The sequence below is a fragment of the Streptomyces sp. NPDC001634 genome (assembly GCF_040298185.1).
In the GTDB taxonomy this organism is placed as follows: domain Bacteria; phylum Actinomycetota; class Actinomycetes; order Streptomycetales; family Streptomycetaceae; genus Streptomyces.
The window spans coordinates 1-44,357 of sequence record NZ_JBEOZU010000038.1 but is presented as its reverse complement, the minus strand read 5'-3'; the positions used below and the strand labels follow the sequence as shown (position 1 = coordinate 44,357).

The following is a 44,357-nucleotide window of genomic DNA, read 5'->3' as shown; positions in this document are numbered from 1 at the left end:
GCGCGGCCCCCCCCCCCCCCCCCCCCCCCCCCCCCGGGGGGGGGGGGGGGGGGGGGGGGGGGGGGGCCCCCCCCCCCCCCCGCCGCTTGTGGTGCCCCGTTCGTCAGGCGTAGGGGTTGAACGGGATGCCCGACGGCTTGGCCTTGTTGAGGTGGTCGTCGAACTTGGCGTCCTGGAGGGGGAAGTTGGCGTTGCCCCAGCTGGAGTTGTTCATGATGGTCTGGAGGTTCTTGGAGGGGTCCTTGCTCGCCGGGTAGTGGTCCCAGCTGACCAGGGCCGGGTGGTCCCAGCCGCCGTTGCCCCAGGCCTCGGGCGTCTCGCCCCACTTGGCGAAGCGGAAGGCGTGGGTGCTCGCGCCGTCCTTGTGGTAGACGATCTCGACGTGGGCGCCGGTCGAGTCCATCGGCACCTCGTTGACCGGGCGGGTGCTGAAGCCGCCGTGACGGGAGGCGGACAGGTACGAGGGCTTGCTCGCCCCCTGCTTCACCCAGACCACCGCGCACTCCCAGTCGTGGCGGTGCCCGATGCCGGGCGAGGCCTCGTCCTTCTCGAAGTACAGGGTGTAGATGATCCCGCACCAGCCGTTGTTGCACTTCGCCCGGGAGTAAGTGTTGGCATTGCCGAGGTGGTCGGTCCGGCACCCGCCGCCGAGCGAACCGGTCGGCCTGAGGCCGCCGTTGAGGTTGCCCCACATGTCGATGGCGGCGGCGGGGAAGCAGCCGTCGTTGTCGTAGTCGAAGTACGGCTGGAACGACTTCTGGAACGAGGTGGCGCTCTCGGGCAGGTTCGTCAGGTTGGGTCCGGCGGAGGCGCTGCCCGCGACGCCGACGGTCAGGGCGGTGACGCTGCCCATGACGAGCGCGGCCTTGCCGAGGCGGGATGTCTTTCTCTTCTCGACCATCTGGGACATACGGCTGCTTCTCAAGCGGGAAGTTGATCAGCCCGCCCTTTCGTCAAAGCAATCAAATCCGCACCGCCCCGCCGGACAAGTCAGGCGGGGCGTTTCCGTGGATGTCACCGGCGGTTTCCTGCGGGGGTGAGTTGTTCGGCACGCCCCTTTCGTCAGGGAAAACAATCCCGTGGGCGGTGACGGATTGCCCGGTAGCGGATCTTCCGACACTTTTCATTTACCTGTCGGTCATTTGGTGCGTGCCTCCGGGAAAGCTTTCGGAACGTATGGTCACCAACGCCGACGTGGTTTTCGCCAGTTGTACGGAGGTATGCGCACATGGGGCGTCCCGAAAGACCGCTGGATCCGGCGGCCGGTCCGGTCCAGCGCCTCGCGCACGAACTCCGTGAGGTGCGCCGGGCCGCCGGCAGCCCGTCGTACCGGAGGATGGCCGAGACGGCCGGGTTCTCCGCGACGGCCCTCTCGCAGGCCGCCGCCGGGGAACGGCTGCCCTCGCTGGCCGTCGTCCAGGGGTACGTACGGGCGTGCGGGGGCGACCCCGGGGAGTGGGAGCCGCGCTGGAAGGCGGCGGATGCGGAGGCCTCGGGGTCGGCACGGGAGAACGAGGACGCGACGCCGCCGTACCGGGGACTCGCGCGCTTCGAGCCGGACGACCACGCGCTGTTCTTCGGCCGGGACCGGATGGTGGACGAGCTGAACCAGCTTGTGTGCGACCACCGTTTCGCGGTGCTGTTCGGCGCCTCCGGCAGCGGCAAGTCCTCGCTGCTGCGGGCCGGGCTGATACCCCGGCTCAGGGAGGAGATCGCCCGGCTGAGGTGTCCGGCGGTGCTGCGGCTGCTCACCCCCGGGGCCCGGCCCGCCACCACGTACGGGCACCTGCTGACCCCGGCGGAGGGCGAGCCCGAGAGCTGGGTCGTGGTGGACCAATTCGAGGAGGTCTTCACCCTGTGCCGGGACCGCGCGGAGCGGGCCCGGTTCGTCGACCTGCTGCTCGCCGCCCGTGATCCGGACACCCGGCTGCGGGTGCTGATCGCCGTACGGGCGGACTTCTACCCCCGGTGCGCCGAACACCGGGCGCTGGCGGACGCGTTGCGCGGCGCCGGACTGCTGGTCGGACCGATGACGGCGGACGAGCTGCGGGAGGCGGTCGTCAAACCCGCGCAGGCGGTGGGGCTCCTGGTGGAGCGGGAGCTGACCGCCCGGATCGTGGAGGAGGTCCTCGACGAGCCCGGCGGGCTGCCGATGCTCTCGCACGTCCTGCTGGAGACCTGGCGGCGGCGCCGCGGACGGACACTGACCGTGGCCGCGTACGAGGCGGCCGGCGGGGTGCGCGGCGCGATCGCGGCGAGCGCGGAGGAGGTGTACGGGCAGCTCAGCGCGGAACAGGCGAGCGCCGCCCGGCGGCTGCTGCTGCGGATGGTCGAGCCGGGGCGGGGCACCCCCGACACCCGGCGCCCGCTCACCCGGGCCGAACTGGAGGAGTGGGCGGACCCGGACGTGGCGGAGGTGGCGGAACGGCTGGCCCGCGCCCGCCTGCTGACCGTGGACGAGGACGGTGTCCAGCTTGCCCACGAGGCGCTGATCACCTGCTGGCCGCGGCTGCACGACTGGGTCGAGGAGGACCGCGAACGGCTGCGCCTCCACCGGAGTCTGACCGAGGACGCCCGCGTCTGGCGGGAGCACGACCGCGACCCCGGCGCCCTGTACCGGGGCACCCGACTGGCCCGCGCGGAGGAAATGTTCCCGGACCACGAGCGGGACTCCGCCCTGACCGCGGCAGAACGGGCGTTCCTCGTCGCCGCGTTCGGGGTCCGCGAGGCGGAACGCCGGGCCGCCGCCCGGTCCACACGCCGGGCTCGGACGCTGGCGGCCACGCTCTCCGCCGTCCTGGCGGTGGCGCTCGTCGCGGGCCTCGCCGCATGGCAGCAGAGCCGGGAGAACCAACGGCAGCGCACCGACGACGCGGCCCGCCGTATCGCCGAGGTCGCCGACGCCCTGCGCACCACCGACCCGCACACCGCGCAGCTGCTCGGCGTCGCCGCCTGGCGCGTCGCCGAACTGCCCGAGACCCGCCGGGCCCTTCTGGGCGCCCTCGCCCAGCCGGAACTGGACACGTTCACCGACCCGGCGCCGGGGGACGCCCCGCGACGTTTCCTCGCCGACTCCGGCCGCACGCTGCTCAGCGTCGAGGGCCGCAACTGGCGGACCTGGGACGTGGCCACGCACGGCCGGACGGCCTCCGGACGGCTGTCGGCCGGCCAGGTGTACTCGGCCACCCCGGACGGCAAGGTGCTGGCGGTCCAGGGGGACGACGGCGTACGGCTGTGGAACACGGCGGAGGGACGCTGGACCGGCGGCGCCCCCGCGCCGGCGTCCGCGGGCGTGGACTTCACCGCCGACGGCCGTGACTACCTGGTGAGCGGCACGGACGACGACCAGGTGCAACTGCGCTCCGTCACGGACGGCAGGCTGCTGTTCGAGACCCGGGCGCCCGGGTTCGCGGACCCGGCCACGAGTTCTGACGGATCGCTCGTCGCCGTCTGTCCTTCGGGCGGGGTGCCCGAGGTGTGGGACGTCGCCGGGCACCGCACCCTGCCCGGAGCCTGGCAGAAGGCGGGCGGCCTCTGCGACGCCGAGCACGTCAAGCTGGTCTTCGGCGGCGGTGGCAGGATGATGTCCGTCTCGGACAGTGGGGTCCGCGTCTGGGACGCCCGCTCGGGGCGTCAGTTCGCCAACCTGAACGACCCTGGCGCGCAGTACGCGTCCCTCAGCAAGGACGGCGCCTTCCTGGCGACCACCGACGGTGCGGAGATCAGGGTGTGGCGGCTGTCGTCCCCCGACGCCCCGGTGTTCCGCAACCCCCTCAACAACCAGTTTCTCTACGGCGGACTCGCCTGGGACCCCGAGGGCCCCGTCCTGCGCTACCTCGAAGGCGGTACCGTCCACTCCCTCGACGTCACGGAGTCGGTCACCTCCGAGTGGCGGGACCAACCCCTGGCCGACGAGCGGATCGGCCCGGACGCCCGGTTCCTCGCCACCGCCGAGCGCACCGCCACCGGGTACCGCTTCCAACTGCTCGACACCCGCGACGGGCATGTGGTCCGTACGCTGCCGCCCGCGCCGTTCCCGGTTTCGTACGACCGTACGCTGCCGGTGGTGCCGAAGGACACGCTGCCCCTGATGGCGTTCAGCCCCGACGGCACCGCCCTGGCCTACGGCGTCTCCGCCCCCGGCCGGAACGCAGGCCCCCAGCGCTTCACGGTCTGGGACCTGGCCCGAGGCCGCGAGCGCACGGCACTGGACCTGGCGAGCCCGTCGTCGGCCGGGGCGGTGGTCACGATCGCGCTGGGTCCCGGCGCCCGCACGCTGTACGCCACCCGCACCCCGTCGATCGGCGACCTGAGCACGGAGGTGTGGGACACCGCGCACCACCGCAGGACATCGGTGCTGAGCGATCCGGTCGGCAGTCACCTGGCCGTCAGCCCCGACGGACGGCTTCTCGTCGGCGACAACCGCACCGTCCGCCCGCCCTCCGGAACCGTCATGGGACAGGACCTGGTCCAGGGCGACCAGATCGGCGCCGTCGCCTTCGCCTCCGACGGCTCCCGACTGGCGGCGGGCGACGGGACCGGCCGCGTGGCCCTGTGGGACGGCAGGCTGCGGCACCGTACGGGGATCCTGCGGAACGTGTTCCCGACCCCCATCGGAGACACCCCGGAAGCCGTCAACGCCCTCGCGCTCAGCCCCGACGGCCGCACCCTGGCCGTCGGCGGCGACGCGGGGACGCTCCAGCTGTGGGACACGGCGACGCAGCAACCGCTCGGCGGGCCGCTGACCACCCCCGGCGAGCGCATCGACACCATCGCCTTCAGCGCCGACAGCAGCATGGTGTACGCGGGGAGCGCCCATGTCCCGCTGCAGCGGTACACCATCGCCCCCGCCCGGGCTGTCACCGAGGTCTGCGCCCGCGTCGGTGACACCGACCTGACCAAGGCTCAGTGGCGCACGTACGTACCGGACGCGCCGTACCGGAAGCTGTGCGGCGACTGACCTGATCCGGTCATGGCCGGGGCTTGGCATCGCACTCGAACCAGACGGTCTTGCCCGCCTGGCCGGAGCGCGGTTGCCAGCCCCATCGGTCGGTGACGGCCTCGACGATCAGCAACCCCCGCCCGCCGTCGGCCAGTTCATCCACAGCTGTGGACAACGGCGGCCGCGCGGAGGTGTCGCTCACCTCCACACGTACTCCTTCCGGTCGCCGCAGCAGGAGCAGCGCGGCGTGCCGGTCGGGCACGTGCCGGACGACGTTCGCGACCAGCTCGGTGAGCGCGAGGGCGGCCGGGTCGCAGAGTTCGGGCATCTCCCAGCAGTTGAGGTAGGCGCGGAGGATGCGGCGCAGATGCCGCGCCGAGTGGTCACCGAGGATGAAGCTGAGGCCGTACCTGGCGCCGACTTCGTCTCCGGGCTGGTCAGTTACGTGATTCACGTCACCAGAGTGAGGTGGTGTGGTTACTCTCGGCTACAGACCGGACGCAACGCCGTACGGCGTCAGCTTGGGGGTGCACCGCCATGGCCAACATCCGTGAACTCGACCCCAGCGCCTCTCCGCTGGACTACTTCGGCTCCGAGCTGCGCCGCAAGAGGGAGGCGGCCGGGATGAAGCAGGCCGAGCTGGGCTCGTCCATCTTCTGCACGGGGTCGCTGGTCGGCCAGATCGAGACCGCGAGGAAGGTCCCGACCAGGGATTTCGCGGAACGGGTGGATGCGGCGCTGGGGACGGACGGGGAGTTTTCGCGGCTGGTGGGGTTGGTGTTACGGAGCCAACTGCCGAGTTGGTTTCAGGCGTATGCGGAGATGGAGGCCAAGGCCGCCTACATCTCCACCTATCAGTGTCAGTTGGTGTACGGGCTGCTGCAGACGGAGGCGTACGCGCGGGCCGTACTCGGCGTCGAGCAGGCGGACAAGCTCGACGAGATGGTGGCGGCCCGGATGGAACGCCAGCGGATCCTGACCCGCGAGCGACCGCCGGTGCTGTGGACGGTGCTGGACGAGGCGGTGCTGTACCGGCATATCGGTGGTCGGGAGGTCATGCGGGACCAACTTGCCCACTTGTTGAGCCTCTTCGGTCAGCCGTGGACGCATCTCCAGGTACTGCCCTTCTCGGCGGGTGAACATGCGGCCATGATGGGCTCGTTCACCCTCCTTCGGTTCGGCGACGACCCCGACATCCACTACAGCGAGAGCTACGACTCGGGTCACATGACGGCCAATCCGGAGGTGATCAGGGAGCGTTCGGTCGGTTACGCTCGCTTGCAGGCCGAGGCCCTCTCTCCGAGAGAGTCGGCGGCACTGATCGCTCGCGTGATGGAGGAACGCTATGGGGAACGGCCCGGACCTGGCGCGCGCTCAGTGGCGTAAGTCGTCGTACAGCGGGAGCAGCGGCGGGGAGTGCGTCGAATGCGCCCCCCTCGGCGGAGCCGAGTGGCGTAAGTCGTCGTACAGCGGCAACACCGGAGGTGACTGCGTCGAAGTCGCCGACCTCACCCCCCACATCGCCGTCCGCGACTCCAAGAACCCCGACCTCGGCACCCTCACGCTCTCGCCGGAGGCGTACGTCGCCTTCGTGGAGTACGTCGCCGGGGCCTGACAAAGCCGAAGGCCCCGCGCGGCGCACGATGCCGCACGGGGCCCGGCCTCCCCCGTGGCCCCGTGGCTACGAGATGGTGGCCTTCTGCCAGCCACCGTTCGCGGCGGTGCTCGGGATGTACCAGAGCCGGTACTTCCAGTTCGGGACCGAGTTCGCGACCTCCCAGTGGAGCTCGAAGGTCCGGTCGGTCTGCCACCACCAGTTCGCGAAGTTGAAGCAGCTGTACGGCTTGACGGCCTGGGTCGGGGACTTGATCCAGTCGTGGAACTGGTTGTAGCCGACGATGTAGAACTTCTGGTTCGCCGGGCTCGTACTGCAGACCTGGATCGGCACCGACTTGACACCCTTGGCGGAGGCGGTCGCGGGGAACGCCAGACAGGTCGCCGACAGGCGACACGACCCGGCCCTGCGCAACTGCACCGGCATCGGCCTGAACGTCCCCGGTGCCTCCGGGACCGGCCACGTCATCCCCGACCTGGTCATCGCCCCCAAGGGCACCTTCCGCGGCAAGGAGGTGTGGCACGACCCCTCCGGCGCCCTCCTCGTCGCCGAGGTCACCTCCACCAGTACGGCCGACCGCGACCGCGACAAGAAGATCCACGGCTACGCCCGCGCCGGCATCCCCGTCTACCTGCTGATCGACCGCGAGGAGGGCGCGGTGGCCGTCTACTCCGATCCGTCGGGTGACGACTACGCCCGTGGCGCGAAGCACAAGCTAGGCCCCACCGTCCCGCTGCCCAGCCCTCTCGGGTTCGACCTGGACACGGCGGAGTTCTGAACCGCCCGGTGACTACCTGATGGGCTGGACCTGCTGAACCGACCCCGGCTCCGCCGCCCGCGCCGGGCCCGCGTTGGCCGCGGTGATCAGGGCGGCCACGGCCAGGACCGCCGCGGCGAAGCCTCGGGCGTACCGCGGGGCTATGCGTCCGTGAGGTACGGAAGGGCGTCCGGGCACGGCGACCTCGCATCCGCATCAGCAGCTGATTAACCGGGTTTAATGCGCTGCTTAACGTAGGGGGTGCGCAGGGGCGGTGCAAGAGGCTGTCCGGGGTTTCTCGCGTCGCGGACCTGTCGCCTCAACTGCACAGTTGTGCGTGGCGAGTTGGACAAGAGTAAGAGTCGGCCAGGTGTAACTCGACTTAATGGCATGCTTGATCCATGGCGGAGCGCGACGACCCGGAGACCATCGGGCGGAGAGTGCAGCAGCTGCGGGCCGAACGCGGTCTGACGCAGAAGCAGTTGGCGGAGCCGATGTACTCCCCCGCGTACATCTCGACGGTGGAGGCGGGCCGGGTCCGCGCCTCGGAGCCCGCGTTGCGGCACATCGCCGCGCGGCTCGGCATCGCCTACGACGAGCTGGTCACCGGCCGCCCCGCCCACCTCGCCACCAGTCTGCGGCTCGGGCTGACCGACGCCCAGCGGACCCTCGCCACCGGCGAGGCCGAGGTCGCGGCCGAGCAGTACGGCACGCTGCTGACCGAGGCCGAGGCGCACGGGCTCGTCGCCGAGCGGTCCGCCGCGCTGCTGGGGCTCGGTGAGTGCGCCCTCGAACTGGGCGACCTGGCGACAGGCCGGCAGTACTTCGAGCGGGCGGAGAAGAGCCTCGGGGACGCACCGCTGCCCAGCCGGGTCCCGGCGCTGCGCGGCCGCGCCGTCTCCCACTACCTCGCCGGTGAGCTCCGGTACGCCTGCTACCTGCTGGAGTCCACCCTCGACGAACTCAACCGCTCCGGGCTGCACGACCCGGACGCACTGCTGCTGCTCTATGCGAGCGCCATCGGCCCGTACATGGACATGGGCGCCCATGCGCGCGCGGCCCAGGCGGCCGAGTTCGCTCTGGCGCTCGCGCCCCAGGTCCAGGACCCGGCGCTGATCGCCCGCATGCACCGCTCCGTGGCGCGCACGCTTCTCGCGGAGGGCCGGGTCGCCGAGGCGGACGCCAACCTCGCCAAGGCCGCCGAGCTGTACCGCCAGCTCCAGATCCGCACCGAGCTGGCCAACTGCCACTGGATGCGCGGCTATCTGTACGCGCAGAACGGCGAACTGGAGCGTGCGGAGAGCGAGCTGCGCGAGGCCCTCGCCATGCACGCCGAACGGCGGGCCACCCTCTACAGCAGTCAGGTCGCGGTCGAGCTGGCGGACGTGCTGCACCGGCGCGGGAGGTCCGAGGAGGCCGCGGAGCTGCTGAACGGCGTCCTCGGCGACATCGGCCCCGAACGCGGCGCCGTGCACTCCGCCGCCGCGCACCGCCTCCTCGGCATCATCGCGGAGGACGCCCGCGACACGGAGGCCGCGGAGGAGCACTACGTCCGCGCACTCAGCCTGCTGGAGCGGGCGGGCGCGGCGGGCGACCTCGCGGACCTGTGCCGTCTGCTCGGCGATCTGCTGCGCCGCACGGGCCGGGTGGAGGCGGCCCTGGACGCCTACCGCACGGGCCTCGGCCATCGCACGGCCCCGGGCACGACGACCCTGGGCCCGGCACCGGCACAGCCGCCGCTGTGACACCCGGCACGACGGTACCTAGGGTGTGACGATCGCGAACCCCCGGTCCGGCTGGGTCACGTACGAGAACAGCCGCTTGAGCAGTCCACGGTCCCCGTCGGTCTCGATGCCCGCGAGGCCCTTGCCCGCGAGCAGGCCGAGGAGTTCGGGGCGGGTCAGAGTGAGAGTCAGGCCCGCGTGCGGTTTCGGTGTGCGGTGCAGCGGCAGGCTTCGGTGCGTGAGCGCGCCGTGCTCCAGGTTGATCCGGTGCCGGCGCTCCTCGTCGATCACGACCAGGTCGATGATCAGCCGCGGCTCCCGCGCCGCGCGCGGCCCGTCGATGCGCACCGCGAGGGCGTCCAGCAGCATGCTCACGGTGAGCGCCGACCTCGTCTCGGCGGTGTCCGTGGTGACGGCGGGGCCTCCCGCGCCCCCGCGCAACTCCTGCGCGCCGGTCAGATAGATGTTGCGCCAGGGCCCGTTCTCGGCGCCGTACCCGAGCCGTTCGTACACGCCCGCCAGTGCGGCCCTCGCCTCCTCGTGGTCCGGGTCGGCGAAGACGAGGTGGTTGAGGAGGGTCGCGGCGAAGCGCAGGTCACCGGAGTCGGCATACCGGCGGGCCGCCGCGAGCATCGCCTCCGGTCCGCCCGCCAGCTTCACGTACCGCTCGGCGAGCTGCACGGGCGGATGCTCCCAGAGGTGGGCGGGGTTGCCGTCGTACCACCCCATGTAGCGCTGGTAGACGGCCTTGACGTTGTGGTTCAGGGATCCGTAGTAGCCCCGCGCGTGCCAGGCGTCCTCCAGCGCGGGCGGCAGCCGCAGCTCCTCCGCGATCTCCGGGCCGGTCAGACCGCTGTTCAGCAGCCGCAGGGTCTGGTCGTGCAGATACGCGTACAGGTCCCGCTGTTCCGCCAGCAGCCCCACGACATTCTCGTGACCCCACGTCGGCCAGTGGTGGGAGGCGAAGGCCACGTCGTAGGCGTCGCCGAAGAAGTCGATGGCCTCGTCGAGGTAGCGGGACCAGACGCGGGCGTCGCGCACGAGGGCGCCGCGCAGGGTCAGGATGTTGTGCAGGGTGTGCGTGACGTTCTCGGCGAGGCACAGGGCGCGCTGCTCGGTGAAGAGGAAGTTCATCTCGGCCGGCGCCTCGGTGCCCGGCGTCAGCTGGAACAGGATCCGCACGCCGTCCACGGTCTCCGTCTGCCCGGTGTGCGTGATGTCGACGGTCGGCGGGATCAGGGTGACCGTACCGGTGGACAGGGTGATGCCGAGGCCCGTGCCGATGTGCCCGTCGGGCGCCTTCGGCAGCCGGGCGCCGTGCATGAACCCGGCGCGGCGGGCCATCGCGGGCCCGGCGAGCACGTTCTCACTGACCGCGTACTCCAGGAACCCCACGGGAGCGAGGACCGGCACCCCCGCCTCCGCCTCGCGCGGCAGCACACCGCCGGCGCCGCCGAAGTGGTCGAGGTGGGAGTGGGTGTAGATGAGCCCGGTGACGGGCCGCTCGCCGCGATGCCGCCGGTACAGCGCGAGGGCGGCCGCCGCGCACTCCGCGGAGACGAGCGGATCGACGACGATGACGCCGTCGTGGCCCTCGACGAGGGTCATATTGGCCAGATCGAGCCCGCGCACCTGGTAGACACCCTCGGTCACCTCGTACAGCCCCCGCCGCGCGCACAGCTGCGACTGCCGCCACAGGCTCGGATGCGCGGTGTCGGGACAGTCCCCGTCGAGGAACCCGTACGCGTCCCCGTCCCACACCACCCGGCCGTCATCGGCCGTCACCACCCCGGGCACCAGGGCGGCGACGAACCCACGGTCGGCGTTCTCGAAGTCGGTCCGGTCCTCGAAGGGCGGCAGACCGTCGCGGGGCGGGACGTCCATGGGGCCAGCTTCCGGGCGGGGCATACGCGCGGCCAGCGGTGGGGGACCGTTCGAGGCGCCCGCGGATCACCCCTCCTCGGCGAGGCGCAGGAGCAGGCCGTGCAGGGTTGTCCGTTCGGCCTCGGACAGCGGGGCGAAGCACTCGGCCAGCACCTCGTCGGCGACCTGGTGCCCCGCCTTCAGGGTCTCCTCGCCGGCCGGTGTGAGGTGGTGCTCGATACGCCGCCCGTGCCCCGGCCTCCGCTCGACCAGTCCCTGGGCCACCAGCCGGCCGGCGAGCGTGCCGAACGCCTGCTCGCTCTGGAACGTCGCCGCGGCCAGCGACCGTGCGCTCGCTCCCGGCGTCCGGCTGATCGCGCGCAGTGCGTCCCACTGGGCGAGCGTGGTCCCGACGGAAGCGAGGCGGCTGTCGAGCGCCCGGTGCTGACGGTACTGGGCTTGCTTGACGGCTCTTCCGAGAATCTGCAGTTCAGCGGCCATGGGTCCAGGTTAACACGATGACTAAGCTTGCTTATATAAAGATACTTAGTTAGTCTTCGTGGCATGACCACACCTCACACGCACCTCGTGCAGCCCGAGTTGGCCCTCACCCTCTCCGAATCCGGATCCGGACGTCCCGTGCTGATCCTCCACGGCGGCGGAGGCCCGGCCACCGTCACCGGAATCGCCGACCATCTGGCGCCGACCGCACACACCATCGTCCCCACCCACCCGGGCTGGAACGGCGCCCCGCGCCCCGACTGGTTCACCGGCGTCGACGATCTCGCCCTGGCCTATCTGCACCTCCTCCGCGACCGGGGGCTGCGCGATGTGCTCGTCGTCGGCTCCTCGCTCGGCGGCTGGATCGGTGCCGAGATGGCCGTGCGCGACCAGGCGGGCATCATCAGCGGGCTCGTCCTGATCGACGCCGCCGGAGTCGCGGTCGAAGGGGAGCCGATCAGGGACTTCTTCGCCCTCGACGCCCGCGGCGTCGCCGAGTACTGCTACCACGACTCCGACCGCTTCTATGTCGACCCGGCCGGGATCCCCGCCGAGCAACTCGTCCTCCGCCAGGCCAACATGGCAACCCTGCGCACCATCGCCGGCGACCCCTACATGCACGACCCGAAACTGCTGCGCCGCCTGGGCCGCGTCCATATCCCCACCCTTCTGCTGTGGGGCGAGAGCGACCGCATCGTCACCCCCGCGTATGGCGCGGCCTACGCTGCCGCATTCGGCAACGGCCGCCTCGAGGTCATCCCCAAGGCGGGCCATCTGCCCCAGATCGAACAGCCGGAGGCCACCTTCGTCCTCATCGACTCCTTTCTCGAGGGGTGATCAATCGCACGCGCAGGGCCCGGCGCGTCCGCCCGGCCCGGGACGCAAGCCCACCCCTAGGATCGCGGGCCATGGAAATATTCGGTTCTTTCGTCGTCGGGGCGCTCGTCCTTGCGGGTTTCGCCACTGTCGAGAGCAAAATCAGGCGCACCGACCGCCGGATTGCCCGCGTCGAGCAGAAACTCGACCTGATCCTCGGCCACTTGGGCATCGACCACGCCGACCCCGCCCTGGACCAGGTCACCGCCCTGGTGCGTGACGGGAAGAAGATCCAGGCGATCAAGGTGTACCGCGAGATCACCGGGGCGGACCTGGTGGAGGCGAAGGAAGCCGTGGAGCGGCTGGGTTAGTCGTCCTCGCTCTCGTCCCCCTCGAAGAAGTCGCCGATCTCGCCCACGACCTCCGCCGCGACCATTGCGCCGACAACGCCGACGGCCGGCCCCGCCACGCCCGCGGCGGCCGCCGTGCCGGTACCGGGGCCGGAACGGTGATCGACAGGGTGACCGCCGTGAGGTCCGTGACCGGCGTACGGATCGTGTCCCATGGAGGCCGCGTGCGTTCCGTACGCCTCCCGGTGGTGCTGGACGCCTTCAGTCGGCTCGGCTTTCGGTTCCGCTCGCACGCCGAGGACGACGCCCAGATGCTGACCGTGGGGCTCGGTGATCGGGGTCTCCCACGGCAGCGCCACGCTGAACGGCACGCAGGCCGGAAGTCACCCGTCCGGGCGACTCCCAGTGGCACCGCGATGCTTTACTGCGACTTTCTTGCAAGTAGCACCCTGGTGCATAAAGGTAGGGGTCGCAGTACCGGCGAAGAAAGGCCCGACTCCATGCCCCCGTCCTCCCCCAGGATGCGCACATCGATCACGCGGCAGGAGTGGGGCCGGCTCGGCGGCATGGCCGCGTTCATCCTGGCGCTGCACGTCATCGGGTGGTTCACGATCGTCGCGATCATCGCGCCCGAGCACTACAGCGTCGGCCGGGAGTCCTTCGGTGTCGGCATCGGCGTGACCGCCTACACGCTGGGGATGCGGCACGCCTTCGACGCGGACCACATCGCCGCGATCGACAACACCACCCGGAAGCTGATGGGCGAGGGACAGCGCCCGCTGTCGGTCGGCTTCTGGTTCTCGCTCGGGCACTCCAGCATCGTCTTCGGCCTCTCGCTGCTGCTCTCGCTCGGCATCAGGACGCTCGCCGGACCGGTCCGTGACGACAACTCCGAGCTGCACGACATCACCGGACTCATCGGTACGACGGTCTCCGGCACCTTCCTCTACGTCATCGCCGGCATCAACATCGTCATCCTGGCCGGCATCTGGAAGGTCTTCCGGCAGATGCGCTCCGGGAAGTTCGACGAGGCGGCCCTGGAGGAACAGCTCAACAGCCGCGGCTTCATGAACCGGCTCCTCGGCCGCGTGATGAGGTCGATCACCAAGCCGTGGCAGATGTACCCGCTGGGCCTCCTCTTCGGCCTCGGCTTCGACACCGCGACCGAGATCGCCCTGCTCGTCATGGCCGGTTCGGGCGCGGCCTCCGGGCTGCCCTGGTACGCGATCCTGTGCCTGCCGGTCCTCTTCGCGGCCGGCATGTCGCTGCTGGACACGATCGACGGGTCGTTCATGAACTTCGCCTACGGGTGGGCGTTCTCCAAGCCGGTCCGCAAGGTTTACTACAACCTCACCATCACGGGCCTGTCCGTCGCCGTCGCGCTGATCATCGGCACGGTCGAGCTGCTCGGCCTGCTCGCCCAGAAGCTACACCTGCACGGGGTCTTCTGGGACTGGATCGCCGGACTCGACCTCAACACCCTCGGTTTCCTGATCGTCGGGCTGTTCTTCGGCACGTGGGCGCTCGCACTGGTGGTGTGGAAGGTCGGGCGCGTCGAGGAGAAGTGGACGGCGGGGCTGGCACAGACCCAGCCGGTGGAGCAGGGCGCCGAGTAGGGGCGGAGTTCCGACCTGCCCGACCCAAGCGGATCGTCCCATTCCTGATGTGGCCGAAATGTGATGGACCGCTGAAGTCGTCGTGCATTCAACGAGGTTGACAGCCCGCGCAGGGTGATCGAATATGTGCTCGCGCTGTGGCTCATGTGACCAGTGAGCACAGGGCTTCTCTTCGACCACACTTTCCCGGCCACGGTTCCCGGTTGCTTCGCGCTGCCCGCTGCCGTCGCCCGGATCTCGGCCATATGAAGCTGGGGGACCGCGTGTCCGATGCGCGACCTGTCACCGTACGCCGCCTGCTGTGGGCGGGCGCCGCTGCGCTCACCCTCACCGCCGTCACGGGAGGTGCCGCCTGGGCCTCGGGCACGCCCGGTGGCGACGGGTGGGACAAGGGGGGCCGCGCCTATGCGTCGGGCACGGGTCCGGGCACGGTGACCGAGGCGGACCACTGCCAGTTCTCGCTGGACGGAACCGTCTTCACCGATTCGGTCCGGGTCGACGACCAGAACCTGAAGCCGACCGAGGACGGCAAGGTCCACATCAAGGTACGGGCGGCGGGCGACGCGACGACCTGCACGGCGTCCCTGGCCTCCTACCGGGCGCACGGCGCCACCTTCAACACCTCGGGCCTGCAGGTCTTCCACGACTTCGACTCCGTGACGGTGAAGCAGGGCGAGACCGAGTCGCTGGACATCTCGGTGCCGGACGCGGGCTGCTACGCGCAGATCGACCTGTACCGGGGCAAGGTGAAGTTCGACGGGAACCTCGGCGCGAACGACGGCTTCGAGCACGGCGACCTGCCCAAGGGCCCCGACCGCCCGGTCATCAAGGACAAGCTGATCGCGTCCTGGAACGGCGGTACGAAGGACTGCACGGCCGAGCCGCCGGGCACCCCGGAGAGCACCCCGCCGGCCTCGACGCCGCCCGCGTCCGTGCCGGCCACCACCCCGCCCGCGTCGAGCCCCGCGACCCCGGCCTCGCCGTCCGCCTCGACCTCGACGCCGCCCGCCGCCGAGTCGAGCACGCCCGCGCAGCCGACGCCGAACGGCGGCTCGTCCACCCCGCCCGGCGGTCTCGCCGAGACGGGCGGCGGCAGCAACACGCTCCCGATCGCGGCGGGCGCGGCGGCCCTTGTCGCGGCCGGTGCGGGCATCGCGTTCGCCACGCGACGCCGCGCGTCCCGCTCCCGCGCATGACGCCCCAGGCGTCCTTCTGACCATCCTCCACGGGCCCGGCGCTCTTTTCCCCCGGTGAGCGCCGGGCCCACCTTTCTTCCCTCCCGTACGTCACCGGGGCGGAAACGGTCCGGTACTTCACCCGGTACGGAAAAGCGGCTGCCGGCGGACGCGCTGGTCGCGCGCCCGCCGGCAGCCGGGGGACGTCCTCGGGTCAGCCCGTGGTCGGTATCGGTGAAGGGCTCGTCGACGGCGGAGGGGTGAAGCCCGGCGGCGGGGAGAGGACCACCGTCGGTTCGCCGGGCTGCGGGGCCGGCGGAGTCATATTGCTCTTCGGGAGCTTCGGCGGGGTCGTCTCCTGGAACAGGACCTGGTCGAAGTTCACCAGGCCCGTCTGCTCCATCACCGTGATGTGGTCGAGGACCGTGTCGTTCGCCTGGTCGGCCAGTTGGCGGACCAGGGTGTTCTTCGTGGTGGCACGGATGCCGGCGATCGTGGAGAAGATCTGGCCGTGCGTCACGCGCAGGATGTTCGCGAGGTCGCTGTCGAACTGCTTGCCCGTGTCCGAGGTCAGCGTCGCCACGAACTGCTGCTGCTGCGGGCTCGGCTGGTTCGGCAGTGTGATGCCCAGCTGCGAGGCCACCTTGCGGTCGGCTGCGTCGAGTTGGACGTGTCCGTTGATCAGGTGCTGTCCGGCGACGCGGACAGACTCGATCGTCCCCTTCTTCATGGCCAGCTCACCGGCGGGGAACTCCCACAGGCCCGCCGCGCGCACCTTGACGACGAAATCGCGGTCCGCCTCGGTCAGCGGTCCCGCCGAGGTGTTGGCGATCACGCGCGACGGAGCGCTGGATACGGTCTGGACTCCCAGCATCGAGGGATAGACGAGCGCCGTCAGCGTCAGCGTCAGGGCACCCGCCACGAAGACGGTTCCCGCCGCGTTGCGTGAAATGCGCATGGCACCTCCTGGTTGTTCGGACGCCCAGGGGTACGGACGCGACGGGAGTCAAGAACCTTTTCGTTGGGTAAAATCCGCGGCTCACGCTGTGGGGGTCGTCACATGCGCGAGCCGAACTCGGCGGTTTCCGTGCGCAGTTCGTCGACCGGACAGGTGATCAGGTCGCAGACATGGGGCCTCTATATGAAAATGGATCTCATTCCTGAAAACTGCTGTGCGTGGCGGAAGTGGGGTGCGCGGCCCGGCGCCCGCTATGTTCGATCCGAACATCCGACATTCGGAGCCCGCATGCAGAAGACAGATACCCTGGCCGAGGAGGCGGAGACGGCCGTCGCGGTCCCTGCGGCGACCGGTGACGCCCCCGGACGCGGCCGGTCCCTGCCCTGGGTCCTGCTGTTCGGGGCGGCCGTCCTCTCCGGTCCGGTGCTCCTCGTCCTCAGCCGGTGGCTGGACGAACCGGCCATGCAGGCCTGGCGGACCGTCTGTCTCGCGATCACCGTGCAGGCGCTGCCTTTCCTGCTGCTCGGCACGGCCCTGTCCGGCGCCATCAACGCGTTCGTACCGGCACGGTTGTTCAGCCGGGTGCTGCCCCGGCGGCCGGTGCTCGCCGTACCGGTCGCGGGCGTCGCCGGGGTCGTACTGCCCGGCTGCGAATGCGCGTCGGTGCCGGTCGCCAACAGCCTGATCCGCCGGGGTGTCACCCCGGCGGCCGCTTTCGCGTTCCTGCTCTCGGCCCCTGCCGTCAACCCCGTCGTGCTGACCGCCACGGCCATCGCCTTCCCCGGCAACCCCGCCATGGTCCTGGCCCGGCTGCTCGCCTCACTCGCCACCGCGGCCGTGATGGGCTGGCTGTGGCTCTGGCTGGGCCGCGACGAATGGCTCCGGCCGACCGTACGGCACACCGGGCACCGGCCGGGGCACAGCCGCTGGAAGGAGTTCCGGCTCGGCTTCCAGCACGACTTCCTGCACGCGGGGGGCTTCCTGGTCCTCGGGGCCATGGCGGCGGCCACGTTCAATGTGACGGTCCCGCGCTCCGTGCTCGACGTGTTCTCCGGCTCGCCCTGGCTGTCGGTGCTGTTCATGGCCGGGCTGGCCGTCCTCCTGGCGGTGTGCTCGGAGGCCGACGCGTTCGTCGCGGCCTCGCTCGCCGGGTTCTCGCCCGTCGCGCGACTGACGTTCATGGTGGTCGGGCCGATGGTCGACCTGAAGCTGATTGCTCTTCAGGCGGGCACGTTCGGCCGGGCCTTCGCGGTCCGCTTCTCCACCGCCACGACGGTCGTCGCGGTGGTGTGCAGCGCGCTGATCGGAGGGGCGCTGCTGTGAAACGGCCCGTCCAGGTGATCCTGCTCGTCCTCGGTGGCCTCGGGCTGCTGCACATCTCGCTCTTCAGCGACCTGTACCTGAGATACGTCAAGGAGGGGCTGCGTCCGCTGCTGATCGCCTCGGGGGTGCTGCTGCTTCTGCTCGGAGTGGCGGAGGCGTGGTCGTACCGGAGTCCGGGCGGGCGCGACGAGCACGGGGAAGCTCATGAACACGGTGGTCACGACGACGGCGGCCGGGGGCACGACCACGGAGGTCACCACGGAGACGGCGGCGGTCACGAGGGAGACGGCCACGGTCACGACCACTCCACCGTGCCCCGCACCGCCTGGCTGCTGTTCCTCCCCGCGCTGAGCCTGCTCTTCTACGCCCCGCCGGCCCTCGGCGCGTACACCGCCTCCCGGGAGGTCCCCAAGGCCGTGGCGCAGCAGGAGCACTTCGATCCGCTGCCCGCGACCTCGCCCCTCCCGATGACCCTCTCGGACTTCGCCGGCCGTGTGCAGCAGGACCGCGAGAAGGCCATCCAGAAACGCAGCATCCAGATGACCGGTTTCGTCACACCCGACAAGCAGGGCGGCGGCTGGTATCTGACCCGGATCATCTTCTCGTGCTGCGCCGCGGACGCCCAGACCGTGAAGGTGCGGATGTACGGGTCTCCGGCCCTGCCCGCCAATACCTGGGTGGCCGTCACGGGAACCTGGCATCCCGGTGGGACCCTGGGCACGAGGTCCGCCCCGGTCGCGCTCGACGCCCATGCCGTCGAGCGGATCGCCAAGCCGGTGAACGCGTACACGGACGACCTTCCGCTCGCCCCCTCGCGCTGACGGACCGTCGGCGTCCGGGCGCTCGTGGGCGCCCGGACGTTCGCACGCGGCTGTTCAACCAGGTGAACCAACGCCCAAGCCCTGCCCATGACTTCACAACACGCAGTCATGGTATGGATAAACCTTCAATCAAGGGTCTCCCGGTCCCGCAAAGGGCTCTACCCGCATAGATGCTCCCAGTGCTGTCATGCTCACGACCGCCCGGACCCATGCCGGGCACCACACCGGGAGACCCCCCATGTCCCGAATATCCCGCCCGCTGGTCACGACCTTCTGCTCCCTGACCCTCGCCGCCGCGGGTCTCGTCGTGACCACCGGTACCGCGCACGCGCAGAGCTGCAGCCAGGACTACCTCCCCCTCCCCGACCCCAGCTGCCAGCCCGGCGACGTCAACCCGGACGTCACGCAGGACACGATCGACTCCACCATCTGCGTCTCGGGATGGACCGCGACGGTGCGGCCGTCCAGCTCGTACACCACCGCCCTGAAGAAGAAGCAGATCGTCGAGTACGGCTACAGCGACACCAGCACGGCCGACTATGAAGAGGACCACCTCATCCCGCTGGAGCTCGGCGGCAACCCCACGAGCCCGCAGAACCTGTGGCCCGAACCGCGCTACGACACGGGCAGCGGCGAAGTCGCGGCCAACAAGGACAGCGTCGAGAACAAGCTCAAGACGGCCGTGTGCAACGGAGAGGTGAACCTGACGGACGCCCAGAACGCGATCGCGACGGACTGGACGACCGCGCTCTCCAGCCTCGGCCTGAGCTGAGCCCCGGCCCCCGGCGGGTCGGGACCCCGTCGGTCAGGCCATCCAGAAGAAGACGGCCGTCATGCGCTTCTCCTCCAGGTCGCTTCCGCAGTAACCGGTGGCGCTGTGCATGATGTTGGCCTTGTAGAGCAGCAGCCGGTTGTAGCGCTGCGGCACGCGGATGTCCTCGGTGAACGCGTCCGGTGAGACATACCGCGTGCCCAGCGCCTCGACCAGGTTGTTGTGCGGAGCCTGCACCATGTTGCCGCCGAGGACGCCGCCCGGCAGGCTCTGCCGGTAGAAGCTCGTGCCGCAGTCCTTGGGGACGTTCGGGCTGAGGTAGAGCACCGCGGCGTAGCGGCACAGTGCGCGCGAGTCGGTGTGCGGGCGCGGTTCGCCCTCGTCCTTGCCCACGACCTGGATGCAGTTGTGGTTGAGGGTGCCACCGCCGGGAGCGGTCTCCTGCCACAGCTTCTGCGCGCCGGTCTCCTTGCGCACCAGCCGTTCGATCCGGGCGAGTTCGCCCTCCTCGAGCCCCGGCATGGTCCGCAGTCCGGGCCAGCTCTCCTGCGTGTAGGGATACCCCTTGACCCAGTCGTCCTTGGCGAGACAACGGGCCCGGACCTCGTCCACGTTCGGCAGCACGTCGTCGAGGATCCAGTAGTCGCGGCCGCGGGTCGGCTTGCGATACGGGAGTACGGGAAGGCGTGGGGGCTGTGGGGGCATGCGGGTGAACATACAGTCCGCGACCACCACCGATTTCTCTTCGGTTGGTCAACCTTCCGTCAACTCAACAGAGCGTTGAAGGAAGGGAATTGGGGCGGCCGGCCGGGGGGTGGGCAGCCCGGGGGTGGGCGGTGGTCGTGCGGAGCGACTCGGCGCCCGGCCGGTGTCACTGCTGGTCGTCCTTGCTGTCTCCATGGTTCCCGCCGTCGGCCGGAACGCCGGCCGGGGACGACGGGAGCGGGGACGCGGCCGGTCCGCTGCGGGGGGAGTACGTGCCGGACGGGCTCGGTGCGGGGGTCTCCGCCGAGCTGTTGTCCGGGGAGAACCACGCCATGCCGACGAACATCGCCGCGAGGAAGATCAATGCCGCGGCGATCAGCCCCACCGCGCGCGGCCGGTCGGCGGCGAACGCGCGCAGCGAGGACCTCTCACGCCGGCTTCCGGCCGAGGCGCGCTCACGGTGGCCACCCGACGGTGGGCGCTCGCGGTGGGGCGCCGACGACGGCCACCGGCCGTGGGCCGCGCGGTGGCCCGGGACCGCTCCCGCGGACGGGAGTTTGTACATCGTCGCCGGGCCCGTCTCCATGCCGGGGAGCACCGGCGGCCGAGAGGCGGGCGCCGGTGTGTGCCGGGGACCCGGGGCCGCGGCCGGGAGCGGTTCGGGGCGGCCCCGCCAGGCACCGCCCGCGAACCAGTCGGCGGCCTGCCGTGCGGTGGGCCGGTCCTCGGGCCGCTTGGCGAGCAGGCCGAGGAGGTAGTTCTCGAAGGCGGGCGGCAGGGCCACGCCCAGCTCGCGCGGCGGCACAGGGGGAGTGTCCAGGTGGTGATGGAGGATTGCGATCGGGGTGTCGGCCCGGAACGGCGGCTGACCGGTGAGCAGTTGGTAGAGCACGCAGCCGAGCGAGTAGACGTCGCTGGCCGGTCCGGCGGGCTTGCCGAGGGCGCGTTCGGGGGCGATGTACAGGCTCGTCCCGACGATCTGCCCGGTCGCCGTGAGCGCGCCCGACGGGTCGTCCATGAACCGGGCGATACCGAAGTCACCGATCTTCACGGTGCCGCCTGCGTCGATGAGCAGGTTGCCCGGCTTGATGTCCCGGTGCACGATGCCCTGTTCGTGCGCCACGGCGAGCCCGGCCGCCGCCTGCGCGGCGATGTGCGCGACCCGCTCGGCGGACAGCGGACCCTCGTCGACGAGCACCCGGGAAAGGCTGTCGCCCTCCACCAGTTCCATCACCAGGAACAGCCGGCCCTCGTGCTCCCCGAAGTCGATGACGCCGACCACATGCGGGTGGTGGAGCCGCCCCGCGGTCTGCGCCTCCAGACGGAACCGGGAGTCGGCGGTCGGGTCGGTGTTCCGGTCGAGCAGGACCTTGACGGCGACGGGCCGGCCGAGCATCTGGTCGTACGCCCGCCAGACCTCGCCCATCGCGCCACGTCCGATGGTGGTGTTCAGCTGGTACCGGCCCGCGATCAGCACCTGTTGTTTCATCCTCATGCCGTGAGACGAATGCCGTGAAACGACTCGACCGCCGCCGGCCATGACTCCGCCCGGGCGGGTGATGGTGGGGTGCCGCAGCAGTCCCAGCCTACTGGTACGGATGTGCCATTCGATCACGTTCTCCGCCATGTGGTGGCCGGGAAGTGGTGATCCGGTCGCACAATTTTCGCGTGTCCGACACTCCCGCCCCATAGGGCGACGCCGGGCCCGGGTGCAACCCCGGCCCGGCGTCCCGGTCGGCCGATCGGCAGGCGTGCGGCCCCAGTTGGTGCAGGCGTCCTGGTCGAAGACGAGGGCGTTCGAGGAGCCTGAGGAGTCCGAGCCGTTCCTGCCGGACGTTTGCGCACCGAAGGCGCCGGTGGCTCCGACGGCCGGCACCGCGGCGGCCGCGGCGAGCCTCATGACCACGGTCCGGGGGTTGCGCTCAGGTGGGGCGCGAGGGGACAGCGCGAGGGACAGCGCGAGGGACAGCGCGAGGGACAGCGCGAGGGACAGCGCGAGGGACAGCGCGAGGGACAGCGCGAGGGACAGCGCGAGGGAAAACGCTTCCCCGTCGCTTCCCCTGTCACTCCCGTGTCATACCCTGCGCACAGGCAGCCGCGCCCCGCGCGTTCCCGCACCGCAGCGGGTACGTCCGGGTGCTGCGCGGCGCTCCCAACTCTCCCGGTCCTGTGCCGGTTTCATCGTGGGGGTAACAGCACTGTGCGTATGCGCAGCATCTCGACCGCGACAGCGCTCGCGGTCCTCTTCAGCTCGGCGGCGCTGAGCGTCGTCGCGGCCGGGTCCGCCTCGGCGGCCTCCGCCTCCGTCTACGCCGTCGGCGGCTTCGTGGCGGACGACGCCGTCGGCCGGGTCTTCGTCGGCGACGCCCAGAGCGGAAAGATCCTGGCCGGCGACAACAACGGCAACCTCGTCGACTCGGTGGACGGCATCACCGAGGTCACCGATCTTGCGCTGTCGGACGACGGCAGCACCCTGTACGCGGCCGCGTCGGGCAACCACCAGATCGTGGCGCTGGACGCGGCCACGCTGGACGTCAAGGCCCGCTACACCGTGCCCACCACCACGGGTCCGCGTCATGTCGCCGTCGCGGGCGGCAAGGTGTGGTTCACCTATGGCGACCAGTGGGACGGCGACCTGGGCTCGGTCGATCCGGCGGGCGGCGGCACGGTGCAGGTCGGTCAGTTCTCCAACCACCTCTGGGGCCAGGCGCTCCTCGACACCGATCCCTCCCGGCCCGGCCTGCTCGCCGTCGGTGAGACCGGCCTGTCCACGGACTCGATGGCCGTCCTCGACGTATCCTCCGGCACCCCGCAGCAGGTCGCGTACTACCACGGCGACTACTCGCTCAACAGCGGCATCCGCGACATCGACCTCGTGCCCGGCGCCACCCAGGTACTGGTCAACGGCGCCGAGCGGCAGGCCTACGCCGACGGCACGTTCACCGCCGACGGCGCCTACCCCGCCGGGCAGGACGCCGACATCGCCCCGAACGGACTGGTCGCCCAGGCCAACGGCGGCACGGTGTCGGTGTACAACCGCGACGCCACCGTGCCGATCCGCACCTACAACACCGGCTCGAACGGCGCCCTGACCCCGCTGGCCTGGTCGCCCGACTCCTCCCGGCTGTTCGCCCTGGTCGGCACGAACAGCGGCTGGGTCGTCACCCCGCTCGGCAACCCGACGCTGGACACGCCCACCCTGACGGTCGACGCCCCGTCCACCGCCACCGGTGGCAAGCAGCTCACCGTCACCGGCACGCTGTCGGCGTCGACAGCGCTGCCCGCCGGCGCCACGCTCCAGGTCACCCGCACCGACGCGGAGAACCCGTCCGGCAAGGCGCTGCCCGACGTCACCGTGCAGGCCGATGGCACGTACTCCTTCACGGACACCCCGCAGGCCGGAGGCACGGTCACCTACAAGGTCTCCTACGCCGGCGACAGCGGCCACGCCCCGGCCACCGCCTCCGACAAGGTCACCGTCTCCTTCGCGACGCCGACGCTGACCCTGAACAACAACGGCAAGGTGTACGACTACAACAAGGCCGTCACCTTCACCGCGCACCTGGGCTCGACGTACAGGAACCGCACGGTCGAGATCTGGGCGAACCCCTTCGGCGCCGACAAGCCCAACAAGCTGATCAAGACGGGGACGGTCGACTCCGGCGGCAACATCTCCGCGACGGTGTACATGACCCGGGACACGGATGTCACCGCGGTGTTCAAGGGCGACACCCGCACCGCCCCCAAGACGGTGAAGTCCACGGCGTACGCCAGGGTGAGCATCTCCACCGCCGTCGCCAGGTACTACAAGACGGCCTACATCGGCTCGACGAACTACTACTGGTTCCACAAGAGCACCGCCCCCTTGCTCACGACGAGCATGACCTACTACAAGGGCCGCAAGCAGCGCTTCGACCTGCAGGTCTACTACAACGGTGCGTGGCACTCCGCCGACTCGGAATACTTCCCGCTCGGCACGGACGGCAAGTCGGTCGTGAGCCTGGACGCCCCCGGGCGCTCCGGCATCAAGGCGCGGATGCGGTCGGTGTACGTCGACGGAACGTCCGGCGACACGGTGAACACGACGACGTACGGGTCCTGGAAGTACCTGTACTTCTCCAACTAGCCCACTCCTTCTTCAGCCAGCCCGCAGCGATGCCCCGGTTCTCACGACGACCGGGGCATCGCTGTGTCAAGCTTTGGGGAAAACTGTGACTGTGGAGAAACAAAGAAAGTACTGTGGGGTTGCCCAGGGCGCGTCGGGGCGTGACAGGACTGGCCGAACGCGGTTCGCTCCGCATCGGGAGTTCACCCTATAGTTGCGCAATCCAGCAAGTGTGCCGCTATGCTTCCGGCGGTTCGCGACAGGAACCTCGTTCGGCGAGGTGCCTTCGCGGGGCACTTGCCACCCCGCCGAGTCGGCGGCGACACGCGGTGGCCGCGTCCTCGGCCATCCCGAAGCCGGGGGCGGGCAGATGGGAAGGACGGAATGTGCGGAACGCGGAGACGGCAGGAGCCGCGTCCAGGGATGGGACGCGGATCGGCCGGATCGGACGCTCTCCAGTGCGGTGGCACCACGCACTGCTGACCCTGTGGACGATCGTCTGGTTCTTCGTGGCCGAACGGCACGGAGCCGTGTCCTGGCACTATCTGACACGCGGTGAGGAACTGCTCTTCAGTCAGGTGCCCGGCGGCGGCCTCGCGTTGTACGCCAACCACCCCGAACTGCAGATCGGCCCGGTCAGCTTCCTGGTCGCCGGGCTGTTCTCACCCTTCCCCGCCGGCGCGGGCGAGAAACTCGCCGAGGCGTTCATGTCGGGCCTGGGTCTGTACATGCTGGTCCTCATCGGCCGTGCGGCCGCCGACCACAACCTGGGCACCGGACTGAACCACAAGCGCCTCCAGCAGCGTGTGCTGGTGGCCGGGGCCGCCTTCATCCCCATGTGGGTGGAGGTCTCGGTGCGCTTTGCACACCTCGATGACGTACTGGCCCTGTTCTTCACCACCTTCGCCGTGCGTGCGCTGGTGCGCGGCAACGCCGTCGCCGTCGGCGTGTTCCTGGCACTGGCCATGGACTCCAAGCCCTGGGCGGTGGGCTTCCTGCCGCTGCTGCTGGTACTGCCCCGGCCCGCGCGGCTGCGCTCCACCCTCTGGGCCGTCGGGCTGGTGGCCGCCGCGTGGCTGCCGTTCTACCTCACCCATATGAACACGCTGGCCGCGGCGCGCTTCACCATCCCCAACCAGGCGGCATCGTCGCTGCGGTGGTTCGGTGTGAGCGACCCGGCCACCCCCTGGTGGGACCGGCCGGCTCAGATGGCACTCGGCATCGGCCTGGGCTGGCTGGCGGTGCGCAGACACCGCTGGCCGGCCGTGGTGCTGCTCGCCGCCGACGCGCGGATCGTGCTGGATCCGAGCGTGTACACGTACTACAACGCGTCGGTCCTGCTCGGCACGCTGATCTGGGACTCCATAGGGCAGCGGCGGCTGGTGCCGTGGGTGAGCTGGATCGCGTTGATCTCGCTGTACGGCAGTGCGCTGCTGGTCCCCTCCGATTCCACCCGAGGGCTGATCCGGCTCGCCTTCGCCGTCGGATCCGCCGCGTACGTACTGTGGTGGCCCCAGCGCACGCCCCGCAACAAGCGCCGCGGCAGCGAGGCGGCGGGGCCGCCGTCCCTCCCGGGGCAGACTGCCCGCGCAGCCGACGGGGCGCCGCCCGGCCATCCGGATGCGCTGCGGCAGTCGTCGAAGAGCCCCTGCCGCAACGATGTGAGGCGTGCCGGGCGGCCGGGTGCGCTCGGCCCCCGCCGTTCGCGGCCGGCGCCGTCGTCGGCTCGTTCCGCCGTCGTACCCTCAACTCCCCGTAGCCCCCGGTCGGATGGACGTCCACGGTCCGGCGCGCGAGGCGTCGAAGCTCGGCTGTCTCCTCGTTAGTGCGGCCGACCGCGACCCCGACAGCACCCGGCCCGGCGTCTTCCGCCGGGCCGGACTGCTCTCAAGCCCCGTGCACCTCCAGTGCGGCCCGGATTCCGGACTCGACGGCTCCCTCGATCCACGAGGGCTTGACCGAGGTGTGGTCACCGGCGAAGTGCAGCGGGCCCTCGGGGGCCCGGATGGCCGCGAGGAGCTCGGTGTGCTGGCCGGGAAGCAGGACGGACGCCTCCCCGTACGCATACGGGTCGCGCAGCCAGCTCTGGGTGCGGCCGGCGCCCGTGTAGAAGACCTCGATGCGCTGCCCGTAGACCTGCTGCAGGCCCCTGAGGGCGTGCGGGTAGCGGGCCTCCTCGTCGAGGGAGTCCCAGCGGGAGGCGTCGTCGGCCCAGCTGTAGGAGGCAAGCACGACACCTCCCTCGCTCCCGGGGACCGGATGGGAGGGGTTGATCATGAAACGGTTGGAGTTGTCGGAGACCGAGCCGCCGCCGACGATGTGTGCCGCCTCGGGCTGGTCGCGGGTGGCCCAGCGGTTGGCGGCGTAGTGGACGTGCTGCGCCGGGCTGATGTGCCCGGGCGGGACGGAGGGGTGCTCGCCCAGGAGGCTCCCGTCGGCGGGTGCCCTGCCCGCGCGGTAGTCGTCGTACAGCCCGGGCCGCACCGCGTCGAGCTCCCGCTTCCAGTCCGCCTCGGTGAACTCCCACCAGCGGCGGCTGAATTCGAGCAGCACCTTGGTCGCGCTGTCGTAGTGCAATTCGGCGACGGCACGGCGCTTGCCGTACGACATCAGCGGGCTGACCTGCACCTGCCGTAGCCCGGAGAACGGCACGGTGACGATCGCGAGGTCGCCGGTGAACTCCTCGCGCACGACCTTGCCGTCCCGTCCCTCGGAGACCGTGTCGATCCATACGTGCGGACCGTCGGGGCGGACGCGCGAGGTGTCGTCGGTGCCGTGCCGGCCGGGGGCCCAGTACTCGATGTGCGTGGCGCGCCGGTCCAGCCGCACCAGGTCGCCCACCTCGCGCAGCAGCGCGTCCGGCAGGGTCGCCGTGCCGCCCACCAGCTCCCAGAACGCGGTGTCCGGGCTGATCAGCGACTGGCTGATGAAGCTGTGGATGAAGGACAGCGGCAGCCGTGAGGTCAGGTTCTCCAGTGTGCCGACGAGATCGATGGTCCGCTCGTCGAAGCCCGCCTGCTCGGTCAGGAACCGGTACATGGACCAGTCGCCGTACCGCTGGATCACCCGCGCCCAGCCTTCCACCCGCTCGGGCATGGGCTTGTCGACGCGCCTGCCGTCCTTGCCGACCGTGCTGAACTCGTTGCGTACGGGGTCCAGGGCGCCGCTCAGGATCTTGGACGAGGGCGTGTCCCAGTACGTGCGCGGCACGCCGAACGACCGGTTGATCCTGCGGGGTGCCGCCGCATACTCGGAGCGGCGCATGCGGACACCGTTGACATGGAGCCAGGCGTGGTTGACGGGCTTGCCCCGGCCGTCGACGTCCACGAGGTAGAACGGGCGCCGTTTGACGCCGAGCAGGTCGATCAGGCTCATCACCAGCGGATGACTGCCGGGGATCCGCATGGCCCCGGCCTCGGCGTACTGCAGCGGATCGGCGAACGGCTGCTCGGCGTGCTCGTGCCCGCCGGTGCGGAAGGTCTTGATACGGCCGCCGACGCGGTTGCCGTTGGCCTCGATCACCGTCACATGGTGCCCGGCCCGCTTCAGCAGCCAGGCCGCGACCAGACCGGCCGGTCCCGCGCCGACCACCAGGATCTTCTTGCCGCTCCCGGTTCTGGTGCGGGGCAGACCCGAGCCGAGGATCTTCCGGTACGTCGGCACGAGCGGCCGGTTGTCGTCGTCGACGACCAGCAGCGCGCGGGCGACCGCGAGACAGGTGGCCCGGTCGGCGGTGGATCCGGGCGGGCAGGGCGCCTGAGCGGGAACGGCCGACGTCACGGCGGCCGCGCCCGCCGTGGTCACACCGAGGGCGGTCGCGGCCGTACCGGCCACGGTCGTGAACTGCCGCCGTGACAAGGGACGGTGGTCGGCTGCGGTGCGTGGTTCATCCATACGCCCTGAATACGGGGCGACGGCGTATACGCACAGGACGATCAGCGGTGATCACCTGAACGTGCGAGCGCGACGGGGCGGAACCACTACCTCCGGTCGTTGCCCGAGCGGATGCCCCGCATCCGTACGCCCCCTGATCACCACCAGGGGCCCCGCTCCCGGAGTTTGCCTCCCGCTCGCAGGCGGTGAAGTCTGGTCCGCGGCGTCGCTGTCGCCGGCAGCCCGGCCCTCCTCCCGCTGACCGCGGCCTGCAGCGGTGCCGAGGACGAGAGGGCGGCGGAGGGCACGTACCTGGTCGGATCGCGCTGGGTCGTCAGCGCCCAGCCGAAGACACTCAACGGGTTCCGGCCCAGGCTCGGCGGCACATCGTCCACATGACAGGCATGGGCCCGACTCCCGCCCCGAGCGCTTCCTGACGGCCGGTACACGGAGTCGGCGTCCGGCGCGCTCTCGGCGCCGGTTCAAAGGCTCAGCGTGATCGCGGCAGCGACGCCGCCGAGGCCGAGGGCGAGCGTGGCTTCGGCCCAGCCGCCCGTACCCCAGCGGAAGAACCGGTCGATGGCCAGCCGTCCCGGACCGATGGCGGCGATGGCGAGGGCGACGATGGCGATGCAGATGTTGTACTCCACTCCGCCGTCGGTCTCCCACAGGCCGTGGGCACCGGTGACGGTCGTCATGGCGTTGATCATCACCCCGATGAGGGCGGCGGCCGCGAGCGGAGTGAGCAGCCCAAGGGCCAGACCGAGGCCACCGAGGAACTCGGAGAGACCGCCGATCACGGCGTAGACCTTTCCGGGGCGGTAGCCGAGGTTGGCGAATCCCTTGCCGGTGGCCGTCAGGCCCTGGCCCCCGAAGATCCCGAAGAGTTTCTGAGCACCGTGCGCGGCCATCAGCAGTCCGACGGCCAGCCTGATGAGCAGGAGTCCCCAGTCGCGGGCGGACGACCATGGTCTCCCCGTGTACTGCGCTGCCGGTTCCGTGGGAGTCGACGGCGAGTCCGTGCTGCGCTCAGCCATCTGAATGCTCCGGTATGGACGCCGAAACGGGCGCTGATCGCCGGCGTGAGGGGCAAAGCCACCCATACCGATCCTTCCGCAAGAGGAGTGATCTTGCACCTCGGCAGTGAGGGACAGGCGGGCGGTTCCGGCATGGATCTGCAGTCGCGGGGCGGGGGAGCTGCGCTGGAGCGGCGGCTCCGGTTGTTCGACGCCGTGGTGATCGGGCTCGGTTCGATGGTCGGTGCGGGGATCTTCGCCGCGCCGGCGCCCGGCCGCGCGGGCGGCGGGGTCGGGGCTGCTGGTGGGGTTGGCGCTCGCGGCGATGGTGGTGTTCTGCAACGCCACGTCGTCGGCCCGGCTCGCCGCCCGCTGGGCTCGTATGTGTGGCCGGGCCGGGCGCCCGTCGTCGCGGTGGCCGCGGTGGGGGCGCTGACCGCGGTGGACTACGTCGGCGTGCAGAGGGCGGCCTGGCTGACCCGGGCGACCGTCGCCGTGGTCCTGGCCGTGCCGGCTGCCGCGTACGGGGTGCGACGCACCTCGGCCGCGCGCCGCGCGTCGTAGAGCCGTCTGCCCGTCCGGCTCAGAGCGCTTCGTCGCCCAGGACCTCGCGTGCCAGTTCGGCCAGCGCCCTGCGGTCCTCGGCCAGGGCGGCCCTGCCCTCGGCGGTGGCCCGGTAGACGCGGCGGGCTCGGCCGTCCACGACGCGCTGTTCGGAGACCAGCAGTCCCTCGGCCTCCAGACGGTGCAGCGTGGGATACAGAGTGCCGGGGCTGATGTGGTAGCCGTGGTGGGCGAGTTCCTCCGTCATCCAGGCGCCGTGGATCTCGCCCTCGGCCGCGTGGTGCAGGATGTGCAGGCGCACCGCGCCACGCTGGAACTCGCGCACCCTGCCCACCTCCAGGTCCCCGACCGGCAGTGACGACGCCGATATCGGTTCTCGATCCTACGGTGGTGAGACGGCGGCGGCCGACGGGAGTTCGGCCGTGCTCAGGGCAAGGTGGCCCGCCGGGCAACATGCCGGGCGATGCGTGTGGCCGCGAACTCCGTGCCCGCCACGAAGCGCATCATCGGACCGAACATCGGGGCGGCGAGCGACCCGGTGAAGTACAGGCCGGGCACCGACGATTCGAACGTCGCGGTCAGATCGGGCGCCTTCGAGCCCGGCACGCATGTCACCGCACCGCGCACGGCGGGAGACAGGAAGGGCAGGGCGTCCAGGTCGAGGCGGTAGCCGGTGGCCGCGAGTACATGGTCGACGGTGAGGGTCCCGGCCGGTCCGCCCGGACCCGCGATGTCCAAGCGGGCCGTGGAATCGGACGCTTCGGCTCGAACGACACGACATGACGTACGCACCGGCACGACGCCCTCGACCCGGTCCCGCAGCCACCAGCCGCCCGAGGGTCCGAGGGCCCGCCGGAACAGCAGCAGCCGGGCCGACGCGGGCAGCTGCCGCACACCGCCCGGAGCCCTGCACACCGCGGCCAGGAGCCAGCCGGTGCCCAGCGGCGAGGCGGGCCGGGCCAGGCGCTGCGGCCAGGGCCGCGCCAAGTCCGGTGTCGTGCCCCACAGCACACGCTTCTCCCGGACCAGCACCTGCACATCGGCACCCGCCTCGTGCAGCAGCGCGGCGCTCTCCAGCGCGGACTGGCCGCCGCCGATCACGGCGACCCGCCGGCCGGCGTAGCGTGAGAGGTCGGTGTGATGGCTGGTGTGCGACACCAGGGCGCCGAGCCCCGGTCCTTCGGGGGCGAGGCGGCGTAACTCCTCGGGAATATGGGCCAGTCCGTTCAGGCCTGTGGCCACCACGACCGCTGCGGCTGCGAGTTCCTGCCCGTCGTCCAGGCGGACGGCGAACCCGGTGCCGGCCGTGGCCCGTTCGAGGGCCACCACTCGCGCGGGGTCCACCTCGCCGACGTACCGCTTCTGGAACCACTGTCCGTAGCGGACGAAGACATCGCACGGGATCGGCGTGAGTTCGGTCAGTTCCGGCTCACCGTGCAGACGGCGGAAATCCGCCAGCCGTCCGCCCGGCTCCGGGGCGGACAGGTCGGTGGCCTGCGGGGTCGACTTCAGGAACATCCCCGTGGCCATGGCGTGGCGCCAACTGCCCAGCACATCACCGAAGATGCGGACCGGTATCCCGGCCGCCCGCAGATGTGCCGCGACCGACAGTCCGTACGGGCCCGCTCCGACCACGACGACCGGAAGCCCCACGCGCCCGGTCAACGCCCTCTCATGGGCATGGCGTTGCCCCGGAAGCGACTGCGTCATGCATCCCTCCGCTGGTTCCTACGCCGCCTTCCCCAGGGCAGCGCGACACTTCGGGATGGCACATCGGCAGAGCGCCGACGGCGCGTCCCCCCTCCGCCGCTCAGTGTTACCCATCGGCCGGTATCGGGACACGATATCCAGGCATGTTGTCCAAAACATGGTCGAACCGTATACATGCGACGCCTCCCGGCTCTCCGGAGGCTCAGCGGCAACCGGTCTTTCGCCCTCGCCCCCTGACGGGTCGGGCCGTCGGCCGGGCGGGAGGCCGGCACCGGCACCGGCACCGGCCTCCCGCGGTGGTGTCAGCTCTTGCCGAGCAGCTTGTTCATCTCGGTGATCTCGGCGTTCTGCGCGGTGATGATGTCGTCGGCCATGCCGGTCGCGGGGCCGTACTTGCCCTTGCTCTTCTCGGTGGTGGCCATCTCGACCGCGCCCTTGTGGTGCTCGACCATCATGGTCAGGAACATGGTGTCGAAGTCCTTGCCCGTGGCCTTCTTCAGCGCGGCCATGTCCTTGGCGGCCATCATTCCGGGCATGCCGGAGTGGCCGGAGTGGTCCATGCCGGGCATGGACTCCATGGAGCTGCCGGACGTCGGCACGTCGGCGTTCCAGGACTTCAGCCAGCCGGTCATGGTCGCGATCTCCGGGTTCTGCGCCTTCTCGATGCGCGAGGCGAGGTCCTTGACCTGGGCGGAGGAGGCCCGGCCGGCGGCGAGCCCCGCCATCTCCAGGGCCTGTTGGTGGTGCGGGATCATGCCCTGCGCGAAGGAGACGTCCTCGGCGTTGTGCGCAGCGGCGTTCGCGTCGGCGCTCGCCGACGCGGGCGCCGAGTCGTGGCCCGAGTGACTGCTGCTGTCACTGCCGCCGCCGCAGGCGGCGAGGACGAGAGCGGCGGTGGCGGTGGCCGCGGCGAGGCCGGCGCGGCGTGTGAGGGTACGGGAGAGGAACATGCTTGATCTCCTGCGGTCCAAAGGAAGGGAATGGGGCATGCGGGGCGCCGCGTCGGGGTGTGACGCGGTGCCGGGGCGGTGCCTATATCCGCAGGAGTTGGAGTTCGGCCAGTGATGGTGGCGCGCGTGCGCCGTCCGGGGCCGTGGCCGCGTACGAGCACATGGCGTCGGCGTGCGCGGGGGCGGCCGCCGGGTCGGGCGTGAGGGCCGGAAGGTGCGGTCCTCCGCTGACGGCTCCCGACACGCAGGTCGAGTCGGCGTGCCGGACGTGGCTTCCGCCGCAGTGGCCGTCGGAACAGAGGCCGTCCGCGGCCATGGCGGCTGCGGCCATGGCGGCTGCGCCGGACCGGGTGTGGGTGTGTCCCGGGGCGAGACCCCCTGGAGCCAGGGCGTGCATGCCCAGCAGCCCCGCCAGCAGACCGAGAACGAGCAGCGCCCGCCAACGCCGTACGGGCGCCGGCCGTGGAACGTGCTGCTCGCGGCTGTTCATCGGGATCATCCTAGGCGGACGTTGGTGTCACGCCTTTTCCAGGGCTTCCCCGAACTCGCGCAGCACTTTGCCGTGGTGGCTGCGGGCCAGCTCGTGCCCGATACCTATGACCAGCGCGAGCGGCCATTCGATGAGGTCCAGTGCCGCGAGGACGCCGACCCCCGCGAGGAAGACGAGCTGGTCCGTGGGCGGTAGTTCGAGCCGCAGGTCGCCGATGCGGACGGTCAGCGAATTGTCCGAGACGACGCGTTCGGCTGCGGCGCGCGGCCCCTGGGGACTCATCACCGCAATCGGCGCCCTGGGAGACGCGGTTTCGGGGTCTGTCCTGCCTGCTTGCACGGTCATGTCCCATTCCGTTTCATCGGCCGGTACCGCTCGATGCCCCTCCTCCACGCTAACCCGACGGGTGGGGGGCCGCAGTTCGGAAGATCGCGCCCGCGGACGGGCGCTGACCTGGTGAGACGGTGCGCCATGTGCTGTGATCATCACGGCGCCGGAGCGGCGCCGTCGTGATACACGGTGTCGGCCGGTCCCTGGGGCACCCCCGCCGGTCCGACCGGCGCCGACGGCCAACAGATCCTGGGCGACGTCAAGGTGGCCGGTGACGGTACCGCGTCCGCTCTGTGGCGCGACCAGGCGGCCGAGGCCACCACCTGGGACTTCGTGATCGCCGTCAAGCCCGCGGGCGGGGACACCTGGGGCGCTCCGCACAGCGTGGCCACCGGCCGGGGCGAGACCGCCGAGGCCCCTGTCCTCGCCGTGGCGTGCGGCGGGCAGGCCGTGGTGTCCTGGCTCGACGGCACGGACGGCACCCCGGCCGACCTGGCCATCACCTGGGACCCGGCACAGCGCAGCTGGTCGGCCCCGCCCGCCGGCGACGTACGGCGGTCGGTCGATGTCCGCGCCCCGCCCGGCAGCGGCGGCCGACGGCACCTTCATCGCCGTGCGGACCCGGACCGGCGGGGCCCTGAAGCAACAGGTGATGACCGCCACGCGCGCCCCGGCCGCGGACCCGGTCCACGCCCCAGCCCCTGGGCTCCACCTCCAGCGGCGTCATATACGACCTCTCGGTCGCCGTGTCCCCCGACGGCGCGGCCACGGTCAACTCCACCCCCACCGCCCTGACGGTCACCGTCGGCCCCGCCCTCAAGACCACCGTGGCCCCCGGCGCAGGTGCGCCAGGGGCCCTTCCGTTTCTGTCCGTTCATGTGCCGGTGTCGCAGGCAGCCTGCCCGTCCGGCTCGGGTCAGTTAACTGTAAAGAACCTTGACAGATTATTGGTCTAGTCCAACTATGGTCGCTGTTCGCCCTGGCCGGAAGGAGCCCTCCGGTGTGCACCGGCCCCGGCGGACATCGCACACGTCTGTCTTTCCGGTCTTCCCGCTGTCCCCGCCTGCTCTTTTCGCCACGGGAGCGTCAATGAGACGAACTGGTCATTTCAGAGCAATTCTGTCCACAGCCACCGTAACTGCCCTGTCGACCGCGCTGGTTGCCCTCGGGGGAGGTGGCGCCCACGCCTCGTCGCAGATGCCATCGCACGCCGCCAGGCCCATGCCCGCACATGTGGCGGCGCCCTACTTCGAGGCGTGGACCGGTGAAAGCCCGGCCGCACTCGCCGCCGAGTCGGGCAACAAGTACCTCACGATGGCCTTCCTTCAGACGGCCGAGGCGGGCTCGTGCACCGCGTACTGGAACGGCAACGCGGCCCAGCCGATCTCCCCGGCCGCCTTCGGCAGCGACATCGCCGCGATCCAGGCGCGCGGCGGCAACGTCATCCCGTCCTTCGGCGGATACAGCGCGGACACCACCGGCACCGAACTGGCCGACAGCTGCACCAGCGTCGACGCCATCGCCTCGGTGTACGAAAGCCTCGTCAAGACCTACGGCATCACACGCATCGACCTCGATGTGGAGGCCGACTCCATCAACAACGCCGCCGGTGTCGACCGTCGCAACAAGGCCGTCGCCAAGGCCGAGCGCTGGGCCGAGCACACCGGCCACAGCCTGCAGTTCTCCTACACCCTGCCCACGACGAACACCGGCCTCGCACCCAGCGGTGTGGCCCTGCTGCAGAACGCCGTCGACAACGGCGCCCGGGTGGACGTCGTCAACATCATGACGTTCGACTACTGGGACGGCGCCACCCATGACATGGCGGCCGACACCGAAACCGCCGCCGCCGGCCTGCACGACCAACTGGCCGCCCTGTATCCGAAGAAGAACCCCGCGCACCTGTGGGGCATGATCGGCGTCACCGAAATGCCCGGTATCGACGACTTCGGCCCCGAGGAGACCTTCACCGTGCAGGACGCGGTCACGGTCGAGAACTGGGCCGTCGCCAAGGGGATCGACACCCTCTCCTTCTGGGCGCTTCAGCGCGACAACGGCGGCTGCGTCGGCACGTCCGGGGCCAACTCCTGCTCCGGGATCGCACAGGACACCTGGTACTTCAGTCACGCCTTCGAGCCGTTCACCCGGGGCATGGACGGCCGCTGACGGCCGACCTCGCCCGGGACACGATCACGCACTGATCAAGGATTTACTTTTTCCGGATTGCCTCTGGTTGACAGTGTGATTACCGTCCCTGCCAGAAGCCTCCATCGCCCAGCGGATCGTTGGCCATGGAGGCTTCTGCGAGTGTTTCTGGTCCCTCAACTTGCCTGTTCGGGCGTGGGGATAGCGGCGCGGACGAGGGCGGGGGAGTGGACGAAGCCCGGCGTTGATCAGTGGCATTTCGCCGCATATCCGCCGATATCCCACCAAACGACTGTCATGGGCAGACCAGTCGGTCTCCATCAGCACCACACAGAAGGGCAGTTCCTTGCGCTCAAGGGCTGAAGATTCCACCTCGGAGCCGGGCGGCAGACGGAGACGCCGAAGGGCCTCGGCCGCGGCCGCTGTGCTGTCCGCCGCGGCCCTCATGGCCGGCGGACCGTTCACGGCGACTGCGTTCGCAGCCTCGGCCGCACCGTCGGCCTCCTCGGCGGCCCACGTCAAGCACCTGTGCGCCCGCGCCACCAAGCCCGGTCAGATGGCGTGCCTCGCCGAGGCCCGGACCGACGTCGTCCAGCACATGACCGTCAGCCCGAACACCGCACCGCCCGGCTACGGTCCCTCGGACCTGCAGAGCGCCTACAACCTGCCCTCCACCGCGGGTTCGGGCCGGACCGTGGCGATCGTCGACGCGTACGACGACCCCACCGCCGAGTCGGACCTCGCCGCCTACCGGTCCCAGTACGGCCTTCCTGCCTGCACCACCGCGAACGGCTGTTTCCGCAAGGTCAACCAGACCGGCGGCACCACCTACCCGAGTGTGGACGCGGGATGGGCCGGCGAGATATCCCTCGACCTCGACATGGTCAGCGCCGCGTGCCCGCAGTGCCAGATCCTGCTCGTCGAGGCGAACTCCCCGAGCACGTCCGACCTCGGCACGGCCGAGAACGAGGCCGTCGCCCTCGGTGCGAAGTACGTCTCCAACTCTTTCGGCGGCACCGAGGACCCGAGCCAGACCACCGCGGACGTCCAGTACTTCAACCACCCCGGCGTCGCCATCACCGTCAGCGCGGGTGACAACGACTATGGCGCCGAGTACCCGGCCACCTCCCCGTATGTCACCGCGGTCGGAGGCACCTCGCTCAGCCGGGCGAGCACCTCCCGCGGCTGGACCGAGTCGGTGTGGTCCGACGGCACCTACGGCACGGGATCCGGGTGCTCCGCGTACGGCACCAAGCCCACCTGGCAGTCGGACACGGGCTGCTCCCACCGCACCGCCGCGGACGTCTCGGCGGTCGCCGACCCGGCCACCGGTGTCGCGGTCTACGACACCACCGGGGGGTCCGGCTGGGGTGTCTTCGGCGGCACCAGCGCATCGGCGCCCATCATCGCGGCCACCTACGCCCTCGCGGGCACCCCGACCGCGAACAGCTACCCGTCCTCGTACCCGTACGGCCACACATCGGCGCTCAACGACGTCACCACGGGCTCGAACGGCACCTGCTCGCCGAGCTACCTGTGCACCGCCGGCTCCGGCTACGACGGCCCGACCGGCCTCGGCACCCCCAACGGCATCGCCGCCTTCACGGGCGGAGCGAACACCGTCAATTCGCTGCAGTCCGGCACGAAGCTCACCTCCGGCCACCGGCTGAGCAGCGCGAACGTGACGCTGTCGATGGGGAGCGACGGCAACCTGGTCGCGTACCTCAAGACGGGCGGAACGGGCAGCGGCCCGGCGATCTGGTCCAGCAACACCTCGGGCCACTCCGGTGCGTACGCCTACATGCAGAGCGACGGAAACCTGGTGGTCTACACGAGCAGCGGCGGGCCGGGACTCGGCGGCGCCCTGTGGTCCACCCACACCAACGGTCACACCGGCGCCTACCTCCTGCTGCAGGACGACGGCAACCTCGTGGTCTACGGCGCCGGCGGCGGTCCGAGCACGGGCGGGTCGCTGTGGGCGGACGGCACCAACGTGCACTCGGCGACGATCGGTTCGGGCCAGAAGCTCAAGGGCGGCTGGTGGACCCAGTCCCGGTACACCCGTCTGGTGGTGCAGCCGGACGGCAATGTCGTGATGTACCGCAAGCGTGACGGCAAGGCGATCTGGTCCACCGGCACCTACGGCCACTCGGGCGCTTACGTGTACATGCAGAGCGACGGAAACCTGGTGGTCTACACGAGCAGCGGCGGGCCGGGACTCGGCGGCGCCCTGTGGTCCACCCACACCAACGGTCACACCGGCGCCTACGCCACCATGCAGAACGACGGGAACTTCGTCGTCTACAAGAGCGGCGGCGGTCCCAGCACCGGCGGCGCCCTGTGGTCCAGCAACACCCGGAGTTACGTGCCCTGACCCTTTCCCACCACCGGCTGACCGCCCGCCCGACACTGCACGTCGGGCGGGCGGTCGGGCTTCGCGGGCGGCTGCCGCGGCGTCGTATGCCTCGCGCGCTTCGAGGCCCGCCACCGGGTGCACCTGGCCGGCACCGGCTGAGCCGCCCCGACGGGCGTCCCCTTCGTCCTCGTGCCATGAACGTGCAGGCCAGGGACGCCCGTTCGGGCCGTGGGGCGTGTTTGGGTAAAGGATTCGACATCGACAGTTCAATAGTCTTGTCCTGTGCATGACTCACTCGATGGGATGCGCGGAGACCACTTCGTGCGACTCCGGAACACGATTCCGGACGACTCTGGGGGATTCATGCGCATAGCCCGTACCCGGCGGAGCGTCGCGGCTTCCACGGCCGCCACCGCCGCCCTCGCCGTCGCCGCGCTGGCGACCGCTCCGCTGGCCGGCGTCACCACCGCCGCGCCCGCCGCCGTACCGCACACCAAGGCGGTTCCGGCCATCGTCGGGCACACCCTGGTTCATGGCGTGGCCAGCCCGCTCTCCATCGAGCAGTGCCAGACCAAGTGGCACATCGCCTGTTACAACCCGCTCCAGTACCGCACCGCGTACGACCTCAACCCCCTGTACCGGATGGGCATCACGGGCAAGGGGCGCACCATCGTCATCGTCGACTCGTTCGGCTCCCCGACCGTCCAGCACGACCTCGACGTCTACAGCAAGCAGTTCGGCCTGCCCAGCACCAAGGTCAACGTGGTCAAGTGGGGCAAGGTCCCCGTCTTCGACCCCAAGAACTCCGACATGACCGGCTGGGCCGGCGAGACCACCCTGGACGTCGAGATGGCTCACGCCGTGGCGCCCGACGCCAAGATCGTCCTGGTGGAGACGGCGGTCTCCGAGACCGAGGGAACCACCGGTCTTCCGGAGATGATGGACGCCGAGAAGTCCCTGATCGACCACGGGGTCGGCGACGTCATCAGCCAGAGTTTCGGCGCCACCGAGAACACCTTCCCCGGTTTCGACAAGGGCGACTTCTCCAGCATCAAGAACCTGCGCTACGCCTTCAAGGACGCGAACCGCAAGCACGTGACCGTCCTCGCCTCCTCCGGTGACGGCGGCGCCACGGACCTCCAGGCGGACGGCAAGACCTACTACAAGAAGCGCGTCAACTCCTGGCCCTCCTCGGACCCGCTGGTCACCTCCATCGGCGGCACCCAGCTCCACCTGAACGACAAGGGCGAGCGCGTCAAGCCGGACAGCGTCTACAACGACAACGGCGCGGGCGGCGGTGGCCAGTCCCACGTCTTCTCCCGCCCGGCCTTCCAGAACGGTGTGAAGAACGTCGTCGGCGCCCGCCGCGGCACCCCGGACGTGTCGCTGGCCGCCGCGGTCAACGGCGGTGCCTGGATCTACTCCAGCTTCGACCCGACCGCCACGGGCTGGGACATCACCGGCGGCACCAGCGAGGCCTCCCCGCTCTTCTCGGGCATCGTCGCCCTCGCCGACCAGGCGGCGGGCCACCGGGTGGGCAACATCAACGAGGCGCTGTACGCCCTCTCCAAGCGCTCCGTCCACCACGGCAGGAGCACCGGCATCGTCGACGTCAACGACGGCACCAACAACAGCTACCAAGGCGTCACCGGTTACAAGGCCGTCGACGGCTACGACATGGCCACCGGCGTGGGCACCGTGGACGCCCTCCGCTTCGTGTTCGCCCTCGCCCGCGCGAGCCACCGCGGCTGACGCCACGCTGCTGCAACAGGGTTTCCTCGCCTGAGAGTTACCCTTCGGACGGCCCGGGTTCCGCACCCGGGCCGTCCGCCTGTTCCAGGGGGACGGCCGTGTGCGAAGTTTTCGCAATGCCAGGTCGTGAGCGGTGGTCTGCCTGCGGGTCCTGGCCAAGGCCATGACATGACACGAGCAGGGGCAGACCCGTCACGGGGGGAACGAGCCTGCCCTTGCACGTCGGCGCCCGCACCTCCCCCAAGAGGGCGGGCCCCGTGACCCTCACCGGCGGGTCACTTCCTCCAGCGCATCGCGTACCTGAGGTGTCACGGCCGCCGGACCGGGCGGAAAGCCCGTCGAGGTCCCCCACTCCGGTGGCCCTTCCTTCCCGCGCTCGGGTGAAACCTCTCGGGCCATCCGGTCCGGCGCGCCGAGCCCTTTCGAAGGAGTCGGCATAGTGGCGGGGTCTCCGGACCGGACTCGCAGGAGGAAACGCATGCTCGGCACCGGCTTCCGCACCGGGTCACCCAACTGGATCGACCTCGGCAGCCCGGACACGGACGCGGCTGCCGCCTTCTACGGCGCCGTCTTCGGGTGGCAGTTCGTGTCCGCCGGGCCCGAATCCGGCGGGTACGGGTTCTTCCAGAAGGACGGGAAGACCGTCGGTGCCCTCGGGCCGCTGACCGAGGAGGGCGCCAAGCCGGCCTGGACGACGTACTTCCAGAGCGACGACATCCAGGCCACCGCCCGCGACGTGGTCGCCGGAGGGGGCACTGTGCGCGCCGAGCCCATGGACGTCATGGGCGAGGGCTGGATGGCCCAGTTCACCGATCCCCAGGGGGCGCGGTTCGCCGTATGGCAGCCCGGGAGGACGAAGGGCCTTGAAAAGGCGTCCGAGGACAACACGCTGGTGTGGGTGGAACTGCACGTGAGCGACCCCGAGGCGGCAATCCGCTTCTACCACGGGCTGTTCGGCTGGCGCTTCCAGGAGATGCAGGCGCCCGGCATGACGTACCGGGTACTCAGCATCAGGGACGGCGACCAGCAGGAGGGGTCCTTCGGCGGCGTGGCTCCGCTTCAGGGCGAGCAGGAGGAGGCGCGCTGGGTGCCGTACTTCGCCGTGACCGATGCGGATGCCATCGTCGCGGCGGTGCAGGGGAGCGGCGGGTCCGTGCTCATGCCGGCCGCGGACGTGCCGGATGTCGGTCGAATCGCCTGGCTGGCGGACCCGGGCCAGGCGGTGTTCGCCGTGCTGAAGCCGAACCCGCGCCAGGGCTGACCGCAACTCGGCACGGCCCACCAGCGGCGAAGCTCTGTCGGCCCGCACTGCACCGGTTTCCGGGTCGAACACACAGGTTCTGGGCGGAGGGGCCCCGTCCAGGCCGGCCCGTGTCCGGGGGCGCGCCTGTCGTGATCCGCGCCCGTTCCTTGACGGTGAGCTGCGGGCAGTTCAGCTTCCGCCCGTCCGAGAGCGCCGCGGTGATCTTCACGCCCCGGTCGATACCGATGACCCCACCCGTGCCGGGCGCGTCGACCGGCTCGGGGACGACGGCGAACGCGATGTGCCACTGGCCATTGCGGTAAGTAACGCGGAACGTCTTCGCCTCCGGCAGCTCACGCCGGGTGAGACGGAACTTCACCCAGCCGCAGCCGGGCACCTTCACCCGCGCCCACCTGCGGTTGAGCCTCTGCACCACGACCGAGCGGCCCATGACCTGCTTGCCGGTCCTCGCGTTCAGCCTCGGCGACCCGTCCGCCTCGAACTCCGCAATCCGGTCGGTACCGATGACGCGGAAGCCCTCGTGCACGTACTTCCTGCGCCAGGTCGGCTCACCGAAGCCAGAAGCGAAGCGGGCGTTCTTGGCCCTGGCGAAGTCCTTCAGGGCCTGCTGCTGCACATCGGCGTTGCCGGCCGCCAGCCATGCGTTCTCACGCCGGGCCTCGGTGAGCTGACGGCACTGCTCGGCGAAGCCGGGCGCGGACTTGCGGCCCTTGCACCAGTGCGCGTGCTGCTCGACGGCCAGGTTCCACACGTACCTCGCGTGCGCGCAGTGGTCGAGCATGACGCTCGCCTGTGCGCTCGTCGGGTACATCCGAAACCGTGCCATGAACGTGAACCTAGCCCGCACATTCCACGACCGCGCATACCATCGATCAACATCACCTGTGTGAGAGACCGCTCCCGGCTGCCGATCCGGCCAGTCACCAGCCACAGGGCCCTCAACTCCCCTCATCACCGCCTGTTTGTGCCCCCTCAGCGCCATGGGCGGCGACACCGAATCGCCCTGACGGCGATTCGGCTTCCCCTGCCCCGCTCCGCGGGAACGGGCATTCACCCCGGCCCTGAAGGACCGGGCACCCTGCCCGAAAGCAAGGTGGAGGCCGCACTGCAGCGGCCGTCGTGCGACGCGAGAGCTAGGATCCGGGCCATGGCCCTGACCATGAGCGAAGTGGACCGGTTCGAGGCCTCCAGGCGCCGCCTGGAGGCCATCGCCTACCGCCTTCTCGGCTCCGCGAGCGAGGCCGAGGACGCCGTGCAGGAGACGTTCCTGCGCTGGCAGGCCGCCGACGTCGACCAGATCGAGGTCCCCGAGGCATGGCTGACGAAGGTTCTCACCAACCTGTGCCTCAACCAGCTCACCTCGGCACGCGCGCGGCGCGAGACCTATGTGGGCCAGTGGCTCCCCGAGCCGCTGCTCGCCGGGGACCCGATGCTCGGCCCGGCCGACACCGTCGAACAGCGCGAATCGGTCTCGTACGCGGTCCTCGCCCTGCTGGAGCGCCTCTCCCCGGGCGAGCGGGCGGTGTACGTGCTGCGGGAGGCCTTCGACTACCCGCACCGGGAGATCGCCGAGATCCTCGACATCACCGAGGTCGCCAGCCAGCAGATCTTCCACCGCGCCAAGAAGCACATCGCGGACGGCAAGCCCCGCACCGAGATCGACGAGGCCGCCGCCCGGCGGATCATCGACGAGTTCCTCGCGGCCGCCACCAGCGGCCGGACCGAGCCGCTCGTGCGGCTGCTCACGCAGGACGCCATCTCGATCGGCGACGGCGGCGGGAAGGTCCCCGCCCGCGCCAAGGCGTTCGAGGGCGCCCTCGCGGTCGCGAAGTTCATGCGGGGTCTGTTCAAACCCAGCAAGGCCAAGCGCGACCTGGCCGGCGGCTCACCCGAGGTCTACGCCACGACCGCCAACGGCGAGCCCGCTCTCGTGGCGGTCGTCGACGGCCGGGTCATCGGCGTCATGTGCCTGGAGATCACCCCCGAGGGCATCGCCGCCTTCCGCAACCAGGTCAACCCCGACAAGCTCGAACGCGCGACCCGGCGGTGGGCGGCCGCCGACCACGGCGAACCCCTGCTCAAGGCCTTCTGACCCTGATGTGAGGTGCTTCACATCCCGTTCCTGTCAGGAAACGGCGGGCCGCCCGGTTCAGGTGGCGAACCCGCTGAAGACAGGAGCCAGGAAATGCAGCACCGCATCATCGTCCTCGGAGCCGGATACACCGGTGCCGTCGCCGCCGGGCGCCTCGCCAAGCGGCTGCGCCGCGAAGATGTCGCCATCACCCTCGTCAACGCCGAGCCCGACTTCGTCGAGCGCGTCCGGATGCACCAGCTTGCGGTCGGCCAGTACCTCAAGCCCCGGCCCTTCAGCGAGATGTTCGCGGGCACCGGTGTCGACCTGAAGCTCGCGAAGGTCACCGGCGTCGACGTCGACCGCAGGACCGTCGCCGTCATCGACGCGAACGGCGCCGAGGAGCTGGGGTACGACACCCTCGTGTACGCCCTCGGCAGCGGCTGGAACGACCAGGGCGTCCCCGGCACCGCCGAGCACGCCCACGAGATCGCCAGTCGCCCCGGAGCGCTCCGGCTGCGCGAGCGCCTGGCCCGTCTGGACGCCGGACAGCCCGTGGTCGTGGTCGGCGGCGGCCTCACCGGCCTGGAGGCCGCGACCGAGATCGCCGAGGCCCGTCCGGACCTCGATGTCGCCCTCGCCGCCCGCGGCGGTCTCGGCGACTGGCTCTCCGAGAAGGGCCGCGGGCACGTGCGCAAGGTCTTCGACAAGCTCGGCATCACCGTGCACGAGCACGCCGCCGTCACCGGCGTCGAGGCCGACCGCGTCACCACCGCCGACGGCGCGTCCGTCCCGGCCGCGGTCACCGTGTGGACCACCGGCTTCGCCGTCCACCCGATCGCGCGGGCCACGACCCTGGAGGTCACCGACACGGGCCAGATCGTGGTCGACGGGACCATGCGCTCGGTCTCGCACCCGGACGTGTACGCGATCGGCGACGCGGCCATGGCGATGGGCCCCGGCGACAAGCCGCTGCGGATGTCGTGCGCCTCCGGCGGCTTCACCGCGTGGCAGGCCGCCGAGGCCATCGCGGCCCGCCTGACCGGCGGGAAGCTCCCGAACGTACCGATCCGCTACTTCAACCAGTGCATCTCGCTGGGCCGCAAGGAAGGCCTGATCCAGTACGTCACCGCCGACGACCGCGCCGTCCGGGCGGCCCTGACGGGACGGCTCGCCGCCGTCTACAAGGAACTGGTCTGCAAGGGCGCGGCCTGGGGCGTCGCCAACCCGACGTTCGGGATGCCGACCCGGCGCCGCCGCGTCGTACGGGAGCAGGCCCGGGCGGGCTCAGCCATCAAGGCGTCGGCCTGACTCGCACAGCGAAGGGGGCGCTCTCGTATCGAGGGCGCCCGCTTCGCTGTCGGTGCACGCGGCGACGATCGCCGGGTGGAGGTTCTCGGCCGGGTGCTCCCAGGCGTCGACGGTGACCTGGTCGTCGGAGCCGATGCCCTGGATCCGGTGGCTCTCTTCGCCGACGAAGTGGACATGTACGCCGACGTGTTGACCACGGCTGGAGGCCACCGTGCGAGTGCAATGCCGTCTTCAGAGCCCGACCCGGCGGGCCACTCCGCTCGACGTGAGGGGGCGGAGCGCCCGACGCACACTCAGTGCGGGCACAGGGCATGGCCGGAGGGCGCACGGCGGAGCAGCGGCAGACAGCGCAGGCCATCAAGAACGCACGCGAGATGGCGCTCCTCCCTTACCGGGATTCTTGCAGAAAGCCCCGGCGTTCAGGCCGGGGATGTATGCATCTCAAGGCTGTTCTGACGTGCACTTTAGAGCGGACGTTTTTG

The 44,357-nt window shown here is 70.6% G+C and carries 38 protein-coding genes and 3 pseudogenes; 23 read left to right on the top strand and 18 right to left on the bottom strand.

The features are described from left to right. Positions 1-103: 103 nt before the first annotated feature. Positions 104-910, bottom strand: coding sequence for an NPP1 family protein (locus ABT186_RS24935; RefSeq protein WP_502973319.1), 807 nt, complete (start codon positions 908-910; stop codon positions 104-106). A 318-nt stretch (positions 911-1,228) separates the two neighbouring features. Between ABT186_RS24935 and ABT186_RS24930 the strand changes: the two genes are divergently transcribed. Further along, complete coding sequence (locus tag ABT186_RS24930; RefSeq protein ID WP_351926909.1) at positions 1,229-4,960, top strand: nSTAND1 domain-containing NTPase; 3,732 nt, start codon at positions 1,229-1,231, stop codon at positions 4,958-4,960. Positions 4,961-4,970: 10 nt separating this feature from the next. Here ABT186_RS24930 and ABT186_RS24925 read toward each other — a convergent pair whose 3' ends face one another. Further along, entirely contained in the window at positions 4,971-5,396 is a 426-nt protein-coding gene (locus tag ABT186_RS24925; RefSeq protein WP_351235081.1) for an ATP-binding protein, read from the bottom strand. A gap of 83 nt (positions 5,397-5,479) precedes the next feature. On the opposite strand from ABT186_RS24925, the gene ABT186_RS24920 reads away from it, so the two are divergent. Both ABT186_RS24920 and ABT186_RS24915 read left to right on the top strand, forming a co-directional pair. Beyond that, entirely contained in the window at positions 5,480-6,328 is an 849-nt protein-coding gene (locus tag ABT186_RS24920) for a helix-turn-helix domain-containing protein (RefSeq protein ID WP_351235082.1), read from the top strand. Next, positions 6,288-6,557, top strand: coding sequence for a DUF397 domain-containing protein (locus tag ABT186_RS24915; protein ID WP_351235083.1), 270 nt, complete (start codon positions 6,288-6,290; stop codon positions 6,555-6,557). The genes ABT186_RS24920 and ABT186_RS24915 overlap by 41 nt, the downstream gene beginning before the upstream one ends. A 66-nt stretch (positions 6,558-6,623) precedes the next feature. Here ABT186_RS24915 and ABT186_RS24910 read toward each other — a convergent pair whose 3' ends face one another. Beyond that, positions 6,624-6,890, bottom strand: a complete 267-nt coding sequence (locus tag ABT186_RS24910) for a hypothetical protein (protein WP_351926907.1) — start codon at positions 6,888-6,890, stop codon at positions 6,624-6,626. Between the two features lie 4 nt (positions 6,891-6,894). On the opposite strand from ABT186_RS24910, the gene ABT186_RS24905 reads away from it, so the two are divergent. Beyond that, positions 6,895-7,335 (top strand): Uma2 family endonuclease, encoded by a 441-nt coding sequence (locus ABT186_RS24905; RefSeq protein ID WP_351926905.1) that lies wholly within the window; start codon positions 6,895-6,897, stop codon positions 7,333-7,335. Positions 7,336-7,715: 380 nt separating this feature from the next. Then, a complete protein-coding gene (locus ABT186_RS24900; protein WP_351235085.1) occupies positions 7,716-9,059 on the top strand; it encodes a tetratricopeptide repeat protein in 1,344 nt (447 codons plus the stop codon). A gap of 18 nt (positions 9,060-9,077) precedes the next feature. Here ABT186_RS24900 and ABT186_RS24895 read toward each other — a convergent pair whose 3' ends face one another. Both ABT186_RS24895 and ABT186_RS24890 read right to left on the bottom strand, forming a co-directional pair. Further along, positions 9,078-10,922 carry an alkyl/aryl-sulfatase gene (locus ABT186_RS24895; protein ID WP_351926903.1) on the bottom strand — a complete coding sequence of 615 codons (1,845 nt, stop codon included), beginning with the start codon at positions 10,920-10,922 and terminating at the stop codon, positions 9,078-9,080. 66 nt (positions 10,923-10,988) lie between these two features. Further along, a complete protein-coding gene (locus tag ABT186_RS24890; RefSeq protein ID WP_351235089.1) occupies positions 10,989-11,402 on the bottom strand; it encodes a MarR family winged helix-turn-helix transcriptional regulator in 414 nt (137 codons plus the stop codon). Between the two features lie 63 nt (positions 11,403-11,465). Between ABT186_RS24890 and ABT186_RS24885 the strand changes: the two genes are divergently transcribed. Beyond that, a complete protein-coding gene (locus ABT186_RS24885) occupies positions 11,466-12,239 on the top strand; it encodes an alpha/beta fold hydrolase (RefSeq protein WP_351926901.1) in 774 nt (257 codons plus the stop codon). A gap of 71 nt (positions 12,240-12,310) precedes the next feature. Beyond that, the gene (locus ABT186_RS24880) at positions 12,311-12,589 is read left to right on the top strand and encodes a ribosomal protein L7/L12 (protein ID WP_351235093.1); all 279 of its coding nucleotides are present in this window, start codon (positions 12,311-12,313) and stop codon (positions 12,587-12,589) included. Here the strand turns inward: ABT186_RS24880 and ABT186_RS24875 are convergent. Continuing rightward, a pseudogene (locus ABT186_RS24875) lies at positions 12,586-12,816 on the bottom strand (sporulation protein); the annotation flags it as partial. The gene ABT186_RS24880 and the pseudogene ABT186_RS24875 sit on opposite strands and share 4 nt — an antisense overlap. Before the next feature lie 273 nt (positions 12,817-13,089). On the opposite strand from ABT186_RS24875, the gene nicT reads away from it, so the two are divergent. Together nicT and ABT186_RS24865 are read left to right on the top strand one after the other, a co-directional pair. Further along, positions 13,090-14,184 (top strand): Nickel transporter NicT, encoded by a 1,095-nt coding sequence (gene nicT / locus ABT186_RS24870; protein ID WP_502973317.1) that lies wholly within the window; start codon positions 13,090-13,092, stop codon positions 14,182-14,184. A 263-nt stretch (positions 14,185-14,447) separates the two neighbouring features. Beyond that, complete coding sequence (locus ABT186_RS24865) at positions 14,448-15,380, top strand: LAETG motif-containing sortase-dependent surface protein (protein WP_351926899.1); 933 nt, start codon at positions 14,448-14,450, stop codon at positions 15,378-15,380. 193 nt (positions 15,381-15,573) lie between these two features. Here ABT186_RS24865 and ABT186_RS24860 read toward each other — a convergent pair whose 3' ends face one another. After that, the gene (locus ABT186_RS24860) at positions 15,574-16,317 is read right to left on the bottom strand and encodes a DUF4142 domain-containing protein (protein WP_351228472.1); all 744 of its coding nucleotides are present in this window, start codon (positions 16,315-16,317) and stop codon (positions 15,574-15,576) included. A 288-nt stretch (positions 16,318-16,605) separates the two neighbouring features. On the opposite strand from ABT186_RS24860, the gene ABT186_RS24855 reads away from it, so the two are divergent. The 3 genes from ABT186_RS24855 (at position 16,606) to ABT186_RS24845 (ending at position 19,233) form a co-directional block, all read left to right on the top strand. Then, positions 16,606-17,640, top strand: a complete 1,035-nt coding sequence (locus ABT186_RS24855) for a permease (RefSeq protein ID WP_351228470.1) — start codon at positions 16,606-16,608, stop codon at positions 17,638-17,640. Then, positions 17,637-18,461 carry a TIGR03943 family putative permease subunit gene (locus tag ABT186_RS24850; protein ID WP_351228468.1) on the top strand — a complete coding sequence of 275 codons (825 nt, stop codon included), beginning with the start codon at positions 17,637-17,639 and terminating at the stop codon, positions 18,459-18,461. The genes ABT186_RS24855 and ABT186_RS24850 overlap by 4 nt, the downstream gene beginning before the upstream one ends. Before the next feature lie 238 nt (positions 18,462-18,699). Then, positions 18,700-19,233, top strand: coding sequence for a hypothetical protein (locus tag ABT186_RS24845; RefSeq protein ID WP_351228466.1), 534 nt, complete (start codon positions 18,700-18,702; stop codon positions 19,231-19,233). 33 nt (positions 19,234-19,266) lie between these two features. Here the strand turns inward: ABT186_RS24845 and ABT186_RS24840 are convergent, their stop codons facing one another. Next, positions 19,267-19,938, bottom strand: coding sequence for a DUF6445 family protein (locus ABT186_RS24840; protein ID WP_351926897.1), 672 nt, complete (start codon positions 19,936-19,938; stop codon positions 19,267-19,269). Positions 19,939-20,104: 166 nt separating this feature from the next. Next, complete coding sequence (locus tag ABT186_RS24835) at positions 20,105-21,433, bottom strand: serine/threonine-protein kinase (protein WP_502973316.1); 1,329 nt, start codon at positions 21,431-21,433, stop codon at positions 20,105-20,107. A 711-nt stretch (positions 21,434-22,144) separates the two neighbouring features. On the opposite strand from ABT186_RS24835, the gene ABT186_RS24830 reads away from it, so the two are divergent. Both ABT186_RS24830 and ABT186_RS24825 read left to right on the top strand, forming a co-directional pair. Then, positions 22,145-24,064 carry an Ig-like domain repeat protein gene (locus ABT186_RS24830; protein ID WP_351926895.1) on the top strand — a complete coding sequence of 640 codons (1,920 nt, stop codon included), beginning with the start codon at positions 22,145-22,147 and terminating at the stop codon, positions 24,062-24,064. A 437-nt stretch (positions 24,065-24,501) separates the two neighbouring features. Further along, on the top strand, positions 24,502-25,869 hold the full coding sequence (locus ABT186_RS24825) for a hypothetical protein (RefSeq protein WP_351228460.1): 1,368 nt from the start codon (positions 24,502-24,504) through the stop codon (positions 25,867-25,869). A gap of 61 nt (positions 25,870-25,930) precedes the next feature. On the opposite strand, the gene lgoX is transcribed toward ABT186_RS24825, so the two are convergent. Further along, entirely contained in the window at positions 25,931-27,937 is a 2,007-nt protein-coding gene (lgoX, locus tag ABT186_RS24820) for an L-glutamate oxidase LgoX (RefSeq protein ID WP_351926893.1), read from the bottom strand. A gap of 461 nt (positions 27,938-28,398) precedes the next feature. Continuing rightward, positions 28,399-28,953: a DoxX family protein gene (locus ABT186_RS24815; RefSeq protein WP_351228456.1), complete on the bottom strand. Its 555-nt coding sequence runs from the start codon at positions 28,951-28,953 to the stop codon at positions 28,399-28,401. A gap of 132 nt (positions 28,954-29,085) precedes the next feature. Here ABT186_RS24815 and ABT186_RS24810 point away from each other — a divergent pair. Next, positions 29,086-29,475, top strand: a pseudogene (locus ABT186_RS24810) (amino acid permease); the annotation flags it as partial. Positions 29,476-29,515: 40 nt separating this feature from the next. Here the strand turns inward: ABT186_RS24810 and ABT186_RS24805 are convergent. The 5 genes from ABT186_RS24805 to ABT186_RS24785 form a co-directional block, all read right to left on the bottom strand. Then, a complete protein-coding gene (locus tag ABT186_RS24805; protein WP_351228454.1) occupies positions 29,516-29,821 on the bottom strand; it encodes an Rv3488 family transcriptional regulator in 306 nt (101 codons plus the stop codon). Positions 29,822-29,922: 101 nt separating this feature from the next. After that, positions 29,923-31,206, bottom strand: a complete 1,284-nt coding sequence (locus tag ABT186_RS24800) for an FAD-dependent oxidoreductase (RefSeq protein ID WP_351228452.1) — start codon at positions 31,204-31,206, stop codon at positions 29,923-29,925. 302 nt (positions 31,207-31,508) lie between these two features. After that, the gene (locus tag ABT186_RS24795) at positions 31,509-32,156 is read right to left on the bottom strand and encodes a DUF305 domain-containing protein (RefSeq protein WP_351926891.1); all 648 of its coding nucleotides are present in this window, start codon (positions 32,154-32,156) and stop codon (positions 31,509-31,511) included. An 82-nt stretch (positions 32,157-32,238) separates the two neighbouring features. Then, complete coding sequence (locus ABT186_RS24790) at positions 32,239-32,646, bottom strand: DUF6153 family protein (protein WP_351228448.1); 408 nt, start codon at positions 32,644-32,646, stop codon at positions 32,239-32,241. 27 nt (positions 32,647-32,673) lie between these two features. Continuing rightward, on the bottom strand, positions 32,674-32,928 hold the full coding sequence (locus ABT186_RS24785) for a hypothetical protein (protein WP_351926889.1): 255 nt from the start codon (positions 32,926-32,928) through the stop codon (positions 32,674-32,676). A 237-nt stretch (positions 32,929-33,165) separates the two neighbouring features. Between ABT186_RS24785 and ABT186_RS24780 the strand changes: the two genes are divergently transcribed. From ABT186_RS24780 to ABT186_RS24760, 5 genes are all read left to right on the top strand, one after another. Beyond that, positions 33,166-33,771 carry a hypothetical protein gene (locus tag ABT186_RS24780; protein ID WP_351926887.1) on the top strand — a complete coding sequence of 202 codons (606 nt, stop codon included), beginning with the start codon at positions 33,166-33,168 and terminating at the stop codon, positions 33,769-33,771. Positions 33,772-34,197: 426 nt separating this feature from the next. Next, on the top strand, positions 34,198-35,142 hold the full coding sequence (locus ABT186_RS24775; protein WP_351228442.1) for a chitinase: 945 nt from the start codon (positions 34,198-34,200) through the stop codon (positions 35,140-35,142). A gap of 424 nt (positions 35,143-35,566) precedes the next feature. Further along, the gene (locus ABT186_RS24770) at positions 35,567-37,495 is read left to right on the top strand and encodes a hypothetical protein (protein ID WP_351926885.1); all 1,929 of its coding nucleotides are present in this window, start codon (positions 35,567-35,569) and stop codon (positions 37,493-37,495) included. A 345-nt stretch (positions 37,496-37,840) separates the two neighbouring features. Further along, the gene (locus tag ABT186_RS24765) at positions 37,841-39,229 is read left to right on the top strand and encodes a S53 family peptidase (RefSeq protein WP_351228438.1); all 1,389 of its coding nucleotides are present in this window, start codon (positions 37,841-37,843) and stop codon (positions 39,227-39,229) included. 478 nt (positions 39,230-39,707) lie between these two features. Further along, complete coding sequence (locus ABT186_RS24760) at positions 39,708-40,490, top strand: VOC family protein (RefSeq protein WP_351228436.1); 783 nt, start codon at positions 39,708-39,710, stop codon at positions 40,488-40,490. Here the strand turns inward: ABT186_RS24760 and ABT186_RS24755 are convergent. Further along, positions 40,387-41,319: an RNA-guided endonuclease InsQ/TnpB family protein gene (locus ABT186_RS24755; protein ID WP_351926883.1), complete on the bottom strand. Its 933-nt coding sequence runs from the start codon at positions 41,317-41,319 to the stop codon at positions 40,387-40,389. The genes ABT186_RS24760 and ABT186_RS24755 overlap by 104 nt on opposite strands. A gap of 321 nt (positions 41,320-41,640) precedes the next feature. Here ABT186_RS24755 and sigJ point away from each other — a divergent pair, with 321 nt between their 5' ends. Together sigJ and ABT186_RS24745 are read left to right on the top strand one after the other, a co-directional pair. Next, positions 41,641-42,585 carry an RNA polymerase sigma factor SigJ gene (sigJ, locus tag ABT186_RS24750; protein WP_351228432.1) on the top strand — a complete coding sequence of 315 codons (945 nt, stop codon included), beginning with the start codon at positions 41,641-41,643 and terminating at the stop codon, positions 42,583-42,585. Positions 42,586-42,678: 93 nt separating this feature from the next. Then, on the top strand, positions 42,679-43,875 hold the full coding sequence (locus ABT186_RS24745) for an NAD(P)/FAD-dependent oxidoreductase (RefSeq protein ID WP_351926881.1): 1,197 nt from the start codon (positions 42,679-42,681) through the stop codon (positions 43,873-43,875). On the opposite strand, the gene ABT186_RS24740 is transcribed toward ABT186_RS24745, so the two are convergent. After that, positions 43,852-44,085, bottom strand: coding sequence for a hypothetical protein (locus ABT186_RS24740; RefSeq protein WP_351228428.1), 234 nt, complete (start codon positions 44,083-44,085; stop codon positions 43,852-43,854). The genes ABT186_RS24745 and ABT186_RS24740 overlap by 24 nt on opposite strands. 101 nt (positions 44,086-44,186) lie before the next feature. Between ABT186_RS24740 and ABT186_RS24735 the strand changes: the two are divergent. Further along, positions 44,187-44,357 (top strand): annotated as a pseudogene (locus ABT186_RS24735) (hypothetical protein); the annotation flags it as partial.

Coding starts and splice junctions, on each gene's coding strand:
- sigJ (WP_351228432.1), top strand. CDS start 41,641: ATGGCCCTGACCATGAGCGAAGTGGACCGGTTCGAGGCCTCCAGGCGC.
- ABT186_RS24930 (WP_351926909.1), top strand. CDS start 1,229: ATGGGGCGTCCCGAAAGACCGCTGGATCCGGCGGCCGGTCCGGTCCAG.
- ABT186_RS24755 (WP_351926883.1), bottom strand. CDS start 41,319: ATGGCACGGTTTCGGATGTACCCGACGAGCGCACAGGCGAGCGTCATG.
- ABT186_RS24915 (WP_351235083.1), top strand. CDS start 6,288: ATGGGGAACGGCCCGGACCTGGCGCGCGCTCAGTGGCGTAAGTCGTCG.
- ABT186_RS24900 (WP_351235085.1), top strand. CDS start 7,716: ATGGCGGAGCGCGACGACCCGGAGACCATCGGGCGGAGAGTGCAGCAG.
- ABT186_RS24785 (WP_351926889.1), bottom strand. CDS start 32,928: ATGAGTCCCCAGGGGCCGCGCGCCGCAGCCGAACGCGTCGTCTCGGAC.
- ABT186_RS24840 (WP_351926897.1), bottom strand. CDS start 19,938: ATGCCCCCACAGCCCCCACGCCTTCCCGTACTCCCGTATCGCAAGCCG.
- ABT186_RS24880 (WP_351235093.1), top strand. CDS start 12,311: ATGGAAATATTCGGTTCTTTCGTCGTCGGGGCGCTCGTCCTTGCGGGT.
- ABT186_RS24770 (WP_351926885.1), top strand. CDS start 35,567: ATGGCCGGCGGACCGTTCACGGCGACTGCGTTCGCAGCCTCGGCCGCA.
- ABT186_RS24890 (WP_351235089.1), bottom strand. CDS start 11,402: ATGGCCGCTGAACTGCAGATTCTCGGAAGAGCCGTCAAGCAAGCCCAG.
- ABT186_RS24895 (WP_351926903.1), bottom strand. CDS start 10,922: ATGGACGTCCCGCCCCGCGACGGTCTGCCGCCCTTCGAGGACCGGACC.
- ABT186_RS24815 (WP_351228456.1), bottom strand. CDS start 28,953: ATGGCTGAGCGCAGCACGGACTCGCCGTCGACTCCCACGGAACCGGCA.
- ABT186_RS24795 (WP_351926891.1), bottom strand. CDS start 32,156: ATGTTCCTCTCCCGTACCCTCACACGCCGCGCCGGCCTCGCCGCGGCC.
- ABT186_RS24920 (WP_351235082.1), top strand. CDS start 5,480: ATGGCCAACATCCGTGAACTCGACCCCAGCGCCTCTCCGCTGGACTAC.
- ABT186_RS24935 (WP_502973319.1), bottom strand. CDS start 910: ATGTCCCAGATGGTCGAGAAGAGAAAGACATCCCGCCTCGGCAAGGCC.
- ABT186_RS24845 (WP_351228466.1), top strand. CDS start 18,700: ATGTCCCGAATATCCCGCCCGCTGGTCACGACCTTCTGCTCCCTGACC.
- lgoX (WP_351926893.1), bottom strand. CDS start 27,937: ATGGATGAACCACGCACCGCAGCCGACCACCGTCCCTTGTCACGGCGG.
- ABT186_RS24765 (WP_351228438.1), top strand. CDS start 37,841: ATGCGCATAGCCCGTACCCGGCGGAGCGTCGCGGCTTCCACGGCCGCC.
- ABT186_RS24760 (WP_351228436.1), top strand. CDS start 39,708: ATGCTCGGCACCGGCTTCCGCACCGGGTCACCCAACTGGATCGACCTC.
- nicT (WP_502973317.1), top strand. CDS start 13,090: ATGCGCACATCGATCACGCGGCAGGAGTGGGGCCGGCTCGGCGGCATG.
- ABT186_RS24860 (WP_351228472.1), bottom strand. CDS start 16,317: ATGCGCATTTCACGCAACGCGGCGGGAACCGTCTTCGTGGCGGGTGCC.
- ABT186_RS24830 (WP_351926895.1), top strand. CDS start 22,145: ATGCGCAGCATCTCGACCGCGACAGCGCTCGCGGTCCTCTTCAGCTCG.
- ABT186_RS24855 (WP_351228470.1), top strand. CDS start 16,606: ATGCAGAAGACAGATACCCTGGCCGAGGAGGCGGAGACGGCCGTCGCG.
- ABT186_RS24775 (WP_351228442.1), top strand. CDS start 34,198: ATGCCCGCACATGTGGCGGCGCCCTACTTCGAGGCGTGGACCGGTGAA.
- ABT186_RS24885 (WP_351926901.1), top strand. CDS start 11,466: ATGACCACACCTCACACGCACCTCGTGCAGCCCGAGTTGGCCCTCACC.
- ABT186_RS24745 (WP_351926881.1), top strand. CDS start 42,679: ATGCAGCACCGCATCATCGTCCTCGGAGCCGGATACACCGGTGCCGTC.
- ABT186_RS24790 (WP_351228448.1), bottom strand. CDS start 32,646: ATGAACAGCCGCGAGCAGCACGTTCCACGGCCGGCGCCCGTACGGCGT.
- ABT186_RS24800 (WP_351228452.1), bottom strand. CDS start 31,206: ATGACGCAGTCGCTTCCGGGGCAACGCCATGCCCATGAGAGGGCGTTG.
- ABT186_RS24835 (WP_502973316.1), bottom strand. CDS start 21,433: ATGAGGATGAAACAACAGGTGCTGATCGCGGGCCGGTACCAGCTGAAC.